At 41.9% G+C, this 51,477-nt stretch carries 48 protein-coding genes; 20 read left to right on the forward strand and 28 right to left on the reverse strand.

Features of this window, described 5'->3' with window-relative positions; genetic code table 11:
- On the forward strand, positions 1-1,622 hold a 1,622-nt coding region (locus AACS98_RS19670), incomplete at its 5' end, for a putative Ig domain-containing protein (protein WP_197480216.1).
- A 51-nt stretch (positions 1,623-1,673) separates the two neighbouring features.
- Here AACS98_RS19670 and AACS98_RS19675 read toward each other — a convergent pair.
- From AACS98_RS19675 to AACS98_RS19690, 4 genes are all read right to left on the reverse strand, one after another.
- Positions 1,674-4,289: a chloride channel protein gene (locus AACS98_RS19675; RefSeq protein ID WP_066382976.1), complete on the reverse strand. Its 2,616-nt coding sequence runs from the start codon at positions 4,287-4,289 to the stop codon at positions 1,674-1,676.
- Between the two features lie 146 nt (positions 4,290-4,435).
- Positions 4,436-5,746, reverse strand: coding sequence for a TldD/PmbA family protein (locus AACS98_RS19680; RefSeq protein ID WP_066382977.1), 1,311 nt, complete (start codon positions 5,744-5,746; stop codon positions 4,436-4,438).
- A gap of 209 nt (positions 5,747-5,955) precedes the next feature.
- A complete protein-coding gene (locus tag AACS98_RS19685; protein ID WP_066382981.1) occupies positions 5,956-6,819 on the reverse strand; it encodes a Tab2/Atab2 family RNA-binding protein in 864 nt (287 codons plus the stop codon).
- Positions 6,820-6,969: 150 nt separating this feature from the next.
- On the reverse strand, positions 6,970-7,272 hold the full coding sequence (locus AACS98_RS19690) for a DUF6464 family protein (protein WP_066382983.1): 303 nt from the start codon (positions 7,270-7,272) through the stop codon (positions 6,970-6,972).
- A 255-nt stretch (positions 7,273-7,527) separates the two neighbouring features.
- Between AACS98_RS19690 and AACS98_RS19695 the strand changes: the two genes are divergently transcribed.
- Positions 7,528-8,163, forward strand: coding sequence for a CAP domain-containing protein (locus AACS98_RS19695; protein WP_066382984.1), 636 nt, complete (start codon positions 7,528-7,530; stop codon positions 8,161-8,163).
- 1 nt (position 8,164) lies between these two features.
- On the opposite strand, the gene AACS98_RS19700 is transcribed toward AACS98_RS19695, so the two are convergent.
- On the reverse strand, positions 8,165-8,578 hold the full coding sequence (locus AACS98_RS19700; protein WP_156481706.1) for a hypothetical protein: 414 nt from the start codon (positions 8,576-8,578) through the stop codon (positions 8,165-8,167).
- A gap of 245 nt (positions 8,579-8,823) precedes the next feature.
- Here AACS98_RS19700 and AACS98_RS19705 point away from each other — a divergent pair, with 245 nt between their 5' ends.
- Positions 8,824-9,669 (forward strand): alpha/beta fold hydrolase, encoded by an 846-nt coding sequence (locus tag AACS98_RS19705; protein ID WP_066382988.1) that lies wholly within the window; start codon positions 8,824-8,826, stop codon positions 9,667-9,669.
- A 59-nt stretch (positions 9,670-9,728) separates the two neighbouring features.
- On the opposite strand, the gene AACS98_RS19710 is transcribed toward AACS98_RS19705, so the two are convergent.
- The 5 genes from AACS98_RS19710 to carA form a co-directional block, all read right to left on the reverse strand.
- Positions 9,729-10,031, reverse strand: a complete 303-nt coding sequence (locus tag AACS98_RS19710) for a DUF1816 domain-containing protein (protein ID WP_066383281.1) — start codon at positions 10,029-10,031, stop codon at positions 9,729-9,731.
- 94 nt (positions 10,032-10,125) lie between these two features.
- Positions 10,126-11,088: a 23S rRNA (guanosine(2251)-2'-O)-methyltransferase RlmB gene (rlmB, locus tag AACS98_RS19715; RefSeq protein ID WP_066382989.1), complete on the reverse strand. Its 963-nt coding sequence runs from the start codon at positions 11,086-11,088 to the stop codon at positions 10,126-10,128.
- A 102-nt stretch (positions 11,089-11,190) separates the two neighbouring features.
- A complete protein-coding gene (locus tag AACS98_RS19720; RefSeq protein WP_066382990.1) occupies positions 11,191-11,670 on the reverse strand; it encodes a Mini-ribonuclease 3 in 480 nt (159 codons plus the stop codon).
- Between the two features lie 328 nt (positions 11,671-11,998).
- Positions 11,999-12,370, reverse strand: a complete 372-nt coding sequence (locus tag AACS98_RS19725; protein WP_082803820.1) for an STAS domain-containing protein — start codon at positions 12,368-12,370, stop codon at positions 11,999-12,001.
- A gap of 241 nt (positions 12,371-12,611) precedes the next feature.
- Complete coding sequence (carA, locus tag AACS98_RS19730; RefSeq protein WP_066382993.1) at positions 12,612-13,781, reverse strand: glutamine-hydrolyzing carbamoyl-phosphate synthase small subunit; 1,170 nt, start codon at positions 13,779-13,781, stop codon at positions 12,612-12,614.
- A 369-nt stretch (positions 13,782-14,150) separates the two neighbouring features.
- Between carA and AACS98_RS19735 the strand changes: the two genes are divergently transcribed.
- Positions 14,151-15,233, forward strand: coding sequence for a retropepsin-like aspartic protease family protein (locus AACS98_RS19735; RefSeq protein ID WP_066383282.1), 1,083 nt, complete (start codon positions 14,151-14,153; stop codon positions 15,231-15,233).
- Here the strand turns inward: AACS98_RS19735 and trpD are convergent.
- On the reverse strand, positions 15,163-16,236 hold the full coding sequence (gene trpD, locus AACS98_RS19740; protein ID WP_066382994.1) for an anthranilate phosphoribosyltransferase: 1,074 nt from the start codon (positions 16,234-16,236) through the stop codon (positions 15,163-15,165). The two genes, AACS98_RS19735 and trpD, sit on opposite strands and share 71 nt — an antisense overlap.
- Before the next feature lie 101 nt (positions 16,237-16,337).
- Complete coding sequence (locus AACS98_RS19745; RefSeq protein ID WP_066382996.1) at positions 16,338-17,162, reverse strand: DNA adenine methylase; 825 nt, start codon at positions 17,160-17,162, stop codon at positions 16,338-16,340.
- Between the two features lie 64 nt (positions 17,163-17,226).
- Here AACS98_RS19745 and AACS98_RS19750 point away from each other — a divergent pair, with 64 nt between their 5' ends.
- Positions 17,227-17,952 (forward strand): cytochrome b/b6 domain-containing protein, encoded by a 726-nt coding sequence (locus tag AACS98_RS19750; protein WP_066382998.1) that lies wholly within the window; start codon positions 17,227-17,229, stop codon positions 17,950-17,952.
- A gap of 70 nt (positions 17,953-18,022) precedes the next feature.
- On the opposite strand, the gene AACS98_RS19755 is transcribed toward AACS98_RS19750, so the two are convergent.
- From AACS98_RS19755 to mnmE, 4 genes are all read right to left on the reverse strand, one after another.
- The gene (locus AACS98_RS19755; protein WP_231867054.1) at positions 18,023-19,060 is read right to left on the reverse strand and encodes an MAE_28990/MAE_18760 family HEPN-like nuclease; all 1,038 of its coding nucleotides are present in this window, start codon (positions 19,058-19,060) and stop codon (positions 18,023-18,025) included.
- Between the two features lie 24 nt (positions 19,061-19,084).
- Positions 19,085-20,254, reverse strand: coding sequence for a DUF262 domain-containing protein (locus AACS98_RS19760; protein WP_066383001.1), 1,170 nt, complete (start codon positions 20,252-20,254; stop codon positions 19,085-19,087).
- Positions 20,255-20,421: 167 nt separating this feature from the next.
- On the reverse strand, positions 20,422-21,192 hold the full coding sequence (locus AACS98_RS19765; protein WP_066383004.1) for an SDR family NAD(P)-dependent oxidoreductase: 771 nt from the start codon (positions 21,190-21,192) through the stop codon (positions 20,422-20,424).
- 183 nt (positions 21,193-21,375) lie between these two features.
- Positions 21,376-22,767, reverse strand: a complete 1,392-nt coding sequence (mnmE, locus tag AACS98_RS19770) for a tRNA uridine-5-carboxymethylaminomethyl(34) synthesis GTPase MnmE (RefSeq protein ID WP_066383006.1) — start codon at positions 22,765-22,767, stop codon at positions 21,376-21,378.
- Between the two features lie 286 nt (positions 22,768-23,053).
- Between mnmE and AACS98_RS19775 the strand changes: the two genes are divergently transcribed.
- A complete protein-coding gene (locus tag AACS98_RS19775) occupies positions 23,054-23,254 on the forward strand; it encodes a hypothetical protein (RefSeq protein WP_066383011.1) in 201 nt (66 codons plus the stop codon).
- On the opposite strand, the gene AACS98_RS19780 is transcribed toward AACS98_RS19775, so the two are convergent.
- Positions 23,251-23,961 (reverse strand): Uma2 family endonuclease, encoded by a 711-nt coding sequence (locus AACS98_RS19780; RefSeq protein ID WP_066383013.1) that lies wholly within the window; start codon positions 23,959-23,961, stop codon positions 23,251-23,253. The genes AACS98_RS19775 and AACS98_RS19780 overlap by 4 nt on opposite strands.
- 43 nt (positions 23,962-24,004) lie before the next feature.
- A complete protein-coding gene (gene rsmI, locus AACS98_RS19785) occupies positions 24,005-24,862 on the reverse strand; it encodes a 16S rRNA (cytidine(1402)-2'-O)-methyltransferase (RefSeq protein ID WP_066383015.1) in 858 nt (285 codons plus the stop codon).
- 154 nt (positions 24,863-25,016) lie between these two features.
- Here rsmI and AACS98_RS19790 point away from each other — a divergent pair, with 154 nt between their 5' ends.
- From AACS98_RS19790 to AACS98_RS19810, 5 genes are all read left to right on the forward strand, one after another.
- A complete protein-coding gene (locus AACS98_RS19790; RefSeq protein WP_066383016.1) occupies positions 25,017-25,883 on the forward strand; it encodes a sugar kinase in 867 nt (288 codons plus the stop codon).
- A 2-nt stretch (positions 25,884-25,885) separates the two neighbouring features.
- Complete coding sequence (locus tag AACS98_RS19795) at positions 25,886-26,752, forward strand: 3'(2'),5'-bisphosphate nucleotidase CysQ family protein (RefSeq protein WP_066383018.1); 867 nt, start codon at positions 25,886-25,888, stop codon at positions 26,750-26,752.
- 200 nt (positions 26,753-26,952) lie between these two features.
- Positions 26,953-27,264 carry an RNA recognition motif domain-containing protein gene (locus AACS98_RS19800; protein ID WP_066383020.1) on the forward strand — a complete coding sequence of 104 codons (312 nt, stop codon included), beginning with the start codon at positions 26,953-26,955 and terminating at the stop codon, positions 27,262-27,264.
- A gap of 114 nt (positions 27,265-27,378) precedes the next feature.
- Positions 27,379-27,603, forward strand: coding sequence for a 30S ribosomal protein S21 (gene rpsU, locus AACS98_RS19805; RefSeq protein ID WP_066383022.1), 225 nt, complete (start codon positions 27,379-27,381; stop codon positions 27,601-27,603).
- 151 nt (positions 27,604-27,754) lie between these two features.
- Entirely contained in the window at positions 27,755-28,537 is a 783-nt protein-coding gene (locus AACS98_RS19810; protein WP_066383283.1) for a hypothetical protein, read from the forward strand.
- Positions 28,538-28,628: 91 nt separating this feature from the next.
- On the opposite strand, the gene AACS98_RS19815 is transcribed toward AACS98_RS19810, so the two are convergent.
- From AACS98_RS19815 to AACS98_RS19825, 3 genes are all read right to left on the reverse strand, one after another.
- A complete protein-coding gene (locus AACS98_RS19815) occupies positions 28,629-29,516 on the reverse strand; it encodes a hypothetical protein (RefSeq protein WP_066383024.1) in 888 nt (295 codons plus the stop codon).
- A gap of 25 nt (positions 29,517-29,541) precedes the next feature.
- Positions 29,542-30,051 carry a hypothetical protein gene (locus AACS98_RS19820; protein ID WP_066383027.1) on the reverse strand — a complete coding sequence of 170 codons (510 nt, stop codon included), beginning with the start codon at positions 30,049-30,051 and terminating at the stop codon, positions 29,542-29,544.
- A gap of 89 nt (positions 30,052-30,140) precedes the next feature.
- A complete protein-coding gene (locus AACS98_RS19825; protein WP_066383029.1) occupies positions 30,141-30,788 on the reverse strand; it encodes a class I SAM-dependent methyltransferase in 648 nt (215 codons plus the stop codon).
- Positions 30,789-30,897: 109 nt separating this feature from the next.
- On the opposite strand from AACS98_RS19825, the gene AACS98_RS19830 reads away from it, so the two are divergent.
- From AACS98_RS19830 to AACS98_RS19840, 3 genes are all read left to right on the forward strand, one after another.
- Entirely contained in the window at positions 30,898-32,523 is a 1,626-nt protein-coding gene (locus AACS98_RS19830; protein ID WP_066383032.1) for an ArnT family glycosyltransferase, read from the forward strand.
- A 256-nt stretch (positions 32,524-32,779) separates the two neighbouring features.
- Positions 32,780-33,247, forward strand: a complete 468-nt coding sequence (locus AACS98_RS19835; protein WP_066383034.1) for a MarR family winged helix-turn-helix transcriptional regulator — start codon at positions 32,780-32,782, stop codon at positions 33,245-33,247.
- A gap of 232 nt (positions 33,248-33,479) precedes the next feature.
- Entirely contained in the window at positions 33,480-34,751 is a 1,272-nt protein-coding gene (locus AACS98_RS19840) for an MFS transporter (protein WP_066383036.1), read from the forward strand.
- A gap of 416 nt (positions 34,752-35,167) precedes the next feature.
- Here the strand turns inward: AACS98_RS19840 and AACS98_RS19845 are convergent, their stop codons facing one another.
- Complete coding sequence (locus AACS98_RS19845; protein ID WP_066383038.1) at positions 35,168-36,247, reverse strand: hypothetical protein; 1,080 nt, start codon at positions 36,245-36,247, stop codon at positions 35,168-35,170.
- A 49-nt stretch (positions 36,248-36,296) separates the two neighbouring features.
- Positions 36,297-37,280 (reverse strand): hypothetical protein, encoded by a 984-nt coding sequence (locus AACS98_RS19850; RefSeq protein ID WP_066383040.1) that lies wholly within the window; start codon positions 37,278-37,280, stop codon positions 36,297-36,299.
- Between the two features lie 458 nt (positions 37,281-37,738).
- On the opposite strand from AACS98_RS19850, the gene AACS98_RS19855 reads away from it, so the two are divergent.
- The 5 genes from AACS98_RS19855 to AACS98_RS19875 all read left to right on the forward strand — a co-directional run bounded on the left by AACS98_RS19855 (position 37,739) and on the right by AACS98_RS19875 (position 44,013).
- A complete protein-coding gene (locus AACS98_RS19855; RefSeq protein ID WP_066383042.1) occupies positions 37,739-38,491 on the forward strand; it encodes a winged helix-turn-helix domain-containing protein in 753 nt (250 codons plus the stop codon).
- A 59-nt stretch (positions 38,492-38,550) separates the two neighbouring features.
- Complete coding sequence (locus AACS98_RS19860; RefSeq protein WP_066383044.1) at positions 38,551-39,843, forward strand: sensor histidine kinase; 1,293 nt, start codon at positions 38,551-38,553, stop codon at positions 39,841-39,843.
- Positions 39,844-39,896: 53 nt separating this feature from the next.
- Positions 39,897-40,565, forward strand: a complete 669-nt coding sequence (gene phoU, locus AACS98_RS19865) for a phosphate signaling complex protein PhoU (RefSeq protein WP_066383047.1) — start codon at positions 39,897-39,899, stop codon at positions 40,563-40,565.
- A 1,104-nt stretch (positions 40,566-41,669) separates the two neighbouring features.
- A complete protein-coding gene (locus AACS98_RS19870) occupies positions 41,670-42,266 on the forward strand; it encodes a Crp/Fnr family transcriptional regulator (RefSeq protein ID WP_082803821.1) in 597 nt (198 codons plus the stop codon).
- A gap of 160 nt (positions 42,267-42,426) precedes the next feature.
- Positions 42,427-44,013, forward strand: coding sequence for an iron uptake porin (locus AACS98_RS19875; protein ID WP_066383049.1), 1,587 nt, complete (start codon positions 42,427-42,429; stop codon positions 44,011-44,013).
- A gap of 213 nt (positions 44,014-44,226) precedes the next feature.
- Here the strand turns inward: AACS98_RS19875 and AACS98_RS19880 are convergent, their stop codons facing one another.
- Positions 44,227-44,493: a hypothetical protein gene (locus AACS98_RS19880; RefSeq protein ID WP_066383051.1), complete on the reverse strand. Its 267-nt coding sequence runs from the start codon at positions 44,491-44,493 to the stop codon at positions 44,227-44,229.
- 82 nt (positions 44,494-44,575) lie between these two features.
- On the opposite strand from AACS98_RS19880, the gene AACS98_RS19885 reads away from it, so the two are divergent.
- Complete coding sequence (locus AACS98_RS19885) at positions 44,576-45,181, forward strand: DUF3318 domain-containing protein (protein WP_066383055.1); 606 nt, start codon at positions 44,576-44,578, stop codon at positions 45,179-45,181.
- 72 nt (positions 45,182-45,253) lie between these two features.
- Here the strand turns inward: AACS98_RS19885 and AACS98_RS19890 are convergent, their stop codons facing one another.
- The 4 genes from AACS98_RS19890 to AACS98_RS19905 all read right to left on the reverse strand — a co-directional run.
- Entirely contained in the window at positions 45,254-46,870 is a 1,617-nt protein-coding gene (locus AACS98_RS19890) for a N,N-dimethylformamidase beta subunit family domain-containing protein (protein WP_066383057.1), read from the reverse strand.
- A 188-nt stretch (positions 46,871-47,058) separates the two neighbouring features.
- Complete coding sequence (locus AACS98_RS19895; RefSeq protein ID WP_066383059.1) at positions 47,059-47,970, reverse strand: tetratricopeptide repeat protein; 912 nt, start codon at positions 47,968-47,970, stop codon at positions 47,059-47,061.
- Positions 47,960-48,358, reverse strand: coding sequence for a hypothetical protein (locus AACS98_RS19900; RefSeq protein ID WP_066383061.1), 399 nt, complete (start codon positions 48,356-48,358; stop codon positions 47,960-47,962). Before AACS98_RS19900 ends, AACS98_RS19895 begins: the two co-directional genes overlap by 11 nt.
- Before the next feature lie 595 nt (positions 48,359-48,953).
- On the reverse strand, positions 48,954-51,477 hold a 2,524-nt coding region (locus AACS98_RS19905; protein ID WP_066383063.1), incomplete at its 5' end, for a YadA family autotransporter adhesin.

Here is a 51,477-nt window from a genome sequence, read left to right on the forward strand (position 1 = left end):
TGACCAACATCAATGGCACACTCTACTTTGTGGCAGATGACGGTACTGGTGAGGAGTTGTGGAAGATAAACGGCCCTGGAGTTAACTCTTCACCCATAGTAGCCAATGCGATCGCTGACCAAACAGCCACCGCCAACTCCGTCTTTACCTTCCAATTTGCCAATAATGCCTTTAGTGATGTAGAGGACGGCACCAACCTCACCTACACCGCCACCCTAGCAGATGATAGTCCCTTACCCGCTTGGTTAACCTTTAACCCAGATACTCGCACCTTCTCTGGTGAAACCACAACAGCAGACACATACACCATCAAAGTTACAGCCACAGATACAGCCAATGCAACTGTCAGTGATGAGTTTGTCTTAACCTTCAAAAATCTCATTTCTGGCGCAACAGCAGACCGAGACATCCTCAGAGGCAGCAACAACGACGACATCATCAACGGTGGCGAAGGTAACGACTACCTGCTAGGAGGTGGAGGTAAAGACGACCTCGATGGCGGCACTGGTAATGACTACGTATTCGGTGGCGCAGGGGATGACATCATTAACGGTGGCGACGATGCCGGCTTTGACCTACTCTACGGCAACGAAGGTAATGACACCCTCGATGGTGGCGACGGTGACGACAACCTCGACGGTGGAACCGGTGATGATAGCCTTGTTGGTGGAACAGGTAATGATAACTATACTGTCGATAGTGTTGGCGACACCGTAGTTGAGAATGACGGTGAAGGCAGAGATAAAGTTAACTCTTTCATCGACTACACACTCGGAAATCACTTAGAAAATCTCACCCTCTTGGGTAACGCCGCTAATGGTATTGGTAACAGCCTCAATAACCACATCATTGGTAATAATGCGGTCAATACCTTAGACGGTGATTTGGGTGATGATTGGTTAATGGGTAAGGGCGGTAACGACACCCTGTATGGTGGTGATGGTAATGACCGACTTGACGGTGGTAGTGGTGATGATAGTCTGGTTGGTGGTGCTGATAATGATATCTACGAAGTCGATAGTGCAGGCGACACGATTGTTGAACTCGCCGATGAAGGTATTGATACAGTCATCTCTATCATCAATTTCTCTTTAGGTGATAACGTAGAAAACCTCACCTTGGTGAGAAATGCTATCATAGGTCTAGGTAATGAACTCGATAACCGCATCTTTGGTAACAATCAAAATAATGTCTTGGTTGGTTTAGAAGGTGATGATTTTCTCTCTGGGGGAGCAGGGGAAGATTTCTTGGTTGGTGGTATTGGTTATGATACCCTAGATGGTGGTCGTGGTGCAGATATCTTTGACTTGACTGGTTTTCTGGATGATGGTAGTTTTGATACTATCAAAGATTTCCGCGCCAGTGACGGTGATATTATCCAACTGTCTGCATCTGAGTTGGGTATCACCGCAGAAATGGTAGCTGCTAATAACTGGTTTACCTTGGGTACAAGTGCGACTGAAACAACTCACCGCTTTATCTACGATCAAACTACAGGCGGACTATTTTATGATGCTGATGGTAGTGGTGATACTGCACAGGTACAAGTTGGCTTGTTCTCCAATCGTGCGGTGTTAACTGCTGCTAGTTTTAATGTAGTCGCAGCAGTTGAGCCAGCCTAACATAGCATAGCACAACAAATAGATTCCTGATTGATGTTAGGATTCAGGAATCTAGGTAATTGCCCCTCGCACTAATATGACTGTGCTATCTATACCAGAGGCGATCGCTTCTGGTATATTGCCTTGTATAGCCTGTTGTAATAAGCCCTCACGGGATGCACCCAAAACCACTACATCAAATCCTTCATTTTCTACTAAATTAATCACACCCTCAGCTACAGAATCAGCTTGTACTGGTGTCGCTACTACTGTACTCGCTAATTGACGGCGACGCATCAGTTGACGGATAGCTTGTTCTATCACTTGCATATCCGGCTTAAATTCTAATGGTTTAAATACCCGCGTTAAACAAATCTGCGGATGTTCTCCCAAGGTGACTAATGCTGGTAACAATTTTATTGCAATTCTGGCATTGGGGCCGCCAGCCATTGGCACTAGCCAACGGTTGAATTGGGGACTGGGGACTGGGGACTGGGGACTAGGGACTGGGGACTGGGAACTGCTACCTAGTTTGACTAGGACTACATCACAGGTGGCTTGACGGATGATAGTATCTACTACGTTACCGAAAATCCGTCCGGGTGTGGATGTGTTACCTTTCCAGCCCATGAGAATTAAATCTATGTGACGTTCGTTGATGGTTTCTAGAATGGCTTGGGCTGTATCGTGGGCGACACGGATTTGGGTATGTATAGGGATGTGCCATTTTTTGGCTAAGGCTTCGGCTTGTCTTAATAGGCGGCGACTTTTGGCGGTTCTAACTGTGGTTTCTGAGGGGGAACTGTGGCGCGATACTAAGATAACTTGTACACATTCTAGTTCATAGTGGCGATCGCGGGCAATGGCGGCGGCCATTTGTAATAATGTGCCGGCGGTGTCGGGGTTGGCGACGGGAACTAATAATCTACCTCTGCCAATACTAGGCGATCGCGTCTGGTAAACTACATAAGAAGGTTCAGGCTGTGGCCCTGGGGTAGCGTTTTGACCATTCAGATGATCTGCTTCAGCCCGGATAATGTCTGCACGGGTAATAATTCCAATCAGTTTTTTTCCTTCTACCACTGGTAAGCGACTCAGTTGATATCTATCCAGTAAATACAACACGTTACTTAAGTTATGCAGAGGTGTTACCGTCATTGGGTTGGCGGTCATAATCTCTTTTAAAAAGGTATCCTTTTGTAAGTGGCGATTTTGGATTTTAGTTAAATCTGATTGAGTGACAATTCCTACAAGTTTATTATTTTCTACCACAGGAAAGCCACGATGATGAGAACTGGAAAAGGCTTGTGTGACTTCTTCGAGTGTGATGTCTGCGTCTAGGGTTTCTACCCGTTGCTGCATCACATCTTTAGCTGTTAATTTGTTTAACACGCCTTCTACAGACACTTCTTTAGTCAATGTGATGCCATTGAGTTGCAACAGCTTTTCATATAATGAACCAGGGAAGACTTTATCTGCGACTAAATAAGCCGTCACCGCCACAATCATCAAAGGTAACACCAGATTAAAATCTGTGGTCATTTCAAATATAATCACAATGGCGGTGATTGGTACTTTAGACACCGCACTAAAAAATCCGCCCATACCGGCTAAAGCATAGGTAATCGGCGCACCTTGAGCTAAAATCTGTTGAGAAAATACGCCTACCAAGTGACCCAAAACTGAACCTAAAATCAGACTGGGTGCAAATAACCCCCCAGGTGCGCCAGAACCCACAGCTACTAAGGTGAGGATAAATTGCGAAACAAAGGCGATCGCAGCTATGCTAGGATTAGCGTTACCAGTAATAATATATTCTCGTAAACCCGTATTATCTCGAAAAGATGCGGGCAAGAAAGAGACGACAAGTCCAGAAATTAACCCGGCTAAAGCCATCCTTAACGGTAAACTAATATGCAACCGTCGATAAAATTTGATACTAAAAATTATGCCTCGGTTAAATAACGCCCCTAGTACCCCAGCTAAAACACCCAACAGCAAAAAGAAGGGAATTTCTGGCAAGGAAAAGCGACTCGCATAGTAAATTAATTCAATATTTAAGTTAAAACTGCCACCACCCAACAACCGAGACACGACCCCACCAATAAACGCTGCAATAATGGCAGTTCCTAGCGTCAGACCTGATAAATCTTGCAGTAATTCCTCAATAATAAATAATACACCAGCCAGGGGAGCATTAAACGCTGCTGCCAAACCTGCCCCAGCACCCGCCGCAATCATTTGTCGGCGATGGTCGGGAGAAGTAGGAACTAAGCGACTCATTCCCGCCGCCAAAGCTGCCCCCACTTGTACAGTCGGCCCTTGTCTGCCCAAAGTCATCCCCGAACCGAGGGTAATAATAGCAGTGCATAGCTTCACCAATGCTACCCGCCAAGATAATTTAGTGGGAACATTTGCCAAAGTGGCTTTAACTTGGGGAATACCACTACCCGCCGCCTGTGGTGCTAACCTCTGCACCAACCAGCCAGCCAAAAATCCAAAACTTAGCCCGATTAGAGGTAGTGCCAGCCACGCGGGTAAAATATGGGAACTCTGAACGCGGAATGCACCCAGCCAACCTGACCCCATCTTCAAGCAGACGGCAGATAAGGCAGCCACTAACCCAATAATACAAGCTTCTGCGATCGCTAAACCCCTTCTCGGCTGTAACCAGCTACGCAATAGCATAAAAATAGTCAATTGTCAAGAGTTATTAGTCATTAGTTATTAGTCATTAGTCATTAGTTATTAGTCATTAGTCATGAGATTTTCTCCCCTACTTCCCCTACTTCCCCTGCTTCCTCCGCTCCCCTGCTCCCCTGCTCAAGAGCTTCTTAACGCTCTCTCCCGGTTGTAGATAGTCCTGCCACGATTAAAGATGGAGTGTAACAAGAGCCATTCCAATCAGCATCACTACCTAATTCTACTTCTTTGAGGGCGGTGTAGATATTACCTGCGACCATCGTATCTTTAATACGTCCGATTACTTCGCCTTTGCGGACGCGATAACCTAATTCAATGTTGATGGAAAAGTCGCCCGAAATACTACCACCGCCACCTAGCATCTGATCGACTATTAAACCATCATCCATTGTTTGAATTAACTCGTCTAGTGATGCTGTACCGGGCTGTATGAGGAAATTAAATAAACCTGGGGTGGGATAGCTTGCCAAACTAGGACGGAAACCATTCCCAGTTGTACCAGTACCTAACTTGCGTCCGGTGGTGCGATCGCAATAATAATGCTCTAAGATGCCATTGTTCACAAACACTAACGGAGAAGTAGGCGTACCCTCATCATCAAAAGGACAACTATAAGGCCCTGCTAGGGGATCTTGATAAAGCGTCAGACAAGAAGCCATAACTGGTTTACTGATGCGTTCAGCCCAAGGGGAGGCTGACTCTAACACCCGCTTACCATTTAAAGCAGCTTGGGCTGTTCCCCAAAGCATATCAGCTGCTTTAGAAGTAAATAATACCGGCAGGCGACCGTTAGGAGATGGGACATTTTCCTTCGCCCACATCAATCTTTGTAAGATTTGCTGGGCTAATTTTTCCGGTTCGAGAATATGACGCTGAGTTTGTCCATCGGAAACACTCAAAAAATCATCACCCCGTACCCACTCGGCTGACATATAACAACTCAGAGTAGTATCGGTGTAATGACAATCTAAACCTTGACTATTGACAATTCTGGTAATTTCTGTATCACATTCCCAGTCACTATTACAGACGACATCGGGGTAAGCATCACGGATAATCGCGATCGCTTCTTTGCCCCAATTTACCAAAACTTCTACAGGTACTGCTGCACCCAAGTCTGGGTAAGCTGGCTGAGAATTGCTGACTAATTCCAAAACTTCTGGTTGATTAAGATAGCTCAAAGCGATCGCTTTTTCTACCATTGCTTGTGGTTCTACAGAACCATAAGCTACCGTAAGTCCTGGACGGCCATTGCGCCATAGCCGCAGTACAGTGCCTTCAGATTGACTGGTTTCTAACTGCTTGAGTCGATTAGCCTCAAAAAACACTGGACGAGAAAACGTGAGCGACTGATACACCTCAGCTGCTTCTGCTCCCGATTTGATAGCTAACTCCAGCAGATATTCTGCTAGTGTATCCTGTGACAAATTTTCAGAACCCATGACATCGGTAAATTATGGATTTTGGATTTTGAACCGCCGAGCAACGCAGATCATTATCCCAAATATTGGGGACTGGGGATTGGAAGGGATTGGAAGGGACTGGAAGAGACTGGGGACTGGGAAATAATTTCTTCCTCCGCTCCCCCTGCTCTTCCTGCTCCCCCTGCTCCCCCTGCTCCGAAAGCACCGAAAGCACCCCTACATCCCTGTTAAGGCAAATTAATCTCTTGCAACAGCCAAAATCCAGCGAAAGCTTCCGCTTGGGGATCGGATTGCACACCCAGAAAATGCACACCATTGGCTTGTTGTTTGGTGGCTTCAAATCCTTTAGCTTCGGCTAAGGTGGTGGAATTTTTGATATTGGCTAAAATCCAACTTTCTGTAGAACCTGTTTCTAAAACTAATCTGGTTCCTTGATTGGAATCAACCCGCAAAAATGCCAACTCTAAACCAGACATCCAGCCAGCTACAGGTAAGGCTCTGGGTGAAAACATTAATACCCCAGGAATGCGGGTTTCCGGGGATAACTGCGCCAACTCTAGGGGAAAGGCTTCCTTAAAACCAATGTCCCATTCTGGCATTTCTGCTAACTCTGCCGCCGACAAGGAGACAAATACCCATTTTTGCCCTTCTAAAGCATCGGGTAATCTTTGCGGCAAGGGATTGTCTAACCGCACTGAGGGATTTGTCCCACCTTGATAGCCAGGCTCTTGCGGATAAACCTCGCTCATACGCTGATCTAACCATTGATTTAGTACCAATGTCCGACGACTGGGTAAGGCAGGAATACCCAAATCTTGGCAAGCTTTGGTAATCATATTGTTCATTTGACGGCGGAAAAAGCGAATTTTGATTGGTGCTTCTCCGGCTTGATCGATTGCTTCCTGTAACGCTGTGCGTAACCAAACAGAGTTTACCTGTGTACTAGGACAATATTTTGCATAGCGAAATAAAGAATCTAAGTTTGTGCGGATATCTGAGGGACTTTCACAGACTAAGACTTCCCAAACTTTTTTTTGATTTTCGTCCAAAATCGGACGCGAGTAAAAATCTATTTCCCAAATACTGCCCATGTTGTGCCGTAAAAATCTGGCGATTTGATATTTTGCTTATACTTTCACTCTACCCCTTCGGGGAATTCAAAAGTCAAAATTAGTTAGTCATTAGTCATTAGTCATTAGTCATTAGTCGTTAGTTTCTCTCCCCCTGCCTCAAGAGCCTCCCTAGTCCCTAGGTTCATAATACCGGCAACCCTGACAAGGGCCACTGGGGTTGATAGCACAACGGAGATAGCCAGAACGAGCATTAAATTTACAACTGATGTCACCAATTAAGAAGCCTACCCCTTCTAGATAATAGCGATCGCCTTCTATTGGTCTGAAATTTTGCCTGATTCTACCCCTAGAGGCATTGATGGCGGCTTGTATTAACCGGGAACGTGTCCTTAAGCGGGTTTTACGAATTACCCACAGGGAAATCAGGGACGGTAACAAACCGATGGTAATTACCAAAAGTGTTTTTAACACCTTGTCTCAACCTCTTTTATATGCCGAGCGATCGTCCTGTTTGCTTTCTCCAGTCTTGTGTTTAACTAGGACACAGTGACTATACTTCCACAGTAAACCAATCTCGGATCTTGCTGTATGGATTCTTCTTTAGTCATTAGTCATTAGTAAAAGTTCTTCTCCCCTGCTCCTAAAGAGTCCCCAATACCCAGTCATTCTTTCCGAAAAATTTTAATCCTGCTTTGGAGCTAAAGGTATCTTGTTGAGAGGTTTTTGATGAGATTACTGAAGCAACGACTGCAATTTTGGCAATTTGTACCGTCGCCAAATGTTGCTGAAAAATTAGCACAGCCATACAATCTTTCACCTTTGGAACAACGAGTGGTAGAGGAGATGAACAAAGTTCGCACAAATCCCCGCACGTATCTGCCAATCTTAGAAAATTATCGTCGGTGCTTTCAGGGTGATCAAGTCAAACTTGCTGAGTTCATGTATTTGCAAACCCAAGAAGGGGTAACAGCAGTTGATGAGGCGATCGCTTTTCTCCAATCAACCCATGCTGTAGGATCATTAACTATCTCTCAAGGTCTATCTTTAGCAGCTAAAGATCATGTTAAAGACCAAGGCTTAACAGGTGCCACAGGTCATCATGGTAGCGATGGGAGCAACCCCTTCACTCGTATGAGTCGCTACGGTAAATGGTTAATTACGGCAGGCGAAAACATCAGCTACGGTTCTCACACTGCCCGAGATATAGTCATGCAATTAATTATCGATGATGGAGTGCGATCGCGCGGTCATCGCACCAATATTTTTAACCCAGCTTTTCAGGTGACAGGAGTAGCTTTTGGTATTCACCCCACTTACAGACAAATCTGTGTAATTACCTATGCTGGAGGATACAGCACCTAGTCTATAAGTTACAGACAAATTTGATTAATGCTCTGTGGTATGGGGATGATGCTTGTTCCCAATCATCTGCTATGGTTGTGTAGTTAACCCGTGTAGCTGATTCAAAGCTTCCTAGTCGTACTGCACGAAAAAAACGAGTTTGGCAATTCGTTTGTACTCGTGCATACCCACTATCGGGATTAATCAAGTCATAGGTTAATATGTTGCCATTCTTTTCGATGCCATTCACGTTAATATACGCAGGTTCATCGAATTCACCTTGATCTGCCAATTTTGTCCCTGGAACTTCTCGCCAAGCCGGATTCTTGATTTCTCCCATCTCCGCTTTTGCTGGTATCGGGAGAAATAAAACAGCCATGAATAAAAATCCAGACATCAAACTTGATGCACTGATCACCTGAGTAGGCTTCTTCATCAGAAGTATAGAGGTTACTTAATGTTGCGGGTTTTCACCTGATTCACTGTAATTATATCACAAAAATGATTCGGTTTCTTCTGATTCAGCGTGAGCAATTGTTAGTAACTGTTAGCTTTTCGGCTACTGTTCATTAACCTCTGATGGGTTTGAAAATAAATTCGTATAATCGTTGTGTCTGTGGTCTGCTAGCTATAAGAAATTCTTACTTCAGCAGCACCAATATTACTCAGCACCTAACCACAATGCCTGATAGTTATACGAAAGCTGCTAATCTCAAAGTTGACATTCAAGGTCAAGGATTTCCGATTCTGGCATTACACGGTCATCCTGGTTGTGGTCGGAGTCTTTCAGTTTTTACTAATCACTTATCAAAACGTTATCAAACTTTTGCTCCTGATTTACGTGGATACGGCAAAAGTCGCTTTCAGGGGAATTTTGCCATGCAGGAGCATTTAACCGACTTAGAAGCCCTTTTAGACCGTTTCCAGATAGAAAAATGTTTGCTATTGGGATGGTCGTTAGGTGGTATTCTGGCGATGGAGTTGGCGTTGCGTCTACCACAACGGGTGACGGGTTTAATTTTGGTAGCGACAGCTGCTAGACCCCGTGGGAATCATCCTCCAATTACTTGGCAGGATAATTTATATACGGGTGTGGCGGGGCTGTTGAATTATATTAAACCTAGCTGGCGTTGGAATATCGAAACTTTTGGCAAGCGATCGCTATTTCGTCATCTGATCCAACAACACACACCTACAGCCTATAGTTATATTGCCCAAGAAGCAGTACCAGCCTACTTACGAACTTCCCCGGCTGCTACTCGCGCTCTTTACAATGCCCTGCGTTTAGGATATAACCGACTCCCAGACCTAGAGCTAATTAATTGTCCTAGTCTGGTGATGGCTGGTGGTCAAGACCGCCATATTACTGCTGAGTCAAGTTTAGAAACTGCTCAACATCTCAAATATAGTCAGTGGCGATGCTACCCTCACACCGCCCATCTGTTTCCCTGGGAAATACCCCAGCAGGTATTAAGCGATATTGACCATTGGTTAGCCAAGCACCCCCAGGTAATTGTTAGTCAGTAGTTCACAGTCCCATAACTAATGACTAATGACTAATCACCAATGACTAATTATTGCCTCACTTAAATCTGACCGCTAAAGGCAGGCGTTACTTTGCGGTCAAAAATTTCCCCCAGGTCATCAGCAATGGTCAAATTATCTGGCTTGCAACGTTTGACATTGACTACTATTCCTTGCGCTCCTTCCGCTTCTAAATCTTCTACATAGCCTTTGATTTCGATTTTGGCTTCAGTAGAACTGAGATATGGCCCAAAGTAGTAGGTACAACGGGGGTTTTGAGTTTCAATCTCTATCCACCAAGCCAAGCCGAATACACTGAGCGTATTAATTCCAGTTTCCTTCAGGTTATGCCAAATTGTTGTCATGGTTGCCGCCATTTGATCAAAGTGGTACTGAATGTTTGATTAGTTGTGCTGTTTGTTCTCGTTACATTTCTTTATACTCTTTTACTCGTGATTTTCAAAGAGGTTTTTGTAACTTATCTAGGTATAAAGTGTTTAAAGCACGTTGCCGGAAAATCTCATAGAGTGCCATACCAGCTGCAACTGAGGCATTCAGGCTAGGGGTTTTACCTAGGAGTGGAATTGAAACCAACACATCACAGGAACGCTGTGTCAACATACTCAGACCTTCGCCTTCTGAACCGATGACCAAGGCAATTGGCCCACGGAAGCTAACGGTGTGTAAGGGTTCGCTGCCATCTGCCGCCGTGCCGTAAATCCAAAAGCCGGCTTGTTTCAAGTCTTCTAAGGAACGGCTGAGGTTGACTACTCTGGCTACGGGGAAGTTTTCTAATGCACCTGCGGCTACTTTGACAACGGTGGAAGTAATGCCTGATGCCCGTCTTTGGGGAATGACTAAGCCTTGCGCGCCGATGGCTTCGGCTGTGCGAATGATTGCCCCTAAATTATGCGGGTCAGTGATCCCATCAGCTACGACAATTACGGGATCGGTGAGTGACTTAGCTTGCTCAATTAAGTCATGTAACTCTATGTAGCTGTAGGGCGCAATTTGGGCGGCGATGCCTTGGTGATTGGCTTGGTCTGTGATTTGGTCTAGACGCTTCGGTTCTACTTCGTCTATGACTGTGCCGTTTTCTTTCGCCCGTAGCACTAAGTTGTGAAACCTGGGATCGTAGCGCAGACGGGGGGTAATCCAGATCCGATTCAGATTGCGCTGATTTTCTAAGGCTGTCAAGACTGGATGACGACCATAGATAATGTCGCTATCTTCTGCGGGTGTTGGTGATGGAGACGCAACCGCAAATTGACGGCGTGGACGTGGGGGATGAGAGACAGAGTTACTTTCGCCATGTTTGGCATGACGAACCGGATTAGGCAATACTCGCTTGCCTTTGATTTTTAGGGCTGGACGGGGTTTTGGTTGGCCAGCAGTTTTGATTTTTTTAGCTTTATTAGTCATAAAAGAAAGTTTTGGGGATATCGCATGGGTAAACAGCCCAATTTCTGAACTTACTGAACCTCAACGTCTTGATTTTCCGATCATGGAGATAAAAGCTTTTAATTATTTCTCTAGATGGATTTTTTGCAACAATTCGGTTAAGCGTGGGAAATCGGTGAGATACAGGTAGCCGATTAAAGTTTCTAAACTTGTCGCCTGTTGATATATTTCGGGGTTAACCCGCTTCGGTCGTCCTGTGGCGGCGTTACGGCCACGACGGACAATTTCTAATTCGTGTGAGAGCAAGTAAGGAGTTAGCGATCGCAAATGTAGCGCCTGGGTTTCTGCTCTTACCTGTGCCACTACCAATCTATGATAAGCTTCTGGCTTCTGTGGTGGTAGCAGGTAATACATTCTAACATACAACTCATAAATTGCATCGCCTACATAAGCTAAAGCCGCAGGGGAAAGTTGCTGTATATGCGCCGGAGAAATTGCTTGTCTAAGTTGTGCTGTATTAGCCAAGAGTGATTGATGCCAAGACAGACCTATCAGGGGATCTTCATCTTGTTTTTCTAATAACTCTTCCTCCTGTGAATTCACCTGTTAAATATTCCTTAATGTGCTACATTTGGGAGGCATCTTTAAAAGTGACATTGATTGTTTTGAACTATGCTGTGTTTTTATACCCAGCATAATTAACACTATCAGAATTATTTCCTAAATTTTATCTTTTTGATTGTCAGTGAGTCTGAAAAAATTCTTTATTTATTTAAAATACTCTGTCCACAAAGTATAGTTTTACCATATTTCCAGATTTATTGGTGGCTTTCACCTCTCCCCAGGGAGAGGTTTTTGCCAGCCTTGGTGTCAAGTTAAGCTATGCCGAGCCAAAATTCAGATAGCTTAATGGTTCAATTTGGTCAAGCTCTCAAGATGACTTGATGTTTTCTAGAGCTGCGTCAACAGAGGTTTGCAGTGAGAGAAACTTCTCTAAGCGCACAAGCTTGACTGTTTGAGTTACACGGGCGTTGGTGACGATTTGCAAGGTTCCGTTGGCAGTTTGAGCTTGCTTGGCTAGCTGCACCAAAGCTCCCAAACCAGAGCTATCAACAAAGTCAATTTGTGAAAGATCCAAAATAATATGCTTTGGGCCTTCTTCAATTTTTGTGCTGAGAACCTTGCGGAATGTCGGTTCAGAAAAGGCATCTAACAAACCTGTGAGGCGGAATAGCTGACAATTATCCCGTGCTTCACGAGTACCTCTCAGGCTGACGGTTAGATTCAGTGGTTCAGCAATAATTCCCTCCTCGTGGTAAACAGTAAACGCTCAAGTATAGATGGTTTTTAGGTCTGTTGTCTACAGCCTGTTGGGGTAGTGGGGATTGGGGATTGGGGATTGGGGATTGGGGATTGGGGATTGGGTAAAGAAAATCTTTGTCCCTTTCACCTTTGATCTTTTAGGCTTTCCTCATCCCTAGTCAAGAGTCCCTAGTCCCTAGTCAATAGTCCCCAGTCAAGAGTCCCTGATCCCTTATCCTTTTTTAACTCACTTCGGCGATATTTGCTTGACGAGCGGTGCGCATGGCTTGGACGAACTGCTCAAACAAGTAATCAGCGTCGTGAGGGCCGGGACTGGCTTCTGGGTGGTACTGCACTGAGAATATGGGTAGGGATTTGTGCCTTAACCCAGCGACGGTGCGATCGTTTAAGTTGAGGTGGCTAATTTCCACAACTGTATCCGGTAAGGAATCGGGATTGATCGCGAAGCTGTGGTTTTGGCTGGTAATCTCTACCTTTTGTTGTAAACCCGCCGGCTGATTTAAACCACGATGGCCAAATTTCAGCTTAAAGGTTTCTGCTCCCAGGGCGTGACCCAGAATTTGGTGACCCATACAAATGCCAAAGATCGGTTTTTGGCTTTGTAGTAGGGCTTGAGCCGTAGCAATACCTTCAGTCACTGCGGCTGGGTCGCCAGGCCCGTTGGAAAGGAAGATACCATCTGGATTGTATTTGAGAATTTCTGCTGGTGGTGTATCGGCAGGTACAACAATTACTCGACAACCATAACTAGCCAAGCGGCGTAAAATATTGCGTTTTACACCAAAGTCTAAGGCGACGACAGTTAAGGTTTCCTGATGATTATTTGCCGTAGCTTCCAAGTTGAATTCCCAAGTGGGGATGGTAGGCTCTGACCATTCGTAAACTTCGGGGGTGGTGACTTCCCGGACTAAATTCAAGCCTGCCATGCTGGGAGCTGCTAGTACCTGCTCTAACAACTCTGCTTCATCTAAGATTTCTGTAGAGATACCCCCGTTCATCGCTCCATACATCCGAATTTTCCGGGTGAGGGCGCGGGTATCTATGCCGTAAATCCCTGGTATTTGGTGTTGTTGCAGGTAGTCTGGTAAGGATTGTACTGCTCGCCAGTTACTCGGTTGATGACAAATATTGCGGGCGATCGCACCTTTTACTTGTGGTTTGGTCGATTCTTCGTCTTCTGGATTCACGCCGGTGTTCCCCAATTCCGGATAGGTGAACACGACTATTTGACCGCAATAACTAGGGTCGGTCAAAACTTCTTGATATCCAGTCATCCCAGTGTTAAAAACTACTTCGCCAATGGTGGTTCCCGTCGCACCGAAAGACCAACCACGGTAAGCAGTTCCATCTGCTAAGACAAGTAGAGCAGGTATTGCGTCAGACAGGGGCATAGGCGATGCAATAAAAAGGTTTAAGGTTTAGGATTGGGGATTGGGGTTTGGGTACTGGGGATTGGGTATGAGCAAAAATTTTGGCTTTTGGATTTGCATTTCTATATTAAACTTCAATCCAAAATCTCAAATCTAAAAATTCCTAGTCTCTAACCCCAATTCTCTTGTACCTTGTTATCAATGAGCAGTCTTTATTCCCCAAGTTAGTCAATACTGCGAGTGTTAATTATCCCATGAGTTCGCCAGCTTACGGCTTGGTCAGGTAATTAATTAAAAATTAAAATTGAGTCAGAGGATTTTAATCTATAAGGGGAAACGGTGGCAGGAGTGGTGATACAGTCCCAGGGACAGTTTAAATCAAAATTAATTATGCTTCAGCCCTTTTTTTCTCGTGCAACCCTAATTTTTCTTTCTGGTACTATTGCGATTGTAAATGTAGGATGTACTTCCGGTAAACCAAAGACAGCTATTTTGCGTAATCAAGAGTCTGTGGTGACTGATGATGTAGCCGCAGTGAATTTTCCGGTTGAACCTACAAAACCACCAGAAATCCCAGTTTTAACAAACCAGTCATCGCCAATAGAACCCAGTGCGTTTGAACAGGGACTAGATAAAGCCGCAGGTGCCACAAGTATTAGTCAATCGGCTCAATCGCCAGATGATTGGTATTTGGTGGCGAGTCAGTATCAGGATGCGATCGCGCTGATGCAAAAAGTAGAACGGCAAAGTCCAGAGTTTGCGATCGCTCAAACCAAAATTTCGCAATACAATCGGCAGATGAAGTCCGCTATCCAGCAAGCTAATGCTGCGGCGCGTCCATTACCTCCATCGGTAGCTGTACCATCTCCACCGGAAAGACTGGCGGTGGTGCGTCCCTCCTCTCCTCCCCCAGTAACGTCAACGTCTAACTCTAGTATTACTATTCCTGTCCCCCCACCCGGCACTACAGAATTACCCCCACAAACCAACTCTTTTCCTTTATCCGCCGCTATCACTCCTGAAAAAGTCTATATCGCCCCGATTAGACGAAGAGTTGGCGGTACGCCTGTAGTTTCTGTGACTTTTAATGGTCAACAGCAATTTGACATGATTGTGGATACGGGAGCGAGTGGAACTGTAATTACTCAAACAATGGCGAGTGCTTTAGGAGTTGTGCCAGTGGGCAAGGCTAAAGCTAACACGGCTAGTTCTAAGGCTGTCGAATTTGCGATTGGGTATGTGGATTCTATGAGTTTAGCAGGGGTGAGAGTGAATCGTGTACCTGTGGCGATCGCTGGGGCAGAACTGGAAACAGGGCTACTGGGACATGATTTTTTTGGTAATTATGATGTCACCATTAGACGCAATGTGGTAGAGTTCCGCCCCCAATCCCACGCCGAGGCTAACTCTGAAGGAATTCCACTAACTGTTCCAACTTTGTCCAGGCAGTACCAGTCTGTAGGATATCCTTAGCTACTTTCACACCTTGGGCATGATCTAACAATGGAATCACACCCGCTACCTGTAGGGCTAAGGAAGCATTTAAGGCTACAGCATCTTGTTGTGCTTGCGTACCTTTACCTTGTAACACCGCTTTTAAAATCACCGCATTTTCTTGGACATCCCCACCTTTGAGGGCTGTAATGGGTGCAGGTGTGACACCCACTTCCTGGGGATTGACTGTAGCTAACTTGACCTCACCGCCAGATAACACTGCCAAGTCTGTTATATCACCCAACCCTGCTTCGTCAAGTTTTTCTCGTCCGTGGAGAACTATCGCCTTTTCCTTACCTAAATTATCTAAAGCTTGAGCCACAGTTTCTAGAAGTTTCGGTGTAAATAAGCCTACCACCTGCCCAGTCGGACGCAGGGGATTTACTAAGGGGCCAAGTAAATTAAACACCGTGCGAATTCTTAAACTCCGGCGTAATTGTGCCACAGCTTTCAGCGCAGGATGCCAACCAGGAGCAAATAAGAATGTGATCCCGACTTCATGCAGTGCAGCTTGGACTTTTTCACTAGCCGCACCCAAATTTACACCTAACGCTTCTAAAACATCAGCACTACCCGTTAAACTCGATGCGGAACGATTACCATGTTTGGCGACAGGTACACCATAAGCAGCCACCACAAACGCCACGGCTGTAGAAATGTTGAAAGTTGAAGAACCATCCCCACCTGTGCCACAGGTATCGATGATAGTGCTAAGTTTGGGTGCAGTTGTCCCAGTCCCCGATTTTGATTGAGATTGGAGAACTTCAGCCATCCCGGTTAACTCGTCGGCGGAAATGCCTTTAAAGTTGAGTGCTGTTAAGATTGCGCCAGATAACTCCGGGGGGACGGCTTCACTCAGCCAACCTTGCATTAATTCCGCCGCTTGGGCGCGACTGAGGGATTCACCATCGATTAACTGTTGTAGGAGTAAAGACCAACTAATTGAGGATTCTGGTGAGGTGTTAGCAGGAGCAGTGGTCATATTAAATTGATAATGTTAGGGATAATTACATGAACATCATTAAATATAAAATGATTATGGGATAGATCCCCGACTTCTTTAAGAAGTCGGGGATTTGAGTATTAATTTTTTTTATATTGAATTTCATAGTTATTAATGAATAATTCTTTACCCTTATTTGCCCGTCCTTGCTTATAGTTATTCATCCCATATTGTAATTCCCAGGCGTAGATATTCGCCCATTTAAAGTTTTCTCTAATTATTGGTGAATCATCGTAAGTAATTAACCATTGATGAGGGCATTTTTGTAAAACGTCCGTAAATCTCTGATGGTCAAAAGATGTATGTAAATTGCCGTCTTTACCATATAATTTAGATTTAGTAGCACTAACATAAGGCGGGTCTAAAAATAAAAATACATTTTCACCTGCTGCGGTCACTAATTTGCTATAATCCAAGTTAGTGATTTGAATATCTGGAGTTAAAATATTTGCTAACTTTTCCAAACGTTCTATAGAAGAATAAGTAAAACGTTTATGAAAAGCTTCTTGAGAAAATCCCCCTGATTCTACAGTACCGCTAAAAGTAATTCTGTTGAGGACAAAAAAGCGTACTGCTCTTTCTAAATCAGACAGTTGATTAACATCTACACTGGTTAATTCTGTAAATAAGATTTTACCATCTGTATATTTATCTTTAATATGACGGACTTCAGCAACTAGCCGAGATATATCAGACTGAGCGATTTTCCAAAACAGAAATAACTCTTGATTTAAATCATTAATCCAAAACTTCAGATGGGGGAATTTTTGCTTTAAGTAAATAAAGACTGAACCACCACCGATAAATGGTTCACGAAATTCAGTAAAATTTTCTGGTAGATGTTCAACTATTTGATTAATTGCTTTTGACTTACCGCCAGGATATCTAAGAGGGCTTTTGAGCATCAGTTTACAAATATTCAAATAATTCTATAATGTATATTATTTTATCGGTGGTTAAAGAGTTGTTATGTCTCGTTCTGCTCCCTACCAACCTTTGTGGTTACGTATTCTGCATGGCGTAAGTGGAATATTAGCGATCGCCGCCATCATTACCGGATTTTTAGTTTACAATACCTTCGATGGGAGATTTGGCAAAATAGTCTTACCCAGAGTTAATGATATTCAGGGTATTCACGGTACTTTTGCATTATTCTTTCTGCTAATATTACCAGCTTTCGCTTTTTATAGTTTTCATGCTGGGCAAAAACGTCTTCTGCAAGCACAAACTTTACAAAACTTAACTCAACTAGGTAAACCAATATGGTGGGTTAGCTTGCAGAGAATTGCTAATACATTGATGCTGTTAGCCTCGGTGTTAGCCGTCATTTCTGGCAGAATGATGAAAGAAGAATGGCTACCCCTCGGAGAGTTAAATCATATCTGGTACTACCTGCATTTGACAGCTTGGATGGTGATGATTTGTTGTTTAGCAATTCACCTATTAATGTCTGCTAAAGTGGGTGGTGCGCCTTTATTAATCTCGATGTTTTTGTTAAAGTTACGCCCTGATGATAGCCCTAGTCATTGGTTAAATCGGTTAGGTAATTGGTGGAGTAATTTAACTGGTAATTTGGGAACAGAAATTCATAATTGGCAGCAAAATTATATACTTTTAAAAACTCTGGAAATAATAGTGGTGCTGGGAATTATTGCGGCGTTTATTTTACCTGTATTTTCTGCGGGTGCATCTTAACTATCAAACTACCAAGGTAATTTACTTCCATCCCATGATAAAAATGTTGATGACAGAAGCCAAATCTTAACTACTCCATCTGTAATTGATACAGACGTAAACCTTTTTTAGCATTCAAATCAAACTTCAAGCCAACTTCCATCCCAGTAGTTGTTTGTAAATCATTAACTGGATTATCATTAACATGAAGGCTCTTGATAGTAACCAAATAGCAACAAGATGTATCTTCACTTACTAGGAAAAGTTGGTTTCCAACTGATAATTTAATTTCCGCAACTTTTGCAACTCCAGCATTAGCCCTCTTGAACCACCCAATAATTGTGCCTACTTCTCGAATCTTACCTATTAATTTTTTGCGTTTAATAACCTGGTAAGTGACTAATTCAGCAAGTGCTTCACATAAAGCATCTATAAAGTCGCATAATTCTAATAATGCACTAGCACCTAGAACATCATCAGGCACACCGTGTGCTGCATCGTTACGATAGCTAATAAATTCATTAAGTTCCCCTTCCGCAGTATTTTGGTTTCCTCTAATCTCTTCTAAAAAATGTTTGATGGCTCTATGTTTTTCTACCCATACCCAAGCGTTTGATATTCCAGCATTAGCAAACAATCTTTCTAGAGTTTCCCTGCGTAAGTTCTGTTCATGAATAAGAAACGCATCTGGCAGTAATTCATACTCTTTTTCACCAGTATTTCCATAAAATAAACCTTGCATAACTTTCTCAGAAGTGAGATGTTCATATCGGCTTTTATTCAATTCCACCAGTAATCTTCCCACTCCCACCCGATGAGTATTTCTGATTGTTTCTTCCAAATCTGAATAGCATGGATATAATTCTGGTAAAAGTATTAACCAATCACTAATTAATTCTTCTACAAAACGCTCATAAATTGCATATAATCGCGTTACTACAGCACAATGGTCGTAAATTCTCCACTCTCTTGCTTTCGGTATATCTTGCAGCAGGTTATTGAGGATTAAGTCTGCTTCTTCGCTTGTTTCTGTTTTTATTACAGCACCCGAAGCAAACGAAATTTCCATCAGCCTATTATTAGTTTTAATAATGGAACTAACAGTAGCAATATTAACTTTAACTGTCATTAGAATATCCTGAAACATCGCTTCTTAACCTGCGATGACTTGGGATAGCATTTCATCGAACAATCTGATGCTTTCTTTAATATCAGAATGAGTTCGACCTCCACCAGTAAATAGCTTTGATTTGTCTTCTCTAACAAGTCTTTTTGTTTCTTCAATCACTATTAATTTTTTTTGGACTAAAATATCTGCATTTGCTAAATGTCTACTAAATCCAACCATAACGGCATCATAATAAGCTTTATAGGCTTTTTCCTTCCATGTCTCAGTTGTAGGATCAAAAGGCTTAAATAAATTAGCTGAATAGATTTGGTGTGCTAAATTTATAGTTTGGAGAAAAATATTTTTGAGAATATTGACATCTTCATCGGTAAAATTGAGACTTTTAATCATGTAGAGATCAAGGAATCCTTCCATTCCTCGGCGGAAATCATTTACATGACGTAAAGCAAAAAAACGAAGAATTAATTCGGCATCTTCCATCTTTTTATATAAATTGTTCTTATTACGTTGTTTTTCATCATCAATTGGAATTCCCCAAGCCTCCGCAAATATAGAATTATTTGCTAGTTCAAGTAAAAGTTGATTAAATTTTCCAGAATACAAACAGTTACGTATTTCTTGACGACTTAAAGCGACACCACCTGTATTTAGTCTTTCAAAAGCAAGTTGCTTCAATAAAAATGCTTCTTCAGGATTGGATGCTGATTCTGTAATCAAAACTATGGATGATATAGAGCGACGATCAATACCTGCTCTAATTTTGGCAGGAAGATTAGCGTATGTTCTTCCGTTGAGTTCTCGCCAAAGTTCAAGTCCTGTCAATTTCAAGCGGTTATCATAAAAATCACGAAGAGCAGTAATTCTTTGTTGACCATCCATTACTTCATAACAGTTAAACTCTTTCTCATAAAGAATAATTGGAGGAACGGGAATATTAATCAAGAATGACTCGATGAGTCTTGATTGCATTGTTTCATCCCACCGAGTTCTTCTTTGGTAAAAAGGACGTACATCCATATATCCAGGTTTTTTTAAAGCTGCAACAAAGCTTGGCAACTTTTCACGGTTCATTTCAGTCAGTATTCTTTGTTCGCCAGATTCATACTTTTCGTTAATCTCAATATCGGACATCCTGATGTTATTTTTATAGGGTGATTTCTCCCACATTTGTTGTTCATTTGGTGCAAGTATCATTGACTACATCCCGCGCAATAGTGATTTTATTCAATATAAATCTCATAAGTATATTTTATCATTTTTTATGTAAAAATTCGGAACAGGTTAATTTTTAAGAAATGATAGACTTCATTTATCTTATGAAGATTAGTAATAATTAGTCAGCAAGACAACTATTGATTAAACTACCAAGGTAATTTACTTCCATCCCATGAGAAAAATTGTCCACTATCGCCTTTATTCAGTTTTTCAATCACGGCTAATAATTGGGTAACAGTGCGTTCAACTGAGAATAATTTATCAGCAGCTACGTTGCGTTGAAATGGACGAGAAAGGCTGGTATCTGTTGTACCAGGATGTAAAGTTACAACTATCGCATTTGGGCAAGTTCTACCATATTCAATCGCCACATTTCGCATAAACATATTCAATGCTGTTTTTGAGGCGCGATAACCATACCATCCACCGAGTTTGTTATCACCAATACTGGCTAATTTAGCTGATATAGTCGCAAAAACAGCAGTGTCATTATGGCGAAATAATGGTAAAAGATGTTTCGCTAAAAGTACAGCACCAATACTGTTGACTTGGAAGTAACGTAAAAGGTTTTCTGAATTAATTTGTCTTAAACTTTTTTCTGGTTGTAAATCTCCTTCATGTAGTAAACCTACACAGTTTATTACTAAATGAAGTTGATTGATTTGAGTTTTGATTTTTTGGATAGCTTCAGCAATTTGCAACTCATCGGTAATGTCTACTACCAGACAAGTTAAGCGACTTGAATATTTATCAGCTAAGTCTATTAATTCAGAAGCTGATTTTGGTTGGCGATAGGTTGCATAAATTTTGTTGATTCTTTCATCTTGTAGAAGTTTTTTTACAAACCCTAAACCAATTCCTTGGCTTGCTCCTACAATTAAAGCATTGTTATGATTCATTTCGTCAATAAACGTCATATTATATCAACCTAGTTGTTAGTTTTTAAAAAGCTTGTTTTCAGGTAAGTACATGGCGTAAATGATTAAAGTTTGTAGTAAGGACTTTAGTCCTAAGAAAAGGGCTAAAGCCCTTACTACAAACTTAATTTTAATAATTTTAATTGGATATTCATGATGTTTACTGTTAGTGGATGAACAGATTTATTTACCGATGCAAAATTTACTAAAGATTCTATCAAGTACAGATTCAGTTACTTCTTCCCCGGTGATTTCTCCTAGTGCTTGAATTGCACCTCTTAAGTCAATTGTCCAAAAGTCTAAGGGTAATTTTTGGGCAATTGTCGCTTGTACTTGTGTTAAAGCAATTTTAGCTTGTGTGAGTGCGGCTGCTTGTCTTTGGTTAATGGCTAAATCTATGTCAGCAGCAGCAACTTTTCCAGCTTGAACTATTTCTAAGATAGCTGTTTCTAAGCTTTCAATACCTTGATTTTGGGCGGCGGCTGTGTAAACAATTTTATTAATGTTTTGGGGATATTTTAAAGTATCAATGACTGACTTTTCTACTAGGTCAATTTTATTAATTATCAGAATTAATGGACGGTGTTCTACTTGTGCGTAAATTTGTTGGTCGTCTTCTGTCCAACCTGTGGCTGCATCGATGGTGAATAAGACTAAATCGGCTGTGTTGGCAGCACGGCGCGATCGCTCGACTCCGATTTTCTCTACTTGGTCGGCAGTTTCCCGAATTCCTGCGGTATCTAGCACCTGCACCGGAATTCCTCCCACGACTAACTGCGACTCGACGACATCGCGGGTTGTCCCCGGTAAGTCGGTGACTATGGCGCGATCGCTCTGACTCCAAGCGTTCAACAAGCTGGATTTACCCACGTTCGGACGACCAACAATCGCCACTTTTAACCCTGTACGCAGCAGTTCCCCTTGATCTTTCGTTGCCAATAATTTAGAAATTTCTGCGGCAATGTTTTCAATTTCTGATATGATGTGTTTATCATCCAACGGGGGTAAGTCTTCCTCAAAATCAATCCGCGCTTCAATCTCTGCCAAAATATCTAAACAGTGAGCGCGTAACTGACGGATAGGATAAGCTAATTTTCCCTGTAACCCAGCTAAAGCAGTTTGAGCCGCTTGGGGTGATTTAGCTCCGACTAAATCGGCGATACTTTCGGCTTGGGTTAAATCTAATCTGCCATTCAAAAACGCACGTAGGGTAAATTCTCCCGGTTGCGCCAGTCTTGCGCCATTTTCCAAACACAACTGTAACACCTGCTGCACAGCCATAATTCCGCCATGACAGTGAAATTCCACCACATCCTCACGGGTGTAAGAACGAGGTGCTTTCATGATCAGTAACAAGGCTTCATCTACCAGTTGTCGCGTTTGGGGATGGCGGATGTTACCGTAAAGAATGCGGTGACTTTCCCAAACTTGCTTACCTGGAGTATAAAACAAAGTTTGAGCGATCGCCATTGCTAGAGAACCAGAAACCCGCACAATACCTACACTACCCTGTTGCGGGACAACAGCAGTAGCGATCGCGGCAATAGTTCCAGTTGTCGCCAACAGTTCGGACATGAGCTACCTTTTGAGCCAGAGATTATATAAGGATAGAGTAACAGGAATGGGAGATGAGGGGGATGAGGGGATGAGGTGGATGAGGGGGATGAGGGAGATGAGGGAGCAGGGGAGAAAAGCTAATGACTAATGACTAATGACTAATGACTAATGACTAATGACTAATGACTAACGACCAATGACTATTATTCTAAAATGGTAAGTATTTAGACTAACTTGTAAACAATAGCCAAGGTAAAATTAACCTTGAGGGTAGAAAAAAGCCCGAATTAGAGAGGAATTGACTGTGGAGCAGAAAATTAACTGCGCTGAAGCTTGCGTTAACGGTTGCGTTTTGGGTGATAAATGTCCCAACATTGAATATAGAGAAGCTGCGTCTAAATTCATTGCTGAGACTTCTTTAGACCAAATGCTAGCGATCGCCGAAGAACGTCTCAGACGTAAAATGATGGAACCACCAAAATGGGTTTTACCTGAAGATAACTAAATCGCATCTGGATCTATACCTAATTCTCGCAGCTTCGCTACCATGCGATCGCTGCGTTGTTTTTCTTGTTCAGCAATTCGCTGTATTTCCTCAGCACGCTGCATCTGTTGCTGTGCTACTTCTTGTGGTGTGGGTACAAGTTCCCCTTCCGCAGTGTAAAACCGTAAACTTTGCTGTTCAACCCCTAAAAATAACTCTAACTGCTGACTCCATAACCTACCTTGGGGGTTGGGTGTGATAGGCTCATATTTACCAGCGAGTAACACAAACCCAGCGAATTCTAAATTATGGGGATCAAACCAAAAGTATTCCGGGGTGCGGAATATATCTTGATAAATTTGTTTTTTTAAGCCTCTGTCAGTGGCGGCAGTAGAATCTGATAATAATTCTATAATCAAGTTGGGATACTTTCCCTCTTCTTCCCAGACTACCCAACTTTTACGGGGTTTGCGTTCCGTTCCCAGCACGACGAAAAAATCAGGCCCCCGAAATTGTTCTGATTTTAACTGTTTGGGACTGTAAAAAATCGTCAAATTACCCGCCGCAAAAAAATCATTGCGGTCTTGCCACCACCATTCCAAGCAGGTTAATAATAAAATTATTTGCTGTAAATGTAGATAACTTTCCAAAGGTGGCTCGTCACTGTATAAATCCCCTGGTGGAAAGATAACATATTCTGGGGTGGTGACATCTTTAGCTACAGACATAGCAGCAAGTCTCTACAGTCTTATAAGTTTAGCCTAGCAAAATTCACTCAGGATCAAGAACAATTGACAGAGCAATTTGATAAACTTGACGACGGTTTAAGGCAGTATATTGATTTAATTGTCGGCTAGCTTGCGATCGCGATACTCCTTGACGCATTAATTGTTCTAATTCGGCTCGTAATTGTGCTTCTGTCAGTAGCGGTTGACTCGGTGGATTTCCCGCTACGACTAGGGTATACTCTCCTTGGGGTTCTCGTTGTTGATAATGAGCGATCGCATCTCCTATACTTCCTCGCCAAAATTCCTCATACAATTTAGTTAACTCCCTTGCCAGCACAATTTGGCGATCGCTTCCCCAAATCTCTGCTAAGTCTTGTAAAGTATCTCGCAATCGATGCGGCGATTCATATAAAATTATGGTGCGAGATTCTGTCTGTAAAGCCTCCAGATGTTCCCGTCGTTGCTGACTTTTCGCAGGTAAAAATCCCTCAAACACAAACTTATCTGTAGGTAAACCCGCCGCACTCAAAGCCGTAATCACTGCACTCGCGCCAGGGATAGGAACTACAGGAATTTGTGCCTCAACACAAGCTTTCACCAATTCATAACCAGGATCAGAAATTCCCGGCATACCCGCATCACTCACCAAAGCTAAGGCTTTTCCAGTTTGTAAATGCTCTAAAATTTCCGGGATACGACTACTACTATTATGTTCATGGTAACTGATTTGCGGTGTTTTCACCTGCAAATGTTGTAATAGTTTACCAGTATGGCGCGTATCTTCAGCCGCAATCAAATCCACACCCTGCAAAATCCGCACCGCCCGCAAGGTGATATCTTCTAAATTGCCGATAGGTGTACCAACTATATATAGTGTTCCTGGTTTGGGTTCTGTCTGCATGAGATGAGGGAGATGAGGAAGATGAGGGGGAATTAGAATGATTTATCTGTTTTTATCTGCGTTCAATTATGCTTGATATTTGATTCTAGGCAGGTTCATATTAATTTGGTATAAAAAATTTTTGAATTTTGAATTTTGAATTTTGAATTGATTTATGACTAATCATGGTTTATTCATCGGTTTAATCACTGTAGACTTAATTTACTTAGCTGCATCTGCTCCGCAAAATAATCAAAAGTTAGTCGCATCTGACTACACTGTAGCAGCAGGGGGGCCTGCTACCAATGCGGCGGTAACTTTTAGTTATTTAGGAAATCATGCTACGCTTTTAGGTGTGTTGGGTTCGCACCCAATGACGCAGTTAATTCGAGGAGATTTAACTCAATATCATGTAGATATCGTTGACCTTGATTCTAGCGTCAACACACCACCACCTGTATCATCAATTATTGTCACCCAATCCACCGGGGAACGGGCGGTAATTTCGATTAACGCTGTGAAAACTCCAGCCAGTGTTGCCGCTATCCCACCAAATATCTTACATAATATAGATGTAGTGCTGATCGATGGTCATCAGATGCCAGTGGGATATGCGATCGCACAAATGGCAAAGGCGCATCATATCCCGATAATTATTGATGGTGGTAGTTGGAAACCTGGATTTCAAGAAGTCTTACCCTTAGTAGATTACGCTATTTGTTCAGCTAACTTTCGTCCTCCTGACTGTAACTCAGAAACAGAGGTTATTGATTATCTGCGCGGTTTAGGAATTCCTCACATCGCCATCACCCACGGCGAACAGCCAATTACCTACTGTAGTCATGGTAAAATTGGAGCGATCGCTGTTCCTGGTATCCAACCAGTTGATACACTAGGAGCTGGAGATATTTTTCACGGTGCTTTTTGCCATTATATTTTACAAGCCAGTTTTACCGATGCCCTCGACCAAGCGGCGAAAATTGCGGCGAAAGCTTGTCAATATTTTGGTACACGTCGCTGGATGGATGAGAGGAGTGAGTAATGATGAAAGACTTAAACGAAATACTAGCGATCGCTCGCGCCGTTGGTTGGGGAGCCGCAGACATATTACAATCTTATTATCACGGCACGGCTACCGACTCTAACCTGAAAGTCGAATATCAACAAAATGAACCCGTCACCGTTGCTGATGTAGCTGTCAGTCAATACATCCTCCAGCAACTACAAACCGCCTTGGGTGACAAAGATTTTGCTTACATCAGCGAAGAAACCTATAAAAATCAACTCAATCAAAATACAGAGTCTACACCTGATTGGGTCTGGATTATCGATCCTCTCGACGGTACTCGTGATTTTATCGACAAAACCGGGGACTATGCAGTTCACATCGCCTTAGTCAAAGACCATAGACCAATTTTAGCAGTAGTCGCCGTACCAGAACAACAGAAATTATATTACGCTACCAAAGGCGGCGGCACATTTGTCGAAACCCGCAATGGTGTTACTCAAATCCAACTACCTAGTCAAAACACTAAACCTATAGAAGATTTAACTATCGTTGTCAGTCGCTCTCACCGTAATGACAGATTAAATTATTTATTACAAAATTTACCTTTTGGCAATCATAAAGCCGTTGGTAGCGTCGGTTGTAAAATTGCCACAATTCTGGAACAACAAGCCGACGTTTACATTTCGATTTCTGGCAAATCTGCCCCTAAAGATTGGGATATAGCAGCACCGGAACTAATTTTAACAGAAGCCGGTGGTAAATTCACCCATTGTAATGGAAATTTCTTAAAATACAACACTGGCGACATCAGTCAATGGGGAGATTTATTAGCTAGTAACGGTCAATCTCATGAGATTTTATGTCAGGAAGCCGCCAGAATATTAGCTCAGTTGGGGGAATAATTAAAATTTTATGAATTTGTGTGTTAACAAACAGTCCTAAAAATTTTGTCCCAAGAAGCTAGTCCTTCACAGCTAAGATCGAATCACTGTGTTATGCTGGTAGATATCAGAATTATTTTCGGTTGAGTTACTTCTTTTGGTTTCTAAAAAGCGTCTCTCCGAATTTAACTCTCTACATTTGCTCAATTCGGAGACATTATATGTCAATTTACATCGGTAACTTGTCCTATCAAGTTACAGAGGAAGACCTGAAGCTTGCTTTCGCAGAATATGGGAAAGTAAACAGCGTTCAGCTACCCACTGACCGTGAAACAGGCCGTCCTCGTGGGTTTGCCTTTGTCGTAATGGAAACAGAAGCCCAAGAAACTGCTGCTATTGAAGCACTGGATGGTGCTGAATGGATGGGGCGGGATCTGAAGGTAAACAAGGCTAAACCCCGTGAAGAAAGAACTTCTTCTCGTGGTGGTGGTGGTGGTGGTTGGGGTAATAACAATCGCGGCCGACGCTACTAAAAGTTTTTAGAAAACAAACTCCAGAGTCTCCAGCAGATAAAGCTAAAAGCTCGACTCTGCTGGAATATTTTTTTCCAGGTTTCCACTATTCATTCACATAAAGGAGGAATGAGTATGACACAAGTAGTTTTAGGAGAGAATGAAGGGATTGAATCAGCGTTAAGGAGATTTAAACGGGAAGTTGCCAAAGCGGGAATTTTCCAAGATATGCGGAAAAAACGCCACTTTGAGACACCGCTAGAAAAAGAAAAGCGGAAAGCAGTTGCGAGGCATAAGCAAAATCATAGAAGTCGCTCTTACTACAGACAAACTGCCAATAATTCCACCAGCAACAAATAGCTAGACTTTTAGATCCCCGACTTCTTTGAGAAGTCGGGGATCTGGGTATTACTTTTTTTCAAGTTGACTTACTTATTAACTATATTACTATAGATACTAAAAGATTTGTAGAAACGTGGGATCTGCAATCTTTTTATTTGGGTTTAAAAAAATGCTGCGTGTTTATCATCTATTAATCGGTGCGGTTTTATTAGTTGTAGTCCCCATAGGAACTAGATTTGTATTACCCCAATCGTCTCAAAAGCCAGAAACACCATCTAATAATCTAGTATCACCGACAGCCACGCCTACGTCTGCCAGCAATTCCCCAACTGATTCCAGCGTCAACACTGAAAATATTTGGCTGACAGTGTTGGGTAAGACTGCATCCCCTGATGGTTGGCAAGTTTTACCCTGTCAAGATAACGCTTCTTTGTTGTGTGTTTCGGCAAATGGTAAACCTGTGGGAACTGTGAAACTAGAAGTTTACCCAGTTAAAGATAATCCAGATTTTCAAAAGCATTTAACAGCAGTTGGTATTCCTTTCGGTTCTCCTGCAAATAACCAAAATAATGAGTACCAAAATCAGGTAAGCAAAGCTTTAGAAGCTTGGGTGACAGATTTTTATGCTACTGTTGCTAACAAAGGTAAAGCCAACAATGCTAATAAAGTTATTGTTTCTACTTATCCACCGCAACAGATAACAATTGGTAAACTACCCGGTATCCGCTCTGGTTATTTAAAAATTAAACCGGAGGGGGGAGTAGAAGAGCAGCAGATTAGCCATGTTACTTATGATGGTACCACACTATACGTGATGAGTACAAGTTTTGCTCCGGGTGCGGTGCGGGGTAGCTTTGAAAACCTGGAAAGTTTGGCGATTTTTCAACCTTATTTAGATGCGATCGCTGCTAATTTAAACTTACCTGTGCAGAATTCCGAGAGGAAGCCCTAGTCTGATGTAGGGTGCGTCAGAGTAGATAATTCCTTAACAATCAACAGATTTTTGACATCTGACGCACCCTACGAAAATTTTCGGTATTAACTTAAATCTCAGCTACAGCGCGTTCAATTAAACGCCGGGCGAGGGTTTGTGTTCCTGTGTGTTCGTAGTAATTAGTGGCGACATCTAAAAATGCTGCGAGGTAGTCTAACTTATCATCAGCAATTTCCATAAAGCCTTGCAAGTGACTAACAACGCTTTGAGGATTTAAATTATTGCCGATAACAACACCACTCATCCAACCTTTAACAGCATCAAAACTTTCGCCTATGAAATTAAGTTTACTCCCAGCACTATTACCTGGAATTGCATCTTGCATGGTTTGGAAAGTGGAATTTTGCTGCAATTCTTGAGGATTCATCTGATTCAACATAGACAAAGCTTTATTGATGAAATCAGGCCCCAAAGGTATCAAACCATCAACACAAACTAATGCTACCATGCGAATTAGTGATTCACCGCTATACTCGCCTAGAGAAGCGACAAAATCACCAATGCTATCGCCAGGAATACCGTTAATTTGGCAGAAAGCGACTAATTCAGCTACTACTTTCAGGCATAAATCGATAGTTTGGGCTTTGTCTGCTTTCGGAGTTACTGAGTTTAAAAACCCCAAAAGTGGGATTTTTTCCCCAATTTTGTTAGCTAAAGCGGCTGCACCTAAAACTTTATCTGTACCGTCAACGGTTTGATACAGCCACATTGCTCTTTGATAGCCTTGGGATTTATCATTATAAAGATAAATTGCCCGTTCACCAATCTGCTGAATTAAGGCTTCATCAGTTTCACCTGTGACAGTTTTAATCGTATTCACAAAGCCGACAGTATTTTGCCATTCACCAGGAGCAACAAAATCTAAGGCGTTTAACAGCGAAACAGTCAAGCTGCTAGTTGGGAGTTGATCAACTAACTCAAAAATGGGTTTACTCACAATTGTCTCCTAATGTTAGATGTTGTTATTGCAGTTTAGCTAGGTCATCAAGATCAAACTTTTCTATCCAATCGGCGCGATCGCTTGCTGTAAATGAGGGTGAACGAGATAATACTTTTACCTGATATTTGCCGACTAAAACCGCAGTTTGGGTATTACCTACTTCCACCGCCGGATAATCTGCGATTTTTTTGGTACTATTGGAAAATTTCGCAGCTGCTCCCGGTGTGCTGGTGGTGTCAGAAATAGATAACATCGCCACTTCTTTACCGTCTTTTTTTAACTTCGCTTCCGCAAAGCCTTTCTTTTCTTGGGTAAATACTCGCTGATAACCATCTTCTTCACTGGGGAAGAATTTATTGAACTCACTCCCCTGAGTAGCATTTTTAGCAACTGCTTGTCCGGTTTTTTGACGGCTACTTTCTTGTTGTACCTGATCAAAACGCCCTGGTGCTTTGGGAGTACAAGCTGTTGTCAGTAATAAAACCGACAGCAACACAGCCGCGAAAATCCTACGTGTACGAGGAACTATCATCTCTAGCTTCTCCTTATGGTTGAGCTTTGAGGCAATTATCTGTGTTGCTGTTGGGTTATAGCCAAAAAATTTACTTTTTGATAATTATCTCAGGGTTTGCGGTAGGCGATCGCTGCATAAAAGGGATCTCCCCCAGGCGCGCCTAACCACTGTAAAAAATTCGGTAATGTGGACTTCTTGACAATAATTTCTGGTGGCGTAAATCCCGGTACTGACGCAAAATAGCGTTTGACTAACTCCACTCGCCCTAATTCAGACGTATCTCGCCAAGCTTGTATTGCTTTTTGGAAAAACATCCGGTTAGAAAAGCTGATAATTACCACCCCACCCGGTTTGAGTATGCGGTGAATTTCTGAAAAGATAGCTTCTGGATATTGCAAATATTGTACAGATACACAATTAATCACCGCATCAAAATCTTGATCTGGTAGCGGTAAAGCCGGATTTTCGTTGAGATTCTGCACAAAGTAATGATTTAACCGGGGATTCCGTCCTAATTCCTCCGCATTAAGTCCATGTCCTTCAATATGAGAAAACTGGATTTCTTCCGGTAGATGAGACACCCAACTGCTCATCATATCTAGTATACGGCTGTTGGGTTGCAGTCGTTCCCTGTATAAATCCGTTAGCTGTTGGATAAAACCTTCATCAACATGGGTGACGAAGCGGGGATAAGCATAAAACAGCTGATCATCAGTGTCATCTAATTTTAAACGTTGATCTGGTCTAAGCAACATACTGAAAAACTTTTTCGCTAAAATTGTGCAACTTCAGATATTCTTTTAAACAAGTTCTCTTTAACATATTTTAACAGTTACTTACTCAAGCAAATTTACCCAGGATTTCATGTTTTATAGAATACAATCCTTGCCACCTGTTTGGCGGGAAATCAGTAAATCAGCAATATTCCCTTATCTGAGTTTGCTAGTTTGGACTATCCCCTTATTGCTATTCAACTCTGGCGAAAATAGCGTCATGGCTCATGATGAAGGGCTTTATGCTTGGAGAGCGCGCCAGATGTTTGATTCTGGCGACTGGATAGCACCTTGGGGTAATGCTCATCATAAAACCCCTGGTTTTTACTGGTTAATTGCTGCTTTTTATAAGTTATTAGGAATCAGCGAATTTAGTACAAGATTACCTAATATGATTCTGGGGATTTTTTGCCTATTATTAACTTATGAAATCGGCAGAATTATTTTAAATAAAAAGTTAGCTTTGTTAGCCGGGTTAATTTTAAGTGTAGAATTTCTCTGGTTACAATACTGTCGGTTAGGTACTCCTGATGTACCAATGATTTTTTTGGTACTTTTGGCGATTTATGCCTTGATACAATCAGAATTACAGCCGCAATATCGATATATTTTAGGTTTGATTGCTGGTTTAAGTTTCGGTTTAGGCTTTTTGATGAGAAGCTTTATGATTGTTTTACCTACTGTCGCTTTATTACCTTATTTAGTGGGTGAACATCGTCGCCATCGTCATTTGACTAACCCGTTTTTATATTTCGGTTTACTTGTCGGTTTCATGCCGACATTGATGTGGTTATGGTTTAATTGGCAACGCTACGGTAATAATAGTATAGCGGCTTTGTCTGGTTTTGTTGTCGATTTAGGCTCTAAAGAGCGTGCTGGCAATGGGATTATATTTTATCTGTGGAATGTACCTTTAAAAGCTTTTCCTTGGGTATTTTTTAGCCTGTTAGGATTATTTTTAGTTATCCGTCGCCCAATTCCTCGCTATCAATTAATACTGGTGGGTTTTCCAGTGGTTTTATTTATTGAATTAAGTATTTTTTCCACTCGTTTATCTCATTATAGTCTTGCGCTATATCCGTTTATCGCTTTATTAGCGGCGATAGGTTTAGACTGGTTAAGCAAAATTTATCAGATGGGATATGTGAACAAAAAACCTATTTTACACAAGGGAAATCTGCCGCGAATTCTCAGTTATGCTGGCGGTGGATTAGGGATTTTATTTTTGTTAGCAGCAATAGGTGTGTTTGTGTGGGGCGATCGCCAATACGCCACCCTCGGTTTAATTGTAGGATTAAGTTGGTTAATTCTACCTCTAGTCTGGATTAGCCGTTACCATTTTGGTTGTCAGTTTCTCACGGCTGGTTATTGGATAGCTGGTTGGTTGCTTCCCTGTTGGTTAGCATTAGCGGTGGTTGGTAGCTGGGGTTTGTTGAGTGATTATAACCCTGCTTACAGAACTTTTTTACAAAAACCTGCGATCGCCTCTATTTTACAAACCCACCCCATTCATTCTGTGCAGTTGGGCGGTAAAAACGCTGTGTTACTTCGATTTTACACCCCCATTCACGGACAAAAAGTAGAAACCATTAGCCAACTACCAGCCTCTAGCTATGCTTGGGTGTATAAACCATCATCCTCGGAATCATCCCCACCTATTCGCGTTATCGGTGCAATTCAAGACTACAAATTAATTCAAATTTTACCTAGGGAATAGGGACTGGGGACACATCAATTCAAAATTCAAAATTCAAAATTCAAAAATTTTTGGGCATTGGGATCAAATCTTCTCTGCCCTGTGCGCCTCTGCTCCTTCTCTATTCCTGTCCTAACAAATATGATCAGTGTTCAATCGGACATGATCAGGACTTACGCAATAATTAGCTTTTCGTCCAGATGTTCCGTAAGTCCTAACATTGCCAAAAATATTAAATCAACTTATGATAATATTACGTACACTAAGTAATCAGCCAATGATTGCTCAACCCGATGATGCTCCTAATTCTGAATCATGGCGGCAAAACCTCGCCCCTTACAATTTAGGTTACAGAATCAAATTACTTTCACAATTGCTTACCCGCAAGTTCACGGATAGATTAGAACCCTTTGGATTAACGCCATTTCATTGGTTAGTTCTATGCTGTTTATGGCAAGAAGACGGTTTACCTACATCCAGCATTGGGGAGAAACTCCAACAAGTTGGCGGTACACTCACGGGTGTATTAGATCGGATGGAAGAACGGGGTTTAGTACGTCGAGAACGAGATTTAAACGATCGCCGCATCTGGCGGATCTGGTTAACTGATGCAGGTAAGGAATTAGAAACAATTTTACCACCCATTGCCGCCGAGTTGCGGGAGGAAGCAATGCAGGGAATTTCTGGGGCGGAACGTGAACTATTTTCTCAGATTTTAAATCGGGCGATCGCTAATCTTTCTTAGGTATTTTGACTTAATCATCCTCTTGGGTGAAGTCATCTCAGGTTTAATGACTGGATAATATTACGTATACTAAATAAGTGTGGAAAAAATGATAGTCAATGAAAATTAAGCAGTTTAATGATTTAATACTTTATCACTCAGAATACACCCCACGAGTTAGATAAAAAAATATCTGTGGGCGTTAGTGTTGAACTGAGGTAATTCAGTTGTTATTTATCAGTCAAAATAATTCATGAATAGGCAAAATTGGCTAAACATACCAGCCTTTAGATCAAGGAACTATCGCCTGTTTTTTGGGGGACAGGGAATATCTCTAATTGGTACATGGATGACACAACTAGCGACAGTTTGGCTAGTTTATGATTTAACAAACTCAGCATTAATGTTAGGAGTTGTCGGATTTACCAGTCAAATTCCTAACTTTTTTCTAGCCCCATTTGGGGGAGTATTTGTTGATAGATTTTCCCGGTATCGTACCTTAATCGGTACACAAGTTTTAGCAATGGTGCAGTCGTTAGTCTTAGCTGGACTGACTTTTACTGGTGTGATTCAAATTTGGCATATTATTGTTTTAAGCTTGTTCCAAGGATTTATTAATGCTTTAGATGCACCAGCACGCCAAGCATTTGTTCCAGAATTGGTGGAAAGTAGAGCAGATTTAGCGAATGCGATCGCCATCAACTCAACTATGATTAATGGAGCGCGATTAATCGGCCCAGCCATTGGTGGTGTATTAATTGCTAGCGTTGGTATAGCCTACTGTTTTCTAATTGATGGATTGAGTTATATAGCAGTCATCGCCGGTTTATTAGCGATGAAAGTTAAACCTTGGGAAATGTCAGTCAGTGCTGGTAATCCCATACAAAAAGTCAAAGAGGGATTTGTCTATGCTTTTAGTTTTCCCCCAATTCGTGCCATCTTATTGTTATCAGCTTTAGTCAGTTTGATGGGGCTACAAAATATGATTCTCGTGCCAATCTTTGCCGAAGAAATCTTAGCAGGTGGCGCAGAAACTCTAGGATTTTTAATGGCAGCATCAGGACTAGGAGCATTAACAGGCGGAATTTATCTAGCAACCCGTAGAACCATTTTAGGAATTGGTAAATTAATTGCGATCGCACCCACAATTTTAGGTGTTGGTTTAATAGCTTTTGCTACATCCAGATATTTACCATTGTCTCTATTTACAATGTTATTTGTAGGCTTAGGAACAATTTTACAAATAGCCGCTAGTAATACATTTCTGCAAACCATAGTAGACGAAGATAAACGCGGCAGATTAATGAGCCTCTACACCATGTCATTTTTAGGGATGATACCTTTAGGGAGTTTATTAGGTGGTGCAGTAGCCAGTCGTATTGGTGCGCCCAACACCTTAATTATTGATGGTATAGCCTGTATTATTGGTTCTGCAATTTTTTACAAAAAATTGCCTAGTTTAAAGAAATTAGTCCAGCCAATTTACGAACAGAAAGGAATCATAGCAATTCCCAAAAATTCTTAATATTGGTGTAATACCATTTTTTCACGAAGCTGCTCTGAATTCTGTACTGTAGAGACTAGCCATGCTTAGTCTCTACATTTGTAGGGTATCTCTACCCTACTTGTAATTGCTACCCTCTGGGAATAATTGCACTCAAGAGTAAAACCTTTGACACTTTTCTGGAAATAGTCATATCCTAGTTGTAGTTCAACTTGTCACTTATTACACAACTGCGTCTTATGTCTAGCCAACAACCCAACTCCAACCAAGCATCCAACAAAAAAGTAAATCAACCCAACAATGGTAGAAAACAACCACTAAATAATGGTAGACCCAAGAAAACTGACCATTAAATAAATATACATAAAAAGTAAAAGAGACGTAATAGGTGTTACGTCTCTAAAACTATTGTTACCTAAGAAGATACCCGACAAGATTTATTTATTTTTTACTTGGCTTTTGGCTTGCTCTAAAGCTATTTCTTTGATAGCTTGATAAGAATTCACATTAGCAGTACCTTCAATTGCTTTCACTGCCAAATCTTGAACTTGTTTGAGTGCTGATTCTAGTTGTTTAGACAGATTTTGGATGCGTGTCTCTTGATTAGTAATTGTTTGTTCTAGAGACTGTAATCTCTGTTGATAAAAACGCTTCTGCCCTTCCACTTCTTTAGCATATAAATCAGCCTTGACTTTAGCTTGGTAGTTAGCAATGCCTTTGCCTTCCTCAGTGGCTTTTTTAATCGCCGCTTCTTTCTCTTTGGGGAATGCTTCTACTTTAGCTTTGTACTCTTCAAACTTCTGTTCTTGTTCAGAAATTGTTTTTTCCCTTTCAGCCCACTGTTTGTCTGTTTCCTGTTGTAAATCTTCTAATTGTTTATATAACGCTTTTTGTTGTTGTTCATATTCTTCTTGTTCGAGTTGACGCTGACGTTCTAAATTATATTTATACTCTGCTGCGTTGCGTTGCCGAGTTTTATTAAGATTTTCATGACATTCTTTGATTCTGCTGTGGTATTCTTCTTGTTCTTTTTTCCAAGTATTCTTTTGTTCTAGTAATTCTTGCGTCAGTAATTCATCACGCTGGCTAAACTCCTCTTGATAAGCTTTAGCATTATCTTCGTAGGTGGTAATCAGTGCATCTAATGTATTGTCAGATATCTCTAGATTATGCAACTGTTTTAATTGCTCAACTTCAGTTTCTACGGCTTTTCTAATTTCACCTAAACGAGAAGCTTGTGTAGTTAGTTTTTCAGACAGTTCATTGACAGCACTACCAAAACCCAACTGAATTTTGACTAAGTTTTCAATTGTGTCATTCATTCTTTGTTGGAAGGTAGCAGACTTATTCATAAATTGATTTGCTTCTGTTTTGGGTTTTTCTTTATTGACAGCCTGGTTATTTTTTACAGCTTGGTTGAGTTGCGTTCTCATTGCTGAAGCTTCTTTAATCAAATCCTCATAAGCTTGTAAAATTTCCGCTTTTGTATTTTTTTCTGTTAATTTTTTGGCTGCCATAGAAACCCCTTATTATTCACACACAATTGATTGCAAATTTACTGTAAAATTATTTAGATGCTGAACTATCAAAAGCTTTCATTGCTAAGTCTTGTGCTTGTTTCAATGTGGCTTGCAGTTGGGTAGAAATACTTTCTATTTGTTCAGCTTGTTTTTGAATCGTTTCTTCTAAAGCTTGTATTTGTAATTCGTAACTTTGCTTACTTCCTTCCCATTCTTTTTCAAATAAATCGGCTTCAACTTTAGCTTTTTGGCTGGTTTCTTTAATGGCTTCTTCTCTGGATTTCTTAATCGCTTCTTCTAATTCTTTAGAGAAGTTTGCTACTTTTTGTTGATATTCATTAAATAAACTTTGCCGTTCTGCAATGACTTTTTCCCGTTCCGTCCAGTCTTTTTCTTTTTGTTGTGTGGTTTCTAAAATTTCCCTTTCCAAAAGACGTTTTTTTGACTCGTAATTATCAGTATTGAGTTGACGAGAGGTGGTTAATTTATATTGATATTCTTCTTGTTCTTGCTGGCGTTGCTTGGCTAACGAATCTTCATAAACTTGTAGTGCTTCTTCATACTCTGCTTGTTCTTTTTGCCAATCTTTGCGCTTAATTGATATTTCTTTTTCTAAGATTTCGCGCTTACTTGCAATATCTTGCTCTAAAGTTTTTAACTTTTCTTGATGTTCCTGATTTAAGATATCCAAAGCATCAGCAACAATTCTAATTTTTTGCAACTCTTGTAGATGTTGGGTTTCAATGTCTATCGCCCGATTGAGTTCGTCTAATTTGGCGTTTTCTGTCGTTAATTTTTCAGATAGGGAATTGATAGTGCTACCAAATTCTAACTGTAAATCTGCTAAACCTTTGACAATACTATCAACGGTGTAGGTGGAAGCAACAGCTAAAATTTCCTGATTTTTGGCTTTATCTGCTTCTTCTTGTTTCGTAGCAATTTTTGATTCTAGTTGCTTCTGTTCTGTAATAATTTGTTGAAATGCTTGTATTAGTTGCTGTTTACTATCTTTAATGGCAACTGTTGTCATATTTCCACTCCCTTAAAAATGTAGTGATTGAGTAGCAAGCCATACCAAGAACTACCCCATGCAGATATCAGGGTAGCCTTTTGATCATGATTGTTCACGCAGTATTATTGCTGAAATAGGCGCAATAACTTATACTCATTGAAAGTATGAGTGGTCTGCGACCATTGTTGGTGATTGTTGGGATAGCTTAATGGTACTGATGTACTAACTTAATATACTCAACTTCATCTGCTATTGTCAAGATAAAAGTGGTGTTGCTCAAAAACTGAAGACAGCAAATGCTCTCAATTAAATTGCTTGGTTGCAAAGTGAGTAATTTATGATATATGTAATATTGTTACAAACATTACTTTTTTGCAAAATAATTCACGATAGTGCAAGCGTGAATGCACTGAGAGCAGATAATTAAGTCAATAATCATATTGATACAAGCACAGGGCTAGAGTTTTGTGATATCAATGTACACCAGTGAATCAATCAAATATTCTGCTAGAGCAGACATTGGACAAACGAGCCGTGTTCTGGTGGTGGAAGATGAAGAACTAATTCAAGAGATGCTAGCTGTAGCATTAGAGGAAGAAGGTTATGGAGTAGTCACAGTGCCTGATGGGGGTTCGGCGTTGGAATATATCAAAGGCTTTGAGCCGCATGGGGGAGAATTTCCCTTTGATTTGATTATTCTGGATATCATGTTGCCCCAAATTAATGGGTTAGATATTTGCCGCTTGCTACGTCATCAAGGAAACCCAGTACCGATTTTGATGTTGAGTGCTAAAGGTAGCGAAACTGATCGCGTGTTAGGTTTAGAAGTAGGTGCAGATGACTACCTGACTAAACCTTTTAGTATGCGGGAGTTGGTAGCAAGGTGTCGCGCTTTACTCCGTCGTCAGCGTTTAAGCACCTTATCACAGCTACCTGTGCTGAAATATAAAGATGTGACTTTGAACCCCCAAGAGTGCCGGGTGCTGGTACGCGGACAAGAGGTGAATCTTTCCCCGAAAGAATTCCGCCTATTAGAATTATTTATGAGTTACGCGCGGCGGGTGTGGTCAAGGGAGCAGTTACTAGATCAGGTTTGGGGGCCTGATTTTGTCGGTGATAGCAAGACTGTAGACGTTCACATTCGCTGGTTGCGGGAAAAGCTAGAGCAAGACCCCAGCCATCCAGAATATATTGTGACTGTGAGAGGATTTGGCTATCGGTTCGGATAATCTGTTGAGATAGTTGTTAGTTTTTATTAGTCACCAAGCAACTGACAACTTCAACTCAAATGCTTTTATTGGGATTTTTTCTAGGTTTAGCGGTAGGCGTTGGGTTTTGGATTTGGCAACAAATTCAACTACATCGCTATCTAGGGCGATTACTCCAACCGTTAAACACTAACTCTTCTAAATTGACGCTTTCTTGGCTACCTCGCCTACGCCAAGAAATTACCATGCTCAAACAGCAGCGTCAAGAGTTGCAGGAGTCACTGCAAACTCACCAAGACCTACTGGACTTTGCGCCTGTGGGATATTTGCAAGTCGATGAAGAAAATCAACTGCTCTGGTGCAATCAGCAAGCCCGGAAAATCTTGTATTTACAACGATGGCAACCAGGGCAGGTGCGTCTGTTGCTAGAATTGGTGCGGTCGTATGAACTGGATCAGTTAGTTGAAAAAACTCGCGATCGCCAAAAACCACAAACCAAAGACTGGATATTTCATCCTTCTTGTGATAATGCGGCGGAAATGCCGACTATTAAATCATTGGCTTTACGCGCTTCTAGTCTACCTTTACCCCATGGACAGGTGGGTGTGTTTTTAGAAAATCGCCAACCGTTGCTAGATATGAATCAAGTCCGGGAGCGAGCCTTTTCTGATTTAGCCCATGAATTGAGAACGCCTTTGACTTCGATTCGGTTAGTGGTGGAGACTTTGCAAAACCGCTTAGAACCACCTTTAAATCGCTGGGTTGACCGTTTGATGCAGGAGGTGGATAGACTGATTAACTTGGTGCAAAGTTGGCTAGAACTCACCCAAATTGAAACTAACCCCGCCATGCAATTACAACTGGAGGATGTGGAGGTGCGATCGCTGATCACTTCTGTTTGGGAAACCTTAGAACCATTAGCACAGCGTCAACACCTGTCTTTGGCCTATTCCGGCCCTGAGCAGATTTGGATTAAAGGCGACTCAGCCCGCATTTACCAAGTTTTTCTCAACTTGCTGGATAACAGCATCAAGTACAGTTTTCCTGATACCAGCATTCAAATCCAGGCGAAAATTATATCATCAAAAGACAGTCCCAGTTTGGAAATAAATTTAATTGATTCTGGAGTAGGTTTTACTGAAGAAGATTTGCCCCACATTTTTGACAGATTTTACCGGGGAGATAAAGCACGGACTCATTCTTCTGTGCCGGAAAGTAGTTCTGTAGGTAGCATAGTGGGTAATGGTTTAGGATTAGCGATCGTGCGACAAATAGTTTTAGCACATGGTGGTTCAATCAAAGCCATGAATCATCCCGAAACCGGTGGCGCATGGATGCAACTTCAATTTTCCGAAGTGATGCCAAACTCCTAAAACTCAAAAATATAGTTTAAGTTAAAGATATCTTCACGTTTGAGACTACAAGTGTGAAAGCCGTTCTTTATAGTCCCAACCCTGACAGTCCCCAGTTAGCACGCGCCCTTAGACGCTTAGAAAGGGATGTATTACGCATGGGTGCTTTGGTAGAGAAATCATTCCGCCTCAGCCACCAAGCGTTATTTGCCCGTGATTTAATAGCAGCTGAGGAACTGCCTCGATTAGATAAAAAAATTGATCGTTTTTATAGACAGATAGAATCAGATTGTACGGCCATCATGACATTACAAGCACCAACAGCCCAAGATTTGCGCTGTTTAAGTGCTTTTATGCAACTTGTGCGAGACTTAGAGCGGATTGGCGATTATGCCGAAGATTTAGCCGATATTGCCGTTAAAATCTTTCCTTATCCTCCTCACCCGTCTTTACCAGAAATTGCTGTCATGTCTCACCACGCCCAAGCAATGTTAGCAACTAGCTTAGTCGCTTTGGCAGATTTAGATGAAGTCGGTGGGCAAAGTATCAAACACTTGGATGATGTCGTAGACAATGCTTATGATCGCCTTTATCTGACGTTAGCTCAACAACGAGATTTCCCAGGCGTTGTAGAACCAATTATATTGCTAGCATTAGCAATTCGTTGTCTAGAACGTATGGCAGATCATGCAACTAATATTGGTCAACGAGTAGCATACATCGTGACGGGACAACGCTCTTAAATTCAAGGCAACAGGGAACAGGGAACTCTTAACAGGAACTTGTAATGGTTGATTGAACCCCCATTAACGCCAACCGCCAATCGACGAGTGTCTTAAACCCTATTATTGGGAGAAGAAACAGCCAAAAAATCTCAATTAAACTCAAAAATTGACTGTTGCCCGTTGCCTATTCCTGGTTTACTCTCCTGATGGGAGATAACTTTCAGTTACGGCTAATTTAGGCATACATAACCCCGGTTTCTCCAAGAAACTGGGGTTTTAATTTTGTACTGAGCTGAATCGAGTCATAGAAAATCACAATGGCAATGATTAAATCTTCTTATATCTTGCAGCATTCTCAATCAGCATAAGGCGATGCACACCCAACAACCTAAAAATAAGGTTTTGAGCAACTTATAAGCAATGCCCAACCCTGCAAAAATTACCATCAAGGAACAGGTGCAATTAGTTAATCCCAGTAACATTTTACGAAATGCTTACCTTTTCTTAAACTTACACGATTAGATTGGCATAGTAACAGTTATAGGACTTACACAAGTGTCATCATCAAAGTCTCGTGTAGGGTGCGTCAGAAGCGATAATTGGGTCAAAAATCACAGATTTTCAACATCTGACGCACCCTACTAATGTGCCAGTTGCGTCAGTTGACAGTTAAACAATTTAACCCTAGTCAGCCTCATAAAGTAATGGTAAAATTTAATACTATCTTGCTAAAAGTCGATATGTAACTGCCAAGAATTCTACGTAAAATCCGATGCTCATGATTCAATCTGAATTGGCATTGCTGATTGGGACTATCATTCTAGATAAAATTTTAAACTATTGAGTTTTCTATATTCATTATCTAGGAATTGCTGATGATAAATATATCAAAATGGATAAAAATATGATATGTGTACATCACAGTAATAATTAGGTCTTAAGGTTTTAGATTAAAATATTTAAATCAATGAATTATCCAAAATAGAAAAATTTTATATTCAGGGATAAATTCCAGAATTCATTCATCATTAAATATTGTAGTCATAGCAATTTTTTGGATAAACCAGAAGTTTTAAGACAATCAAAAGTTTACTCATTCCCATCAAAAAACCGCTCCCCACAATGTCCTCGATAATTTTTACGCCAGATTCTACTACTGCATTCGACAAACCTAACTTTAGTGGGCATTTACCGCAACAACTATTTACCCGTAGAGAAGTCATCCCCAAGTGTAATGATGTACTGTGGCTGATTGAGCGTGGGGCAGTTCGGACTGTAACTTGGGGTGAAGATGGCACATTTATCACCTTGGGATATTGGGGGCCTGGTGATGTGATTGGATATGCTTTATCTAAAGTCAAACCATACCAAATTGAATGTTTGTCCAGTGTAGAAGTAACCACCTTACCGCCCCATATTTGGCATCAATATACAGATGCTTTATTGACGCATATTCAAAACTCAGAAGAGCTTTTAAGCATAGTTCACCGTAAACCTATTTCACTACGTTTGTGGCAATTTTTGTTGTGGTTAAGTGAAAGATTTGGACAAAACGTAGAACAAGGTACTCTCATTGAGTTATACATTACTCATCAGGAAATAGCAGAAGTTTTGAATACGACGAGAGTCACCATAACCAAGTTGCTACAGGAATTTGAAACTACAGGAATGCTCTTACGCTCTAAACGTCGAATTATTTTGCGTTCATCAAATAATTGAATAAAAAATATTAGTTGAAAAAATCAGTTATGCTCTTGTGCTAATCACTTCAGAAAATGTATAATCACTACTGAGATTATGTGTAAATTTCCTTATGAGCTTTTGGGTGAGGAATTTTACCATATATTGCAACGAGTTGGTGTGAGTGAAAGAGAAAATTATGACAAAACTATTTTGGAACGCTTTAAAGGTAAGTCCAGCACTCGTGGCCGCTACCTTTGTTGCAACCAATGCTGCATGGGCTGGGGAAGCTAATGAAAAGGTGACAAGTGTCTCCCAATTAGCCCAAGCCTCTCAAGAAATCGGTCAGGTAACATCTGTATCACAATTTTCTGACGTACAGCCTACAGACTGGGCTTTCCAGGCTCTGCAATCCTTGGTTGAGCGTTATGGTTGTATCGCAGGTTATCCCAACGGTACATATCGCGGTAATCGTGCTTTAACCCGCTATGAATTCGCTGCCGGTTTGAATGCTTGTTTAGATCGAGTTAACGAACTGATTGCAACAGCTACAGCTGATTTGGTAACAAGGGAAGACCTAGCTACTTTACAGCGTTTACAAGAAGAATTTTCTGCGGAATTGGCAACCCTGCGCGGTCGTGTAGATGCTTTAGAAGCTCGTACTTCTGAATTGGAAGCTAATCAGTTCTCTACTACCACTAAACTTTCTGGGGAAGCTATTTTCGCTGCATCGCAGGCGTTTGGTGAAGACAGAGCCGGCGGTGGAGACTTAGAATCTAACACCACCTTCTCTAACCGGGTGCGCTTAAGCTTAAATAGCAGCTTCACAGGTCAAGATAGATTGCAAATCCGGTTAAATTCTGGCAACATTGTCAACAATAGCTCCGTAACTGGTACCAACATGACCCGATTGGGTTTTGATGGTGTTACTGGTGAAGGTAACAACGTTGAAATCGATAAAGTCAACTACGCTTTCAACTTAGGCCCAGCACGCGTCAAGATAGATGCTACTGGTGCTGAGTTGAACGAAAACGTCAACGTTTTCCACCCTGACTTCAGCAGTAGCGGTAGTGGTGCGCTCTCCCGTTATGGACGCTTCAGCCCAATCTATCGTCTGGGTGCTGGTGGTGCTGGTTTGACTGTTGAATTCAATCCCCGTGGGCCTTTGACTTTGAGCGCAGCTTATTTAGCACCTAATGCTAATGACCCAGCTGATCGTAATGGTATCTTCGATGGTGCTAATGCTATCTTTGGTCAAGTCGCTTTCAAACCAAGCAAAGCATTCAATTTAGGTTTTACTTATGTTCGTGCTTATCAGAATAATGTAGATGGTGTAAACCTGACTAGCAGTACCGGAAGCGGTTTTGCTCGTAGACCTTTTGGTAATGTTGCTACCTCATCCAATAACTACGGTATCCAAGCTACCTTCCAACCTAGCTCTAAATTAACACTAGGTGGTTGGGTAGGTTACACTGATGCAAAATCTGAAGTTGGCCCTCAAGAAGCTGATCTTTGGTACTGGACTACTAGCTTGGCTGTGAAGGACTTCGGTAGAGAAGGTAACACCCTGGGCTTGATTTTTGGTCAACCACCCAAAGTTACTGATGGTAGCAATGGAGTCACTGAGGAATCTGATACTTCCTATCACTTAGAAGGACTCTACAAAATCAAGCTGACCGATAACATTCAGGTAACTCCTGGATTGTTGGTGATATTCAATCCTGAGCATAATGACAACAACAATACCATTTACGTTGGTACTCTCCGCACTACCTTCCGCTTCTAAAACAATATCAGTTGGTTAGTCAGCGTTGAATTACTGATTAACAATAAAAGCCCGTGTCAAAGCGGGCTTTTGTTTTTTACCTCACCCCCAACCCCTCTCCGGCGCGGAGAGGGGAGTAAAAAGACTAATTTGGCGTTACTCCTATCTCTCCTGCTAGAAAAGGGAGTCTGGGAGGGAAAGATTCAACGAACTCACATGATTTTAGGTAAAAATTTATTCAGTTTCAAAATCAGAATCTTGCTGCTTAGATAAATCTGAGGGTGGTCTGTCGCTACTCCAAGCCCACCAAGCACAACCACATTGGCAATTGTAAAACTCCTGCCATTTGCGACGATGGTTTTCTGTAAACACAGGCGATCGCCGATTAATCCAAACTTGCAAAGCCTCTAAACTACTAGCACGGCAGTGAGGACAGCAAAACTCATAAGCGTGAACTGCCTTATGTGTCCATTCAGGCGGAGTGAGAGCAAAAGCGTCCATTAGAATAATGAGTAATTTTTAATTCGTAATAATACAATACACGGATAGGGAGTGTTGACTGTTGCCCAATGCCCAATGCCCAATGGAAGCCAATATTGAAATTCGCCGCTTGTTAGATGTAATGCCCGCGTCTGGGCGCATGACAACTAAAATTGTCAGTAAACCAGAACAATCTCAGGTGATAGATGCTGCATTTCCTTTACCTTGGGGTCAAGACCGACCAATATATATTAATTTTGATTTATGGGGTCGTCTGACGAAACCACAACGAGATTTACTGTTATTACAGAAGGTTGCTTGGTTAACTGGTGTGAGATGGTTTAAACCAGATATTTACCAAGGTGTAGCTTTGGCTGGGTTGTTGGGGGCTTTAGTGGAATCAGCACAATCAGATTTTGTGGGGGTGGCGGTTGGTGTGGGTTTAAGTGCGATCGCTCTCACACGAATTTGGCGCGTCAATAAGTCCTCAGAGTCACAGCTAAATGCTGATTTGGCAGCGATTAAAGTCGCACAACGACGGGGTTACTCAGAAACGGAAGCGGCTCAACATTTGTTAACGGCTATTGCAGCAGTGGCTAAGATAGAGGGGAATTCTAGTTTAGACTTTATTGATTTAATTCGTTGCCAAAATTTGAGAGCGATCGCTGGTTTGTCACCTATTGGTGTACCAGATAGTTCTGATTTTTAAACGCAGAGGAGCGCAGAGGAAACGCAGAGGTACGCGGAGGGTTAATGAATTAATTTTGATTTTCCCTACTCCCTATTCCCCTATCATCTTGGTAAGAATATTATTTGTGATGGCTTCTGCATCTGGGTTTAATAATGAGGGGCGTAACTTCGGTGCATTGTAATCATCTAGTCCCCAACTCCACTGCATCGAACCTGTGGCAAATACTATTGCCCCTGAATCTGCGGTGTACATTGTCATGTCAGAATACCTAGTTTTGCCTTTGTAGCGATATGGTGAATGGGCTAGACGAATTGTGTTAGCCGGGGCGTAGCGAAACATTCGATCTACTTCGTAGCCTAAAAGTCCTGTGAGGCGCATTTCTTTGGGGGGTGTTTTGCTTTGGCTCTGTACGGATGCTGTACTATTATCGGGGCGTAATTGTGTACCAGCTAACAACCAATTCGGTGCTGTGTCTTTCACTACGATGTCAGAATTGACTTGAAAGGTTTCATACATCACCCCTATCAATGCTTCTTCTGGACGGTTTACAGGTTGCTTGCGCCACAGAGTTGTGATTAAGAAATCGTTTGTCGGATCATTATCTCTAGCAAATGGGTCTAATGTGACATTTTCTTTGTACGTCACGATAGTACGGTTGATGTCTTTGGTAATTAGGCTAGGTTCAAAGCGAATTTGCCAATAGCAGGTGTTAGCAGAAAAAAAGCCGAGACTCACACCAGCATCTCTTGCTGTCTCCACATTTTGCCGCATTTTGGCTGACCAATATTCATCATGCCCTACTGAGAGAAACACTTTATGTAACCACAGCATGGGTTTAGTTGTATCCAAGTCTAAAGGATTTTCATGGGTATCAATATCTGTGATGTATGTCACATCATATCCAGAACGTTCTAGCCATCTGACCATGTTATATTCCCAACCAGCGTTAGAAGTTCTCCTTTTTGGTTGAAAGTTGGTTAAAAATTCTCCTGCACCAACTCCATAGGCGGCGGCTGAGTTGGGACTTGCAGCATAGGGACGGTTGAAAGACACTTTGTGTGCTTGTTTACCGCGACTGTTCCAACGGTACAGGGACATCCCACCCCAATTGTTGTAGGCTTGATAGGTGGTGACGCTGGATTGAAATACAATGTCAGAAGGGCGACTGTCATCACGCACCACAAAAATGATGTAGCTTTGCTTACCACTTTTGCTAGCAGTCAGTTTGGCTAAATAAAAACCACTAGCCCATTCTGTTAAATCTTGGGTACTATAGGGAATTTTGAGAATATATGGCTCTTGCCAATTACATTCAATCAAACCCGTGGCTTTATCTATAGTTGGCGGTGGTTGTCTTTTTCCGACTCGTTTAATTGCAGATGACATGAGTCTACCGCCAGCACCACCATACCAACCCATGCGAAAGATTTCTATGGTGTAACTTGGCTCTTTTGTATTCACGAATAATTTAATTGTGTCACCACGATTTACACTGGTGAGTGAAGCATAACCTTCTATTTCTCGCCTAGTAGCAGGATTAGTCAACTGCCAAGCCGTAGTACCGATTTTTTGATTTTCAATGATGATCGGGTTAGTTCTTTGATCTGCTAAAGCATCTGGTTGGTAAAAAATGACAACACTAGTGATAGTGAGTAATACTGGTATGACGAACTTGGTAACAAAGTTAAATCGTTGTCTAAAGCACATTACAGTCTCAGCAGTAGTAAGCAATCAAATTGGTAGTATGTTTGATTGTTTCACGTTGACTGTTGTTTATGTGCGAAATTAGAACAGAAGGCAAGAGATAGGAGGGAAAATCTGACTATTCCTAGCATTCACCTTTCAAAATATCTTAATTCCAAACATCCTCTTAGACATCCATCTATATCCTGATTTCATTGCAAGTTAAGTTCAGTCATGGTTTCTAGAACTTGACGATAGTTCATAGATTGGTTTTTTTGCAGATAAAGGTCTGCTGAACGAATTAAATTTTGAACAGCATCTTCTTTGCGATTTAACTTAGCAAAAGATAAACCAGCATAGTAATAAGCTTCTGGTTGGTCTGGCCACATTTTTAAAGTAAAAACAAAATCTCGAATCGCTGCTTCGTACTGCCCTAAATTATAATACGCAATTCCCCTGGTGAGATAGGCCGGAAAAAATGTTTTTTCTTGAGTAATTAGTTTATTCATTTCCTCAACTACTTGCGTAAACTGACTCATTTGAATCCTGACGTTTGCCAGATTTAAACGAGTAATTGGTGTGGGTGCTAATTGTACTGATTTAGTTAAATCTTCCAGAGCTTTTTTAATTTGTCCAGAACGTTGATAAGCTAAAGCTCGATTATTATAAAGTGCAGGAGATAACTGTAATTTTGCCGCTTGATTAAAGCTTTTAATCGCTTCTGGTAATTGATTCAGTTCGCTCAGTGCAATCCCCTTAACAATAAAAACTTGAGCCGGGGTATTTTTACCTTGAATTTGAATGATTTGATTTAAATCTTGTAAAGCAAAATCATATTGTTTCAGCAAAATGTAAGTTTGCGAACGATTAAATAAAGCCGTGACTACATTAGTCCCATTTTTGATTTCACGGCTCCATTGTTGAATCGCACGCGTCAGATTCCCCTGCTGAAAGTTCTGTTCAGCACTGGAATTAGAGTTGGGAGATACAGGTTGATTATTAGGTGTTACTTGTGCTTGAACACTTGTCAAGCAACTTGCCCAAACTATTCCTATACCTAATATTAATTTTAAGCGATTAAAATGGCGTTCACGACTCAAACCAGACATAAAATTATGGGACATAATTAGTTTGGGCAGAACAGCGATCCAGTTCGGGTTTAACCATCAAGTTCACTAGACGAGGGCCATCTTGTCCTACTTTGCTAGCTAGGGCATTAATTTGTGCAAAAATCTGGGGAGTGTAGCGAGTTTTGTAAACGTTTAAGGCACATTGGCAGAAGTTTCTTTTAATCCTGAGTTTGGCAGGATCTGGGTTTTGATTCCCTACGCATCCTTGCATAAATTGCGTTTGAATATTAGTAAAGTTAGCCCAATTATTATTAGCTGTATTCTGATTATTATTGTTATTACTGGGTTGTGGGCGAGAATTCTGAGCTTGGCTAACTTGGGCAGTAAATATGAGAGTCAACAGTGATATAACCAACAGTGTAGTGCTGTTTTTAAATTTCATATTGTGGAATTTCCTGGGGTGAATTTTTGTTATGAAAGTAATTGAAAATAACTTTTCTTGGGAAATTAAAGATTAATTTTTTGCACGAACATTCTAGCACAATAAAAGTTAAATATGCAACTTTGATATACTTCTTAAAAAAAAGAAAATTTTCACATGATATCCAGTCCGGTTAATTACTGATAATTAACTGAAGATGCAGACTTTTCTCTGACTCTGTTAAGAGTTCCCTGTTTCTTGTTCCCTAGCCCTCACAGATATGATAACTATTCTAACGGACATGATATGAGTTGGATGAACCTCTCCCTCACCTCTCTCCATCTGCGAGAGAGGAATTTCAGGCTATATTAACAGGCTAAAAGTCAGTTTGTCAGGGACTTCCAGATAAAAAAACATCCAAAATGTAGGGTGCGTCAGGACGAGTAAACCTAGCTATACCAAGAAAATATTCATTCTGACGCACCCTACTAACTAACTACTAACTAACAGTCAATTTGGCTCATTTATTTTTTGGTGTTCCTTCAGCTTTTCTCCTGTGATTAAGAGAGGTTTGGAGAGGGGTGAAAATTATGCGTCGAACTCACGTTTATTAGGGTTAGAACTCAAAGAATAACCCTAAGCGTCCCATAAAGTTAGAGGCGTTATTGTAGATAGAAGAAGCCGCAGATGTAAAGGCTGCACCTGCATTAAAGGTAATGGTGCGATTCAGGCGTGCAACGCAACCAAAAGCACCCGCCCAAGAACTACCATAAACGCCAGTTCCTACACCGCAACCATTATTAACACCTTGTGGCAGGGTGTTGGGAATCGCTGATAAAGCAGCCGCTAGCGCACCCACAGATTCAATTTGTTTGCCCAATTGATGTAATCCTCTATCAATGGCAGAGGGATCGAAACTAGCAGTACCTAAATTGCCAGATTGATCTACGGTGACATAACGTGTATCACCGCTTTGATATCTATTGCCCACAAATGAGCCTGAAGAAGCTAGCCCTGGTAATGTGTAGTAACTGGCAGCAGTACCAAAAGCCATCTGTCCAGCCCCAGTAGCGATCGCACCTGTACCAATCGCAGTAGAATTGTCACCACTAGCCACCGCATTCGCTCCGAATGCTGTAGAGTTTACCCCAGTCGCACGAGTAGCAGTACCAATAGCTGTAGAATAATTCCCAGTTGCTTGAGAATTATAAGCAAATGCAGCAGCATCTATTCCTGAAGCAATTGCCGAATCACCAACTGCTGTTGCTGGATCACCTGTTGCTTGGGCATTACGACCAATGGCAATTGTGCCAATTTCGGTAGCTTGGGCATTTTGACCAATGGCAATAGCTCCCTCTGCACCAGCATTTGCACCATCACCAACAGCAGCAGCACTTACGCCACTGGCAGTAGCATTGTTACCAAAAGCAGAAGCATTTACTCCACTGGCATTACTATTACTGCCATAGGCAGAACCACCTTCTCCACTGGCATTGCTATTATTACCATAGGCAGAAGCATTAGCTTGAGTAGCTTGGGATGCGTTACCAAAAGATGTGGAATTGTTACCATCAGCTTTACCAGTGATACCTATGGTAATAGCATTTTCTCCTACTGCAACCGAATTAGCTCCTATGGCGGTGGAATTTGTTCCTGTTGCCGAAGAATTAGCACCTGTAGCTGTAGCAAAGTCACCAGTGGCTCTAGCTCCTGCACCTGTAGCTGTAGCATTTGCTCCTACTGCTCTAGCATCTGCACCTGTAGCCGCAGCATTCAAACCTTCTGCATAAGCATCTCTACCTGTAGCAATCGAATTTTCACCCACTGCTTGAGCATTATCACCAGTAGCAATTGAACTCAGTCCTGATGCAGCTGCACCTTGACCAATGGCGGTAGAATTGTCACCACTAGCTCTAGCAGCATCACCGTAAGCCGAAGCAGAAATACCAGTGGCTTGGGCGGCATTACCTGTAGCGGTGGCAGAATTTTGGCTAGCACTTGCACCTGTACCGACAGCGATCGCATTTGTGACATTATCAACAATTGTTGCACCTTCACCTATGGCAGTTGAACCTGTCGCCCCTGTTCCAACTGTTGCACCTGTACCTGTGGCAATGCTGTTATTTGCACTGGCATTGGCATTAGAACCAGTGGCAACAGCACCCTGCCCACCTGCTGACGCTGCATTACCTGTGGCTAAGGAATCATTCCCCGATGCGATCGCACCTCTACCAATGGCGGTGGAATTTGTACCACTAGCTCTAGCAGCGTCACCGTAAGCCGAAGCAGAAATACCAGTGGCTTGGGCGGTGTTACCTGTGGCGGTGGCGTTTTCTTGATTGGCTTCTGTGTTCGTACCTGTGGCAATGCTGTTATTTGCACTGGCATTGGCATTAGAACCGGTGGCAACAGCACCTTGTCCACCTGCATTAGCTGTATTACCTGTGGCTAAGGAATCATTCCCTGATGCGTTCGCACCTCTACCAATGGCGGTGGAATTTGTACCACTAGCTCTAGCAGCGTCACCATAAGCCGAAGCAGAAATACCAGTGGCTTGGGCGGTGTTACCTGTGGCGGTGGCGTTTTCTTGATTGGCTTCTGTGTTCGTACCTGTGGCAATGCTGTTATTTGCACTGGCATTGGCATTAGAACCGGTGGCAACAGCACCCTGCCCACCTGCATTAGCTGTATTACCTGTGGCTAAGGAATCATTCCCCGATGCGATCGCACCTTTACCAATGGCGGTGGAATTTGTACCACTAGCTCTAGCAGCGTCACCGTAAGCCGAAGCAGAAATACCAGTGGCTTGGGCGGTGTTACCTGTGGCGGTGGCAGAATTTTGGCTAGCACTTGCACCTGTACCGAAAGCGATCGCATTTGTGACATTATCAACAATTGTTGCACCTTCACCTATGGCAGTTGAACCTGTCGCCCCTGTTCCAACTGTTGCACCTGTACCTGTGGCAATGCTGTTATTTGCACTGGCATTGGCATTAGAACCGGTGGCAACAGCACCTTGTCCACCTGCTGACGCTGTATTACCTGTGGCTAAGGAATCATTCCCCGATGCGTTCGCACCTCTACCAATGGCGGTGGAATTTGTACCACTAGCTCTAGCAGCGTCACCGTAAGCCGAAGCA

Source organism: Anabaena sp. CA = ATCC 33047 (assembly GCF_963870205.1).
Lineage (GTDB): Bacteria > Cyanobacteriota > Cyanobacteriia > Cyanobacteriales > Nostocaceae > Trichormus.

Excerpts from the sequence above, each read along its gene's own strand:
- AACS98_RS19825 (WP_066383029.1), bottom strand. The coding sequence starts at position 30,788 with ATGTTGCTTAGACCAGATCAACGTTTAAAATTAGATGACACTGATGAT.
- AACS98_RS19695 (WP_066382984.1), top strand. The coding sequence starts at position 7,528 with ATGAGATTACTGAAGCAACGACTGCAATTTTGGCAATTTGTACCGTCG.
- AACS98_RS19890 (WP_066383057.1), bottom strand. The coding sequence starts at position 46,870 with ATGTGCTTTAGACAACGATTTAACTTTGTTACCAAGTTCGTCATACCA.
- AACS98_RS19800 (WP_066383020.1), top strand. The coding sequence starts at position 26,953 with ATGTCAATTTACATCGGTAACTTGTCCTATCAAGTTACAGAGGAAGAC.
- carA (WP_066382993.1), bottom strand. The coding sequence starts at position 13,781 with ATGCCCCTGTCTGACGCAATACCTGCTCTACTTGTCTTAGCAGATGGA.
- AACS98_RS19735 (WP_066383282.1), top strand. The coding sequence starts at position 14,151 with ATGCTTCAGCCCTTTTTTTCTCGTGCAACCCTAATTTTTCTTTCTGGT.
- AACS98_RS19780 (WP_066383013.1), bottom strand. The coding sequence starts at position 23,961 with ATGTCTGTAGCTAAAGATGTCACCACCCCAGAATATGTTATCTTTCCA.
- AACS98_RS19705 (WP_066382988.1), top strand. The coding sequence starts at position 8,824 with ATGCCTGATAGTTATACGAAAGCTGCTAATCTCAAAGTTGACATTCAA.
- rpsU (WP_066383022.1), top strand. The coding sequence starts at position 27,379 with ATGACACAAGTAGTTTTAGGAGAGAATGAAGGGATTGAATCAGCGTTA.
- AACS98_RS19835 (WP_066383034.1), top strand. The coding sequence starts at position 32,780 with ATGATTGCTCAACCCGATGATGCTCCTAATTCTGAATCATGGCGGCAA.
- AACS98_RS19700 (WP_156481706.1), bottom strand. The coding sequence starts at position 8,578 with ATGAAGAAGCCTACTCAGGTGATCAGTGCATCAAGTTTGATGTCTGGA.
- AACS98_RS19675 (WP_066382976.1), bottom strand. The coding sequence starts at position 4,289 with ATGCTATTGCGTAGCTGGTTACAGCCGAGAAGGGGTTTAGCGATCGCA.
- rsmI (WP_066383015.1), bottom strand. The coding sequence starts at position 24,862 with ATGCAGACAGAACCCAAACCAGGAACACTATATATAGTTGGTACACCT.
- AACS98_RS19765 (WP_066383004.1), bottom strand. The coding sequence starts at position 21,192 with ATGACGTTTATTGACGAAATGAATCATAACAATGCTTTAATTGTAGGA.
- AACS98_RS19880 (WP_066383051.1), bottom strand. The coding sequence starts at position 44,493 with ATGGACGCTTTTGCTCTCACTCCGCCTGAATGGACACATAAGGCAGTT.
- AACS98_RS19680 (WP_066382977.1), bottom strand. The coding sequence starts at position 5,746 with ATGGGTTCTGAAAATTTGTCACAGGATACACTAGCAGAATATCTGCTG.
- AACS98_RS19885 (WP_066383055.1), top strand. The coding sequence starts at position 44,576 with ATGGAAGCCAATATTGAAATTCGCCGCTTGTTAGATGTAATGCCCGCG.
- AACS98_RS19795 (WP_066383018.1), top strand. The coding sequence starts at position 25,886 with ATGAAAGACTTAAACGAAATACTAGCGATCGCTCGCGCCGTTGGTTGG.
- AACS98_RS19750 (WP_066382998.1), top strand. The coding sequence starts at position 17,227 with ATGTCTCGTTCTGCTCCCTACCAACCTTTGTGGTTACGTATTCTGCAT.
- AACS98_RS19820 (WP_066383027.1), bottom strand. The coding sequence starts at position 30,051 with ATGATAGTTCCTCGTACACGTAGGATTTTCGCGGCTGTGTTGCTGTCG.
- AACS98_RS19810 (WP_066383283.1), top strand. The coding sequence starts at position 27,755 with ATGCTGCGTGTTTATCATCTATTAATCGGTGCGGTTTTATTAGTTGTA.
- trpD (WP_066382994.1), bottom strand. The coding sequence starts at position 16,236 with ATGACCACTGCTCCTGCTAACACCTCACCAGAATCCTCAATTAGTTGG.
- AACS98_RS19900 (WP_066383061.1), bottom strand. The coding sequence starts at position 48,358 with ATGAAATTTAAAAACAGCACTACACTGTTGGTTATATCACTGTTGACT.
- AACS98_RS19895 (WP_066383059.1), bottom strand. The coding sequence starts at position 47,970 with ATGTCCCATAATTTTATGTCTGGTTTGAGTCGTGAACGCCATTTTAAT.
- AACS98_RS19860 (WP_066383044.1), top strand. The coding sequence starts at position 38,551 with ATGCTTTTATTGGGATTTTTTCTAGGTTTAGCGGTAGGCGTTGGGTTT.
- AACS98_RS19685 (WP_066382981.1), bottom strand. The coding sequence starts at position 6,819 with ATGGGCAGTATTTGGGAAATAGATTTTTACTCGCGTCCGATTTTGGAC.
- mnmE (WP_066383006.1), bottom strand. The coding sequence starts at position 22,767 with ATGTCCGAACTGTTGGCGACAACTGGAACTATTGCCGCGATCGCTACT.
- AACS98_RS19850 (WP_066383040.1), bottom strand. The coding sequence starts at position 37,280 with ATGACAACAGTTGCCATTAAAGATAGTAAACAGCAACTAATACAAGCA.
- AACS98_RS19745 (WP_066382996.1), bottom strand. The coding sequence starts at position 17,162 with ATGCTCAAAAGCCCTCTTAGATATCCTGGCGGTAAGTCAAAAGCAATT.
- AACS98_RS19755 (WP_231867054.1), bottom strand. The coding sequence starts at position 19,060 with ATGACAGTTAAAGTTAATATTGCTACTGTTAGTTCCATTATTAAAACT.
- AACS98_RS19855 (WP_066383042.1), top strand. The coding sequence starts at position 37,739 with ATGTACACCAGTGAATCAATCAAATATTCTGCTAGAGCAGACATTGGA.
- AACS98_RS19840 (WP_066383036.1), top strand. The coding sequence starts at position 33,480 with ATGAATAGGCAAAATTGGCTAAACATACCAGCCTTTAGATCAAGGAAC.
- AACS98_RS19845 (WP_066383038.1), bottom strand. The coding sequence starts at position 36,247 with ATGGCAGCCAAAAAATTAACAGAAAAAAATACAAAAGCGGAAATTTTA.
- AACS98_RS19790 (WP_066383016.1), top strand. The coding sequence starts at position 25,017 with ATGACTAATCATGGTTTATTCATCGGTTTAATCACTGTAGACTTAATT.
- AACS98_RS19760 (WP_066383001.1), bottom strand. The coding sequence starts at position 20,254 with ATGATACTTGCACCAAATGAACAACAAATGTGGGAGAAATCACCCTAT.
- AACS98_RS19870 (WP_082803821.1), top strand. The coding sequence starts at position 41,670 with ATGTCCTCGATAATTTTTACGCCAGATTCTACTACTGCATTCGACAAA.
- AACS98_RS19830 (WP_066383032.1), top strand. The coding sequence starts at position 30,898 with ATGTTTTATAGAATACAATCCTTGCCACCTGTTTGGCGGGAAATCAGT.
- AACS98_RS19875 (WP_066383049.1), top strand. The coding sequence starts at position 42,427 with ATGACAAAACTATTTTGGAACGCTTTAAAGGTAAGTCCAGCACTCGTG.
- AACS98_RS19710 (WP_066383281.1), bottom strand. The coding sequence starts at position 10,031 with ATGACAACAATTTGGCATAACCTGAAGGAAACTGGAATTAATACGCTC.
- rlmB (WP_066382989.1), bottom strand. The coding sequence starts at position 11,088 with ATGACTAATAAAGCTAAAAAAATCAAAACTGCTGGCCAACCAAAACCC.